The sequence below is a fragment of the Castellaniella sp. WN genome (assembly GCF_054457555.1).
On the sequence record NZ_JBTKZC010000001.1, the window covers coordinates 570,303 to 625,701 of the forward strand.

At 66.9% G+C, this 55,399-nt stretch carries 53 protein-coding genes and 3 pseudogenes (2 of these 56 only partly in view); 29 read left to right on the forward strand and 27 right to left on the reverse strand.

Features of this window, described 5'->3' with window-relative positions:
- On the forward strand, positions 1-328 hold the 3' end of the coding sequence (locus tag ACTPOE_RS02585; RefSeq protein WP_458870636.1) for a glycosyltransferase family 2 protein. Its footprint begins 728 nt before the window's first position; 328 of the gene's 1,056 nt are visible here — the last part of the coding sequence; its start codon lies off the left edge, out of view; the stop codon is at positions 326-328.
- A gap of 364 nt (positions 329-692) precedes the next feature.
- Here the strand turns inward: ACTPOE_RS02585 and ACTPOE_RS02590 are convergent, their stop codons facing one another.
- Positions 693-1,730: an IS630 family transposase gene (locus ACTPOE_RS02590; RefSeq protein WP_458870376.1), complete on the reverse strand. Its 1,038-nt coding sequence runs from the start codon at positions 1,728-1,730 to the stop codon at positions 693-695.
- Between the two features lie 64 nt (positions 1,731-1,794).
- Between ACTPOE_RS02590 and ACTPOE_RS02595 the strand changes: the two are divergent.
- The 3 genes and pseudogenes from ACTPOE_RS02595 to ACTPOE_RS02605 all read left to right on the forward strand — a co-directional run.
- Positions 1,795-1,980 (forward strand): annotated as a pseudogene (locus ACTPOE_RS02595) (type II toxin-antitoxin system MqsR family toxin); the annotation flags it as partial.
- A 2-nt stretch (positions 1,981-1,982) separates the two neighbouring features.
- Positions 1,983-2,384 carry a type II toxin-antitoxin system MqsA family antitoxin gene (locus tag ACTPOE_RS02600; protein ID WP_458870637.1) on the forward strand — a complete coding sequence of 134 codons (402 nt, stop codon included), beginning with the start codon at positions 1,983-1,985 and terminating at the stop codon, positions 2,382-2,384.
- 168 nt (positions 2,385-2,552) lie between these two features.
- Positions 2,553-3,653 (forward strand): NAD(P)-dependent alcohol dehydrogenase, encoded by a 1,101-nt coding sequence (locus tag ACTPOE_RS02605; protein WP_458870638.1) that lies wholly within the window; start codon positions 2,553-2,555, stop codon positions 3,651-3,653.
- 22 nt (positions 3,654-3,675) lie between these two features.
- On the opposite strand, the gene ACTPOE_RS02610 is transcribed toward ACTPOE_RS02605, so the two are convergent.
- The 9 genes and pseudogenes from ACTPOE_RS02610 to ACTPOE_RS02650 all read right to left on the reverse strand — a co-directional run bounded on the left by ACTPOE_RS02610 (position 3,676) and on the right by ACTPOE_RS02650 (position 10,069).
- Positions 3,676-4,320 carry a glutathione S-transferase family protein gene (locus ACTPOE_RS02610; protein ID WP_458870639.1) on the reverse strand — a complete coding sequence of 215 codons (645 nt, stop codon included), beginning with the start codon at positions 4,318-4,320 and terminating at the stop codon, positions 3,676-3,678.
- Positions 4,321-4,387: 67 nt separating this feature from the next.
- On the reverse strand, positions 4,388-4,717 hold the full coding sequence (locus tag ACTPOE_RS02615; RefSeq protein ID WP_458872736.1) for a YchJ family protein: 330 nt from the start codon (positions 4,715-4,717) through the stop codon (positions 4,388-4,390).
- Positions 4,718-4,763: 46 nt separating this feature from the next.
- Positions 4,764-4,988 (reverse strand): annotated as a pseudogene (locus ACTPOE_RS02620) (nucleotidyl transferase AbiEii/AbiGii toxin family protein); the annotation flags it as partial.
- On the reverse strand, positions 4,985-5,533 hold the full coding sequence (abiEi, locus tag ACTPOE_RS02625; protein WP_458870640.1) for a type IV toxin-antitoxin system AbiEi family antitoxin: 549 nt from the start codon (positions 5,531-5,533) through the stop codon (positions 4,985-4,987). The gene abiEi and the pseudogene ACTPOE_RS02620, both read right to left, overlap by 4 nt.
- A gap of 111 nt (positions 5,534-5,644) precedes the next feature.
- Complete coding sequence (locus ACTPOE_RS02630; RefSeq protein ID WP_458870641.1) at positions 5,645-6,328, reverse strand: ABC transporter permease; 684 nt, start codon at positions 6,326-6,328, stop codon at positions 5,645-5,647.
- Positions 6,325-7,041, reverse strand: a complete 717-nt coding sequence (locus tag ACTPOE_RS02635) for an ABC transporter permease (protein ID WP_458870642.1) — start codon at positions 7,039-7,041, stop codon at positions 6,325-6,327. Before ACTPOE_RS02635 ends, ACTPOE_RS02630 begins: the two co-directional genes overlap by 4 nt.
- Positions 7,042-7,141: 100 nt before the next feature.
- A complete protein-coding gene (locus ACTPOE_RS02640; RefSeq protein ID WP_458870643.1) occupies positions 7,142-7,960 on the reverse strand; it encodes a transporter substrate-binding domain-containing protein in 819 nt (272 codons plus the stop codon).
- A gap of 72 nt (positions 7,961-8,032) precedes the next feature.
- Positions 8,033-9,397 carry a TrkH family potassium uptake protein gene (locus tag ACTPOE_RS02645; RefSeq protein ID WP_458870645.1) on the reverse strand — a complete coding sequence of 455 codons (1,365 nt, stop codon included), beginning with the start codon at positions 9,395-9,397 and terminating at the stop codon, positions 8,033-8,035.
- Positions 9,398-9,412: 15 nt separating this feature from the next.
- Positions 9,413-10,069 carry a potassium channel family protein gene (locus tag ACTPOE_RS02650; RefSeq protein WP_458870646.1) on the reverse strand — a complete coding sequence of 219 codons (657 nt, stop codon included), beginning with the start codon at positions 10,067-10,069 and terminating at the stop codon, positions 9,413-9,415.
- 177 nt (positions 10,070-10,246) lie between these two features.
- On the opposite strand from ACTPOE_RS02650, the gene ACTPOE_RS02655 reads away from it, so the two are divergent.
- A complete protein-coding gene (locus ACTPOE_RS02655; protein WP_458870647.1) occupies positions 10,247-11,224 on the forward strand; it encodes an alkene reductase in 978 nt (325 codons plus the stop codon).
- 133 nt (positions 11,225-11,357) lie between these two features.
- On the opposite strand, the gene ACTPOE_RS02660 is transcribed toward ACTPOE_RS02655, so the two are convergent.
- Entirely contained in the window at positions 11,358-11,819 is a 462-nt protein-coding gene (locus ACTPOE_RS02660) for a GatB/YqeY domain-containing protein (RefSeq protein ID WP_458870648.1), read from the reverse strand.
- A 72-nt stretch (positions 11,820-11,891) separates the two neighbouring features.
- Entirely contained in the window at positions 11,892-12,665 is a 774-nt protein-coding gene (locus ACTPOE_RS02665) for an NRDE family protein (protein WP_458870649.1), read from the reverse strand.
- 175 nt (positions 12,666-12,840) lie between these two features.
- Here ACTPOE_RS02665 and ACTPOE_RS02670 point away from each other — a divergent pair, with 175 nt between their 5' ends.
- The 4 genes from ACTPOE_RS02670 (at position 12,841) to fabB (ending at position 16,749) form a co-directional block, all read left to right on the forward strand.
- On the forward strand, positions 12,841-14,442 hold the full coding sequence (locus tag ACTPOE_RS02670) for a methyl-accepting chemotaxis protein (RefSeq protein ID WP_458870650.1): 1,602 nt from the start codon (positions 12,841-12,843) through the stop codon (positions 14,440-14,442).
- A 41-nt stretch (positions 14,443-14,483) separates the two neighbouring features.
- A complete protein-coding gene (locus tag ACTPOE_RS02675) occupies positions 14,484-14,876 on the forward strand; it encodes a flagellar protein FlhE (protein WP_458870651.1) in 393 nt (130 codons plus the stop codon).
- Between the two features lie 131 nt (positions 14,877-15,007).
- The gene (gene fabA / locus ACTPOE_RS02680) at positions 15,008-15,520 is read left to right on the forward strand and encodes a 3-hydroxyacyl-[acyl-carrier-protein] dehydratase FabA (protein WP_458870652.1); all 513 of its coding nucleotides are present in this window, start codon (positions 15,008-15,010) and stop codon (positions 15,518-15,520) included.
- Between the two features lie 11 nt (positions 15,521-15,531).
- Complete coding sequence (fabB, locus tag ACTPOE_RS02685) at positions 15,532-16,749, forward strand: beta-ketoacyl-ACP synthase I (protein WP_458870653.1); 1,218 nt, start codon at positions 15,532-15,534, stop codon at positions 16,747-16,749.
- Between the two features lie 127 nt (positions 16,750-16,876).
- Here fabB and ACTPOE_RS02690 read toward each other — a convergent pair whose 3' ends face one another.
- Both ACTPOE_RS02690 and ACTPOE_RS02695 read right to left on the reverse strand, forming a co-directional pair.
- Entirely contained in the window at positions 16,877-18,106 is a 1,230-nt protein-coding gene (locus tag ACTPOE_RS02690) for a CynX/NimT family MFS transporter (protein ID WP_458870654.1), read from the reverse strand.
- Positions 18,103-19,320, reverse strand: a complete 1,218-nt coding sequence (locus ACTPOE_RS02695) for an MFS transporter (RefSeq protein ID WP_458870656.1) — start codon at positions 19,318-19,320, stop codon at positions 18,103-18,105. The genes ACTPOE_RS02690 and ACTPOE_RS02695 overlap by 4 nt, the downstream gene beginning before the upstream one ends.
- A gap of 174 nt (positions 19,321-19,494) precedes the next feature.
- Between ACTPOE_RS02695 and ACTPOE_RS02700 the strand changes: the two genes are divergently transcribed.
- Positions 19,495-20,376 carry an urea transporter gene (locus tag ACTPOE_RS02700; RefSeq protein WP_458870657.1) on the forward strand — a complete coding sequence of 294 codons (882 nt, stop codon included), beginning with the start codon at positions 19,495-19,497 and terminating at the stop codon, positions 20,374-20,376.
- Here ACTPOE_RS02700 and ACTPOE_RS02705 read toward each other — a convergent pair.
- From ACTPOE_RS02705 to ACTPOE_RS02715, 3 genes are read right to left on the reverse strand one after another with little or no spacing between them, the layout of a single operon-like run.
- Positions 20,358-22,055: a cbb3-type cytochrome c oxidase subunit I gene (locus ACTPOE_RS02705; protein ID WP_458870658.1), complete on the reverse strand. Its 1,698-nt coding sequence runs from the start codon at positions 22,053-22,055 to the stop codon at positions 20,358-20,360. The genes ACTPOE_RS02700 and ACTPOE_RS02705 overlap by 19 nt on opposite strands.
- 13 nt (positions 22,056-22,068) lie before the next feature.
- On the reverse strand, positions 22,069-23,034 hold the full coding sequence (locus ACTPOE_RS02710) for a c-type cytochrome (protein ID WP_458870659.1): 966 nt from the start codon (positions 23,032-23,034) through the stop codon (positions 22,069-22,071).
- Complete coding sequence (locus ACTPOE_RS02715; RefSeq protein WP_458870661.1) at positions 23,031-23,294, reverse strand: hypothetical protein; 264 nt, start codon at positions 23,292-23,294, stop codon at positions 23,031-23,033. Before ACTPOE_RS02715 ends, ACTPOE_RS02710 begins: the two co-directional genes overlap by 4 nt.
- A 497-nt stretch (positions 23,295-23,791) precedes the next feature.
- Between ACTPOE_RS02715 and ACTPOE_RS02720 the strand changes: the two genes are divergently transcribed.
- Positions 23,792-25,762, forward strand: coding sequence for a chloride channel protein (locus ACTPOE_RS02720; RefSeq protein WP_458870662.1), 1,971 nt, complete (start codon positions 23,792-23,794; stop codon positions 25,760-25,762).
- A gap of 212 nt (positions 25,763-25,974) precedes the next feature.
- Here ACTPOE_RS02720 and ACTPOE_RS02725 read toward each other — a convergent pair.
- The 3 genes and pseudogenes from ACTPOE_RS02725 to ACTPOE_RS02735 all read right to left on the reverse strand — a co-directional run bounded on the left by ACTPOE_RS02725 (position 25,975) and on the right by ACTPOE_RS02735 (position 27,421).
- Positions 25,975-26,284: pseudogene (locus ACTPOE_RS02725) on the reverse strand (helix-turn-helix domain-containing protein).
- Positions 26,281-26,409, reverse strand: a complete 129-nt coding sequence (locus ACTPOE_RS02730; RefSeq protein ID WP_458870663.1) for a hypothetical protein — start codon at positions 26,407-26,409, stop codon at positions 26,281-26,283. The pseudogene ACTPOE_RS02725 and the gene ACTPOE_RS02730 overlap by 4 nt, the downstream one beginning before the upstream one ends.
- Positions 26,410-26,506: 97 nt before the next feature.
- The gene (locus tag ACTPOE_RS02735; RefSeq protein ID WP_458870664.1) at positions 26,507-27,421 is read right to left on the reverse strand and encodes a YicC/YloC family endoribonuclease; all 915 of its coding nucleotides are present in this window, start codon (positions 27,419-27,421) and stop codon (positions 26,507-26,509) included.
- An 82-nt stretch (positions 27,422-27,503) separates the two neighbouring features.
- Between ACTPOE_RS02735 and rph the strand changes: the two genes are divergently transcribed.
- The 6 genes from rph (at position 27,504) to ntrC (ending at position 34,574) form a co-directional block, all read left to right on the forward strand.
- The gene (gene rph, locus ACTPOE_RS02740) at positions 27,504-28,256 is read left to right on the forward strand and encodes a ribonuclease PH (RefSeq protein WP_458870666.1); all 753 of its coding nucleotides are present in this window, start codon (positions 27,504-27,506) and stop codon (positions 28,254-28,256) included.
- Complete coding sequence (gene rdgB / locus ACTPOE_RS02745; RefSeq protein WP_458870668.1) at positions 28,253-28,903, forward strand: RdgB/HAM1 family non-canonical purine NTP pyrophosphatase; 651 nt, start codon at positions 28,253-28,255, stop codon at positions 28,901-28,903. The genes rph and rdgB overlap by 4 nt, the downstream gene beginning before the upstream one ends.
- The gene (hemW, locus tag ACTPOE_RS02750) at positions 28,900-30,132 is read left to right on the forward strand and encodes a radical SAM family heme chaperone HemW (protein WP_458870669.1); all 1,233 of its coding nucleotides are present in this window, start codon (positions 28,900-28,902) and stop codon (positions 30,130-30,132) included. Before rdgB ends, hemW begins: the two co-directional genes overlap by 4 nt.
- A gap of 328 nt (positions 30,133-30,460) precedes the next feature.
- Positions 30,461-31,873 carry a type I glutamate--ammonia ligase gene (gene glnA / locus ACTPOE_RS02755; protein WP_458870670.1) on the forward strand — a complete coding sequence of 471 codons (1,413 nt, stop codon included), beginning with the start codon at positions 30,461-30,463 and terminating at the stop codon, positions 31,871-31,873.
- 171 nt (positions 31,874-32,044) lie between these two features.
- A complete protein-coding gene (gene glnL, locus ACTPOE_RS02760) occupies positions 32,045-32,998 on the forward strand; it encodes a nitrogen regulation protein NR(II) (RefSeq protein ID WP_458870671.1) in 954 nt (317 codons plus the stop codon).
- A 19-nt stretch (positions 32,999-33,017) separates the two neighbouring features.
- The gene (ntrC, locus tag ACTPOE_RS02765) at positions 33,018-34,574 is read left to right on the forward strand and encodes a nitrogen regulation protein NR(I) (RefSeq protein ID WP_458870672.1); all 1,557 of its coding nucleotides are present in this window, start codon (positions 33,018-33,020) and stop codon (positions 34,572-34,574) included.
- Here ntrC and ACTPOE_RS02770 read toward each other — a convergent pair.
- Genes ACTPOE_RS02770 through ACTPOE_RS02780 form a run of 3 tightly spaced genes read right to left on the reverse strand, consistent with a single transcriptional unit; the run spans position 34,560 to position 38,068 of the window.
- Entirely contained in the window at positions 34,560-35,342 is a 783-nt protein-coding gene (locus ACTPOE_RS02770) for an ABC transporter ATP-binding protein (RefSeq protein WP_458870673.1), read from the reverse strand. The genes ntrC and ACTPOE_RS02770 overlap by 15 nt on opposite strands.
- Positions 35,343-35,351: 9 nt before the next feature.
- Positions 35,352-37,004, reverse strand: coding sequence for an ABC transporter permease (locus ACTPOE_RS02775; RefSeq protein WP_458870674.1), 1,653 nt, complete (start codon positions 37,002-37,004; stop codon positions 35,352-35,354).
- A 23-nt stretch (positions 37,005-37,027) separates the two neighbouring features.
- Positions 37,028-38,068, reverse strand: a complete 1,041-nt coding sequence (locus ACTPOE_RS02780; protein ID WP_458870675.1) for a Fe(3+) ABC transporter substrate-binding protein — start codon at positions 38,066-38,068, stop codon at positions 37,028-37,030.
- Between the two features lie 189 nt (positions 38,069-38,257).
- Here ACTPOE_RS02780 and ACTPOE_RS02785 point away from each other — a divergent pair, with 189 nt between their 5' ends.
- From ACTPOE_RS02785 to ACTPOE_RS02815, 7 genes are all read left to right on the forward strand, one after another.
- Positions 38,258-39,523: a transposase family protein gene (locus ACTPOE_RS02785; protein ID WP_458870343.1), complete on the forward strand. Its 1,266-nt coding sequence runs from the start codon at positions 38,258-38,260 to the stop codon at positions 39,521-39,523.
- Between the two features lie 225 nt (positions 39,524-39,748).
- Positions 39,749-40,525 (forward strand): ferredoxin--NADP reductase, encoded by a 777-nt coding sequence (locus tag ACTPOE_RS02790; RefSeq protein ID WP_458870676.1) that lies wholly within the window; start codon positions 39,749-39,751, stop codon positions 40,523-40,525.
- A gap of 86 nt (positions 40,526-40,611) precedes the next feature.
- A complete protein-coding gene (locus ACTPOE_RS02795; RefSeq protein ID WP_458870677.1) occupies positions 40,612-40,998 on the forward strand; it encodes a Rid family detoxifying hydrolase in 387 nt (128 codons plus the stop codon).
- Positions 40,999-41,025: 27 nt separating this feature from the next.
- Entirely contained in the window at positions 41,026-43,092 is a 2,067-nt protein-coding gene (recG, locus tag ACTPOE_RS02800; protein ID WP_458870678.1) for an ATP-dependent DNA helicase RecG, read from the forward strand.
- Between the two features lie 21 nt (positions 43,093-43,113).
- Positions 43,114-44,070 carry a LysR substrate-binding domain-containing protein gene (locus tag ACTPOE_RS02805; RefSeq protein ID WP_458870679.1) on the forward strand — a complete coding sequence of 319 codons (957 nt, stop codon included), beginning with the start codon at positions 43,114-43,116 and terminating at the stop codon, positions 44,068-44,070.
- Positions 44,071-44,162: 92 nt separating this feature from the next.
- Complete coding sequence (locus tag ACTPOE_RS02810) at positions 44,163-44,690, forward strand: Dps family protein (protein WP_458870680.1); 528 nt, start codon at positions 44,163-44,165, stop codon at positions 44,688-44,690.
- A gap of 124 nt (positions 44,691-44,814) precedes the next feature.
- A complete protein-coding gene (locus ACTPOE_RS02815; RefSeq protein WP_458870681.1) occupies positions 44,815-45,936 on the forward strand; it encodes a branched-chain amino acid ABC transporter substrate-binding protein in 1,122 nt (373 codons plus the stop codon).
- 122 nt (positions 45,937-46,058) lie between these two features.
- Here ACTPOE_RS02815 and ACTPOE_RS02820 read toward each other — a convergent pair whose 3' ends face one another.
- From ACTPOE_RS02820 to ugpB, 4 genes are read right to left on the reverse strand one after another with little or no spacing between them, the layout of a single operon-like run.
- Positions 46,059-47,132: a sn-glycerol-3-phosphate import ATP-binding protein UgpC gene (locus ACTPOE_RS02820; protein WP_458870682.1), complete on the reverse strand. Its 1,074-nt coding sequence runs from the start codon at positions 47,130-47,132 to the stop codon at positions 46,059-46,061.
- A gap of 16 nt (positions 47,133-47,148) precedes the next feature.
- Positions 47,149-47,991, reverse strand: a complete 843-nt coding sequence (ugpE, locus tag ACTPOE_RS02825) for a sn-glycerol-3-phosphate ABC transporter permease UgpE (RefSeq protein WP_458870683.1) — start codon at positions 47,989-47,991, stop codon at positions 47,149-47,151.
- A 30-nt stretch (positions 47,992-48,021) separates the two neighbouring features.
- A complete protein-coding gene (gene ugpA / locus ACTPOE_RS02830) occupies positions 48,022-48,903 on the reverse strand; it encodes a sn-glycerol-3-phosphate ABC transporter permease UgpA (protein WP_458870684.1) in 882 nt (293 codons plus the stop codon).
- A 4-nt stretch (positions 48,904-48,907) separates the two neighbouring features.
- On the reverse strand, positions 48,908-50,218 hold the full coding sequence (gene ugpB, locus ACTPOE_RS02835) for a sn-glycerol-3-phosphate ABC transporter substrate-binding protein UgpB (RefSeq protein WP_458870686.1): 1,311 nt from the start codon (positions 50,216-50,218) through the stop codon (positions 48,908-48,910).
- Positions 50,219-50,470: 252 nt separating this feature from the next.
- Between ugpB and proC the strand changes: the two genes are divergently transcribed.
- The 5 genes from proC to livG form a co-directional block, all read left to right on the forward strand.
- Positions 50,471-51,304, forward strand: a complete 834-nt coding sequence (proC, locus tag ACTPOE_RS02840) for a pyrroline-5-carboxylate reductase (RefSeq protein WP_458870687.1) — start codon at positions 50,471-50,473, stop codon at positions 51,302-51,304.
- 197 nt (positions 51,305-51,501) lie between these two features.
- Entirely contained in the window at positions 51,502-52,626 is a 1,125-nt protein-coding gene (locus ACTPOE_RS02845) for a high-affinity branched-chain amino acid ABC transporter substrate-binding protein (RefSeq protein ID WP_458870688.1), read from the forward strand.
- Between the two features lie 94 nt (positions 52,627-52,720).
- Complete coding sequence (livH, locus tag ACTPOE_RS02850; RefSeq protein WP_458870689.1) at positions 52,721-53,650, forward strand: high-affinity branched-chain amino acid ABC transporter permease LivH; 930 nt, start codon at positions 52,721-52,723, stop codon at positions 53,648-53,650.
- Entirely contained in the window at positions 53,651-54,886 is a 1,236-nt protein-coding gene (locus ACTPOE_RS02855) for a high-affinity branched-chain amino acid ABC transporter permease LivM (RefSeq protein WP_458870690.1), read from the forward strand.
- Positions 54,883-55,399: the 5' portion of a high-affinity branched-chain amino acid ABC transporter ATP-binding protein LivG gene (gene livG, locus ACTPOE_RS02860; RefSeq protein ID WP_458870691.1), read on the forward strand. It continues 248 nt past the right edge of the window; the window shows 517 of its 765 coding nt (coding positions 1-517); it begins with the start codon at positions 54,883-54,885; its stop codon lies beyond the right edge, outside the window. The genes ACTPOE_RS02855 and livG overlap by 4 nt, the downstream gene beginning before the upstream one ends.

The window sequence follows — 55,399 nt, forward strand, 5'->3', positions numbered from 1 at the left end:
CGGCCGCCTGGAGCAGGCGATCCTGCTGGCCGAGGATGAATTCCCGTATTGGCAGGATTCCCCCGATTATTTCTTCTGCGTCGCCGACGTTTTCCTGGATTGGGCCATTCAGCACCCGGCACAGGCTGAGTCCCAGTTCCTGCCGGTCGTGGAATCCAGCTGGCTGAAGTGCCTGGAGATCGGCGAACGCCCGGATCTGTCGGAATCCGTTGCTGGTCGGGGCAGCTATCTGGCCGCGCAGAACCTGGCCGTGCTGTACGAGAATACCGGGCGGGAAGCGCTGGCGACCGAGTATCGGGGGATGGCCAGGAAAATGCGAGGGGAATAGAAGGGGGGACAGTCTTGTGACTGCCTGGACATCAGGCTTGTCCGGCGCGCGGCTGGAAGGGTTTGCATGTTTTCCCCCATGGATATTCTCGATCAAGTCATCTTTCGCAGCGGTCATGTGACCCGCATCATGGTCTCCATCCAGAACACGATGGAAACCGGCCATGGACGAGACCGACGCCGCCTATTGCTGCTTGAGGCCGCAGCTTGCCATAATTAACCTGTCAGGTTAATTTTCATGGGAAAGGGAACACCACATTGCCGGTTGCGGGTTATCAAGACGCATATTCAGGCAGGTCGAGTTCGCGCGACCGTTTCGGCACTATCGGGTGGCGCCGCATTATTGATCCGGCCCTCAAACAGTTTTACGCAGCGTATTTGACGTGGAAGTCTTGGAAGTAGGCTTTGACACGTGCCGGCTCGCTGGCGACGACTTGCATGTGCTCTTCTGCAGCGGCGCGTAGTTTGGCCTTCGTGCGTATCGGAACCTTGCGCCCGATGACGTGTTTGAGATCGGCATTCAAGCGTTCTTCGGGATTGAGTTCGGGGCTGTAACTGGGCAGATAGAACACTTCCATCTGATCGGAGTGTGCGGCCAACCACGCCTTCACCGGCTTGCAGTGATGCACGCCCAGGTTGTCCAGGATCAGAAACACCTTGCGCCCGGCATCCTGGACCAGCGACTCGAAGAACTCGATCAACTTTTCGTGATTGAACGCGCCATCAATGATCATCCAGCGTGCCTTGCCCTGGTTGGTGACGCTGGCGATCATCGACAGCTTCTGCCGCGTCCCGCCAATGGCCATCGCCACCGGAGTCTTGCCCTTGGGCGCATAGCTGCGACCGCGCACGTCGGTGTTCACCAGCGCCGTCTCGTCACCCCAGTGGACCTCGCCGCCCTCGGCCTTGGCACGTTCGGCGATGGCCGGATACGTGTCCTCCAACCAGGTTTGCACCGCGGCGGGCGATTGCTCGTAAGCACGCTTGATCGGCTTCTGCGGGGTGAAGCCCCAGCGGGCCAGATACTTGCCCACCGAGCGCACATGCAGCGTCACACCACACTCGCGCTCGATCAGCTGCATAACCGCCGCACGGCTCCACAGCGCAAAGTCCATCTTCAGCTGCTCGGGGCGTTTGTCGCAGATGATGCGGCACACCGTCTGTTCCTGCTCGGCGGTCAGTGCGCGATCCTCGCCACGGCGACGGCCACGCCGACGGGGTGCCAGCGACAGCATCCCCCCCGCCTCATAGCGTGCGATCACCTTGCTCACCGCCGTGTGACTCAGCCCAACGTCAACGGCGATCTGAGGTTTGCTTCGTCCGCGTTTGTACGCACGAATCACCTGCCGACGCCTCTCATGCTGCTCGGCCGGACTGAGCTTTCTTGCATCATCTTTTTCCATCCGCAAAGCATCGCATCAGATCGACAGAATTTCAATCTATTTATGGGCCTGATCTATAGGCCTGGATTTCGATGGCATGATCCGCGTGGTGATGTCGCTCACGGCCCGGGATTTCTACAAGAGCATGACCACGCATGCCAGCCACCGTATTTGGCAGGATGTATACCGGCTCACAACTCCCGAGGGCGACATCTATCTGAAACTGACGGTCGTCGATGAGGTGCTCGTCGTGTCTTTCAAGGAGTTGTGAACATGCGATGCCCGATTTGCGCATCGGCCGATCTGATGCATGAGGCGCGCGACCTGTCGCATACTTACAAAGGCGAAACGACCGTGATCCCGGCCGTGGTGGGTGGTTACTGCCCGTCCTGTGGTGAAAGCGTGCTGAATGCCGCCGAGTCCGCCCGCGTGAGCGCAGCCATGCTGGCATTCAATCGCCAGGTCAATGCCGGTATTGTCGATCCTGCTTTCATTGCCAGGGTGCGCAAGAAATTAAAGTTGGATCAGCGCGAAGCGGGTGAGATTTTTGGTGGTGGTGTCAATGCGTTTTCGCGTTATGAAAATGGCAAGACAAAGCCGCCGTTGGCGCTGATCAAGCTGCTCAAGGTGCTGAATCGTCATCCAGAGCTGTTGAGTGAGGTCCGGTTGGCATAGCTGCCTATGCCCGGGCTCGCACCAGCTGGCGGCCCGGATGACCACACGTCAAACATGGATTTCCATGACTTGGCTCAAGCTCCAGGCCGCGGCAAGCCGATACGATGAAACCATCGCCTGCGGGCTGGCAGGCTGCGAGCCCGCTGATCTCATCGAAGGAGAACACCGATGGTCGCCAAAATGAAAGCCGCCGTATTCGTCGAACCCGGCCGTATCGAACTGACCGAGAAGCCCATCCCCGAGGTCGGCCCCAACGATGCGCTGGTCCGCATCACCACCACCACGATCTGCGGCACCGACATCCACATCCTCAAGGGCGAGTATCCGGTCGCCAAGGGTCTCACGGTCGGCCACGAGCCCGTGGGGGTCATAGAAAAGCTCGGCAGCGCGGTCACGGGCTACCAGGAAGGGCAGCGCGTGATCGCCGGGGCGATCTGCCCGAACTTCGGTTCCTATGCCGCCCAGGACGGCGTCCCGTCGCAGGACGGCAGCTACCTGATTCCCTCCGGGCGTTGCGGCTGCCATGGCTACAAGGCCACCGCCGGCTGGCGTTTCGGCAACATGATCGACGGCACCCAGGCCGAATACGTGCTGGTGCCGGACGCGCAGGCCAATCTCGCGCCGATTCCGGACGGGCTCACCGATGAACAGGTGCTGATGTGCCCGGACATCATGTCCACCGGTTTCAAGGGGGCGGAAAACGCCAACATCCGCCTGGGCGATACGGTGGTCGTTTTCGCGCAGGGCCCCATCGGCCTGTGCGCGACCGCCGGCGCGCGCCTGCTGGGCGCGACTACCATCATCGCGGTGGACGGCAACGAGCACCGCCTGGGCATTTCACGGCGGCTCGGTGCCGACGTCGTCCTCGATTTCCATCATTGCGATGTGGTCGCCGAGGTGATGAAGCTCACCGGCGGCCGTGGCGCCGATTCCGCCATCGAGGCGCTTGGCACGCAAGCCACGTTCGAGCAGGCCCTGCGCTGCCTCAAGCCCGGCGGCACGCTTTCCAGCCTGGGCGTGTATTCGCAGGACTTGAAGATCCCGCTCGACGCCTTCGCCGCCGGCCTGGGCGACCACCGCATCAACACCGCCCTGTGTCCCGGCGGCAAGGAGCGCATGCGTCGCCTGATGAACGTGATCGCCGCCGAACGCCTGGATCTCGGCGTGCTGGTCACCCACCACTACAAGCTGGACGATATCGTCGCGGCCTACGATCTGTTCGCCCACCAGCGCGATGGCGTGCTGAAGATCGCCGTCAAGCCGTTCTGAGCGGTAAGCCGGAGCTGTTTGCTTACCCCTGAACGGATGACAGCAGCGCGCGGCTGCGCGCCGCGCTGGGCCGCGCCGCCACGCGCTCGAACCATGGGCCGATGCGCGGCAGGCCGTGGTCGAAGGGCTGGTTGACGGATTCTCCGAAATCCAGCCAGACGTACAGCCAGATGTCGGCGGCGGTGAAGCGTTCGCCGCACAGGTAGGGGCCGGGGCCGAACAGGCCGTCGAGCCATTGCAGGCGGTCCCGGGCCACCCGCTTCAAACCCTCGGCCGCCTCGGGCGCGACCGGGATGCGCGGCTCGAAACGGGCCAGCCCCTCGGCGTAGTGGTAGGCGTTGTGGATGAATTCCGTGATGTTGAGTTCGACCCGGCGCCACCCCTGCCGGGTCTGCGCGCGCTGTTCGGGCGTGCGGCCGATCAGCGCGGGTTCGGGGTGGCGTTCTTCCAGGTATTCCGCGATGGCGACCGCCTCGGCCAGGGGGGGGCCGTCGTCCAGCCTCAGGGCGGGCGTCTGGCCCGCCGGATTGATGGCGAGGTAGGGTGGCTGGCGGTTTTCCCCCGTCATCACGTCGATGGTCACGGCGGGCAGCCGCAATTGCTTTTCGAGCAGGAACATCCGCAGGCAGCGCGGCGCGGGACTCTGGGCATCGTAGATCAGCATCATGGCACGGGGGTGGGGTTTGAAGAAGGATGGCCGGGACGATCAGGCCGGGACGATCATCCAAGTGTACTCAAGCGGCGCTGTCCACATACATCCACATCCCGTCCATCCGCGTGAACCGGCTGATCTCATGGAGCCGGGTGGCGCGGCCGTGGATGCGCACCCGCGCGACGAATTCCACGATCTCGTGGTCGGCGTCCAGCCGGACGTGGCGGCGCACGTCCAGTCCCAGCCAGCGGGTGCCGGGCTCGTTGGGCTCCAGCGCGGCCGGACGGGTGTCGGGGTGCCAGGTCCGCAGCAGGTAGTCCAGTTCGTCCAGCACGTAGGCGCTGTAGCGCGAGCGCATCAGCGCCTGAGCGTCGGGCGCTTGCAGGTGTCGCGGGCCGTGGGCCGCCCAGATAGTCTTCCAGGCATTGCTTGATGTCCAGCAGCTTGCGTAAGTCCAGCCCCGGGCCGCCGGCGAAATCCAGGTCTTCTGAGAAGCGTGGGGCGCCGTGGCATAGGCGCAGTGAGGTTCCCCCCTGGAAAGTCAGGGTATCGAGCAGCTTGGCTTCACTCAGTGCGAACAAGATGTCATAGTGTAGAAGCTCTTTCTCGATGACGGGGCGCATAGGGGCGCGGCCCGTGTCCCGCATGGCCAGTTCCACCAGATGGTCGAAGTTTTCTTTCATGGTTTGGCCAAGGACTCCTGGAGGGCTTCCGGGTCGATCAAATGCAGATTGCGGCCGACACGCCGCAAGTCGCGGATGGCCGTGTCGATCTTGGCCATGCGCAATGGGCGGTCGGAGGGGAGGGTAGCCTGGCGCAGTTCATTTGGATCGCGCTTGGTGTGCACGAATTCGATGGTGCCGTAAGGCGTTCGGATTTCGCCTTCGCGCCCGGTGGTCATGAGGGTGATGCGGTCCATGGGAATCTGGGAAATGACGCCGTATTCCGACAGGGCGGATTCCAGACTGACGTAACTGAGGTCGGCGGGGCGCAAGGCCGCGGCGATTCGTTCAATGGTTCTGCTGTCTCGACACCTGGCCCGGTCGTGGACGTACACGCCCCGGGCCGCGCGGGTCAGCACACCTGCTTTGACGAGGCGGGCCAGTCCGGCGGCAAAGGTCTTTTCTGAATCCTCGTGGAAGCAGGCGCGCAAATGCTGGCGCCGGAAGACATAGCGGCCGGTCTCGTCCAGGGCACGGAGAATGCGAATGGCTTGGCACTGGTTCATGTGATTAAGTCTACGTCAACACCATAATTATATAGTATTGACGTAGACTTATGGGCAACTCTCACGCTGTATGTCCCTCTGCCGATTTCGAAGGGGGGGTAGCCTGCGGACCTATTCCCCCGTCCGGATCCCCAGCCTGCGTTCCACCAGCCAGGCGCAGCCGAGCAGCGTGACGTTGATGGCCAGGTACAGCATACCGGCGATGACGAAGGTTTCGACGATCAGGTAGCTCTGGCTCATCAGGCGCCGGGCGAAGCCGGTCAGTTCCATGACCGCGATGGTGGAGGCCAGACTGGTGCCTTTGATGGCCAGCACCAGTTCATTGCCGTAGGCCGGAAAGGCCTGGCGAACGGCCAGGGGAAAGCGGATGCGGCGGAAGATCTGCAGGCGGCTCATGCCACAGGACGCGGCGGCGTCCAGTTGGCCCGTCGGCACGGATTGCAGGCCGCCGCGGATGGCCTCGCTCATGTAGGCGCCGCTGTTCAGGGCGATGGCCAGGATGGCGCAGCGCGCGCCGTCGGAGAACAGCCACCACAGGGCGGGCTGTTCGCGCACGAAGTCCAGGGTGCCGATGCCGTAGTACAGCAGGAACAGCTGGATCAGCAGCGGCGTGCCGCGAAAGACGGTGCTGTAGGCGAAGGCGGTGCCCGAGACCAACGGGTTTTGCGCGGTGCGCATCAGCGCGGCGCCCAGACCCAGCAGCGAGGCGAGCAGGATGGAGAACAGGCCGATGCGCAGGGTGATCCAGAAGCCCTCGATCAGGACGGGGACGGCGTGCTCGAACAGTTCGATCATCGTCCGGCCCCCCGCATGCCGCGCCCGAAGTGGCGCTCGGCCCAGACGAACAGGCCCTGGCTGCAGGCACCGATCAGGAAATACAGGATACCGGCCATCAGGTACAGGATCAGGGGCGCGCGCGTGGCGGCCGAGCCCAGGACGGCGGCGCGCATCAGTTCGACCAGGCCCACCAGGGACACCAGCGCGGTGTCCTTCAGGGCGGCCTGCCAGACGTTGTTGGCGCCGGGCAGGGCATACCAGAAGAGCTGCGGCAGAGTGATGCGCCGCAGGCACTGGCCCCGGTCCATGCCGATGGCGCGGGCGGCTTCGAGCTGGCCGGGATCGATGGCCTTGAAGGCGCCGCGGAAGACTTCCACGCTGTAGGACCCGGAGATCAGGGCGATGGCCAGGATGCCGATCAGCATGGGGAAGAGGGTGCTCATCAGGTCGTCCCATTCCAGCCAGTCGGCCAGGTCGGCGGCGGGCTGCACCGCGCCGAAGAACAGCAGGTAGATGATGAGCAGTTCCGGGACACTGCGCACGACCAGAGTGTACAGGCCGACGAGGGCGCGCGCGGGGCGGTTGGCGCTGGTCTTGGCGGTCGCGCCGGCGATGCCGATGGTCATGCCCAGGCCGATGCCGCACACGCTGATGAAGACGGTCATGGCCGCGCCGCGCAGCAGCATGGCGCCCCAGCCGGCGCTCAGGATGTCGTGCAGGGTCTGGATCATGGGATCGATGGGAAACCCCGGAGCGTCGCCGGCGTGCGGCGGCCGGCGATTCCGGGGGAATGATGCCGGCGCGCGGAGGCGCCGGCCGCGTCGCCGGGCATTACTTCTTGCAGGCGGCGTAGTTGGACAGGTCGACGCCGAACCACTTGGTGCTGGAGGACTTGATGGTGCCGTCGGCGATCAGCTCGCACAGAGCCTTGTCCACCTTGGCTTTGAGCTCGGTGTTCTTCTGGTTGATGCCGGCCCCGATGCCCAGGCCCAGGATTTCCGGGTCGGCGCTGCTCTTGACCACGGCGTCGGCCAGGGCGAACTTGCCCTTGCCGGTGGTGTCCAGGAACTGGCTTTGGGGGGTGACTTCGGAGAAGGTCGCGTCCAGGCGGCCGGCCGACAGGTCCATCTGCATCTGGTCCTGGGTCTCGTAGGTCTTGAGCTTGAGGTCGGGAGCGTATTTCTGCAGGAAGGCGCCCTGGGTGGTGCCGCTCTGCACGCCGACGGCCTTGCCCGCCAGTCCGGCCATTAGGGCCTTGGGATCGGCGGCCTTCAGCAGCGCGTCACCCTTGGGCAGCACGAAGGCGGAGTCTTCCGTGGCGTAGGGGATGCTGAAGGCGATGACCTTGGCGCGCTCGGCGGTGACGGACATGCCGGAGATCACCAGGTCGAAGCGTTCGGCCTGCAGGGCGGGGATCAGGCTGTCGAAGGCCTGGACCACGAAGCGGCACTTCATGTCGAGCTTCTTGCACAGGGCGTGGCCGACGTCGGCGTCGAAGCCGGTGACCTTGCCGCTGGCGTCAACCATGCTCCAGGGTGGGTAGCCGCCTTCGGTGCCGATTTTCAGGGTGGCGGCCGAAGCCGTGGTGGCCAGGCCTGCGAGGCCGAGGGCGGCGCACAGCGCCGCCTGTCGTGCGATGGAAATCACCATGGACAGGATCCTAATGAAAGATTGAGTCTGGGAAACTGCGGAAAAGGAAATATTAGTATATCGGGAAGAGATTCACCCGATCTGCACCATGGTCTCCGGATACCGCACGCGGCTGCGGCGCTGCGTGCCGAGGCTGTAGACCAGGGTCAGGGGCCCCAGGCGTCCGATGAACATCAGCAGCATCAGCACGATCTGGCTGGGCAGGCTCAGGGATCCGGTCAGGTCGGGGCTGACGCCGGTGGTGCTGAAGGCCGACATGACCTCCATGACCACGGCGATGAAGGGCAGGTTCTCGAACAGGCTCACCAGGAAGATGCCCAGGCACACCAGCAGGCCCGACACCATCATCAGGGCCAGGGCCTTCTGGATGGATTCGGGGGCGATGGTGCGGTGCATCAGCACGACTTCCTTGCGCTGCAGGATGTAGGCCCGGACCACCGCCAGCAGGACGATGAAAGTGGCGAGCTTGATGCCGCTGGCCGTGGACAGCGAGCCGCCGCCGATGAACATCAGGCAGGTGAGCAGGAAACGCGAACTGTCGTATAACTGGTCGACGTCTACACTGGCGAAGCCGGCCGTGCGCGCCGCGACGACCTGGGTCCAGGCGGCCAGCCCCTGGCTGGCCGCCGGCAATGCGCCGAGGGTGTGCGGATTGCGCGCCTCGATCAGCCAGAACAGCGCGAAGCCGGCCAGATTCAGGACCAGCGTGCCGATCAGCATCAGCCGTGTGTAGTAGGCTAGCGTGGCCCAGCTGCGCTTTTGCTGGATGTCGGCCAGCACGCTGAAGCCCAGCCCCCCCAGGATGACGCAGCCGGTGATCACGAAAGTAGTGACCGGATCGCCGGCGAAGCCGGCCAGGCTGCCGGGAAAGAGCGACAGGCCGGCGTTGTTGAAGGCCGAGACGGCGTGGAATCCGGCCAGCAGGAAAGCATGTCCCAGGCTGTCGTGGCGCCACCACCAGAGGGTCAGGATCAGGATGGCCGCGCCTTCGATCGCCAGGGAGAATTTCAGCACCGTCAGCGCCGTCTGGCGGATGCGGATCACGCTGGTCTGGTTGAAGGCCTCCAGCGCCAGGGCCTGGTATTTCAGGCTGACGCGCTTGCCCAGGGTCAGGGTGGCGATGATGGCGAAGGTGACGAAACCGATGCCGCCGACTTGCACCAGGGTCAGCACGACGGCCTGGCCGAAGAAGCTCAGGTCGGTGGCCGGATCGATCAGCATCAGGCCGGTGACGGTGACGGCGGACGTGGCGGTGAACAGCGCTTCGAATACGCCGAAGAGGTTGCGTTGCGCGATCGGCAGGGACAGCAGCACGGTTCCGATCAGGATCAGGATGAGGAAGCTGCCGGCCAGGACCGCGGGCGGGCTGGCCTGCAGCTGGCCGGTGCGGCGCGCCTGGCGGTAGGCCAGCAGCGGATGGATGGAAAAACGGGCCATGCTCGGTCGGGGCGGTCAGCGCAGTTTCGGCGCGGCGTTCTTCAGGTAGTGCAGCGGGCCGAACAGGATCAGGGTGTCCTTGGCGTGCACCACGAACTGGTCGGTGGGATGCAGGGAGGTCTCGCCCTTGCGCTTGACGGCCAGGGCGTGGATGGCGCCCGGGGGATCGGTGGTCAGGGCGTCGCCCAGGGTGCGGCCGTCCAGTTGCGCGCTGGCCTCGATCTCGACCACGAAATCGCCGTTGCCCAGAGAGATGTAGTCGTTGACCATGGGGTAGCTGAGTACCTGGGCGATGCGGATGCCCATTTCATCCTCGGGGTGGATGATGCGGTTGGCGCCCAGTTTGGCCAGGATGAGGTGGTGCGCGCGCGAGGACGCCTTGACCCACAGGACCTTCACGCCCAGCGCCTTCAGGTGCACGGTGCAGACCAGGCTGGCCTGCAGGTCCTCGCCGATGGCGACCAGGACCACGTCGTATTCGGGCAGCCCCAGTTCGGCCAGGGCGTCGCGGTCGGTGACGTCGGCGATGGCCGCGCGGGTCAGCCTGTCGGCCATCTGGTCGACGACGCGGCCGTCGGCGTCCACGCCCAGAACCGAGTGGCCCAGTCGCATCAGTTCCAGAGAGGTGGCGCTGCCGAAGCGGCCCAGGCCGATGACGGCGAATTGTCCCATGGCGTTCCTTCAATACTGGTCCTGGATGGCGTTTCAGCCATGGTCAGGGACACGAAAATCTGGTAAAAACCCTGATGGATTTTTATGTGAATTTGATATCTGGATGGTGCATTGCAGCAAATTATGACAGGGAATGCGCTGAACCAGCCCCGCTTTTTCCCGCATGATATGACAAGTTTGTTCGATCCGGTCAGGCTGGGGGAAATCGAGCTGCCCAACCGCATCGTCATGGCACCCGCGGCGGGCGCGTGGTCCGTGCAGCGCCGCGTGCCCGACGACGGCATGCGCGCGTATTATGTTCGGCGCGCCGACGCGGGCCTGATCCTGGCTGGCGCGGCCTCGGTGTCGCCGCTGGGCGTCGGACATCCGGATACACCAGGCATCTGGAATTCCACTCAGGCGCAGGGTTGGCGGGCGGTGACGGACGCCGTGCATCGGCGCGGCGGGCGCATCGTCCTGCAACTGTGGCACGCCGGTCGGGTGTCGGATCCTGAATACCTGTCGGGCGAGATGCCCGTGGCGCCCAGCGCCATCGCCTGCGGCCGGGGGCCGTGTCCGCAGGCCGGGGGCTTCGTCGTGCCACGCAGCCTGCGGCTCGACGAGATCCGGCGCGTGATCGCGGATTTCGAGCAGGCGGCCCGCCATGCCTGGCTGGCGGAATTCGACGGGGTGGAAGTGCATGCCGGAGACGGCTATCTGATCGACCAGTTTCTGCACGATGGCTCCAACGGCCGCCAGGACGATTACGGCGGCTCGGTGTGCAAGCGCAGCCGCTTCTTGCTGGAGATCGTCGACGCCTGCATCGGCATCTGGGGAGCCGGGCGCGTCGGGGTGCATCTGTCGCCGCGCGGCGACCGTTACGACATGCGGGATTCGGATCCGGTGGCGCTGTACCGCCACGTGGCCCGCGAACTGGGCCAGCGGCGCGCCGCCTTCGTCTGCGTGCGCGAACATGAAGGCGTGGACGCGCTGACCCCGGTGATCCGGGATGCCTTCAGCGGTGCGCTGGTGCTGAGCGAGGGCTACGATCCCGATTCCGCGCTGCGCGCCGTCCAGGCGGAACGCGGCGAGGCGGTCGCCTTCGGCCGGGCGTTCGTGCGCAATCCCGATCTGGTCCGGCAGATCAGGGACGGTCTGGCTTCAGGGACCGTCTGAACCAGCCTTCGCGCCGCGTGCGCCCGTGGATTCGGGCGGTCTCTCGCCGTAGCACCCCTCCATGTCGCGCCTTGCGAGGCGTTTCGATTCGGCAGACACAGATCAGTCCGCAGGGATTGATCCGTATCCCGCCTCATCCGTTCAGACGGGTGCGGACCTGCGCCGACACGGCGGCCATGTCGGCGCGGCCGGCCAGGGCCTTTTTCAACTGACCCATGATGGCGCCCATGGCGGCGCCGCCCTGCAGGCCCTGGCCGGCGGCCTGGGCGAGAGCGGCATCGACGGCGGCTGCGATTTCCTCGGGCGAGGCGCCCTGGGGCAGGAATTCCTTCAGGATGTCCAGTTCGGCGCGTTCCTGGTTGGCGCTGTCGGTGCGGCCGGCGGATTCGAAGGCCGCGATGGACTCGCGCCGCTGCTTGACCTGCTTCTCGATGATGGCGAGGATCGCCGCGTCGTCGGGCTCGACGCGCTCGTCCACGGCCTTTTGCTTGATGGCGGCCTGCAATAGCCGCAGGGTGCCCAGGCGGGTGCCGTCGTGCGCGCGCATGGCGGCCTTGACGGCGTCGGTGATCTGGCTGGCGAGCCCGGTGCTCATGGGGGATTTCCTGTAGGGCGTGAAAAACGGCATTTTAGCGCGTGCACCGCGGCGGTCGGCCGGTCCCCGGCCCTATAGATCCTGCAGCCGCCAGTCGTGGCGCTCGCGCGGACGCCCCACCGCGTCGTAGCCCTGTTCGCTGAAGAAAATCCGGCCGTCGGCGGCCCCCGCCAGCACTGTCGAGCAGCGGGTGCCGTAGTCCGGGCTGATGATGAAGGGGCTGCTCAGCAGGCGCTCGCGTTCCAGAGCGAGTCCCGTGTCGGGCAGCCGCGCATCGTCGGCCGTCGTAGTGTCGCGCAGCCGTTCGAACACCTGCTCGGGCTCGGATGCCCAGGCAGCGGGCGGCAGGGCGTCCAGCGAGGCGCGCAGCCGCGCGGCCTTGGGCCAGGGTGTGTCGAGGAGGTGGTTCGACAGCACGTAGCGTCCGGGCTCCAGGCGGCGGGGCGCGCGGGCGGGATCCCGATTGCCCAGGTACCAGGCCTGGCTCGCATCGCCCGCGATCAGATTGAAGCCCGCCCAGTGGTCCGCCCGGGCCGCGATCGCGGCGATCCAGGTGCCGGGATCGCCTCCGCCCAGCAGGAAATCGCGCACCAGCAGGCCGCGCGAAGGGGCGCCGGACGGCGCGGGGCGCCCGGGTTCGCGGTAGTTGGTCAGCAGGGCGTAGCGGCCGTCGGCAGTCGCGCCCATCCAGGTGCCGCCGCCTTGCAGGTCGCATCCTGCGACCAGGCGCGGAGCGTCGGGCCAGGGGCCGGCCGCCCGGGATGGACGGCCGTGGAATTCGTCGCGGTTGGCGGCGATCAGCAGGGGCCAGCCGGCGGCTCCGAGGGACAGGTAGGCGATGCACATGGGCGTGGGGCCGGCGGGACAGGAATCCCGGGATATGGCCTTTTTTCTGCGGCTTGAGCGGAATGCTTCAATCGTATACTGATTTTGCGACCGCGATGTGATCCGCTGGCGGCCGCCCCGAGGAAGATCGCGGGCGTATCCGGATTGTGGATGATAATAAGAGAGGAAACACATCATGTCACGGTCATTGCAGGCCTGGACGCGTTCGACCGCGTTCAAATTCGCCTTGTTCACCCTGGCGGCGATTGTCGGGATCGTCGTGTTGACGGCGTCCCTGCTATGGATGGAACGCGGCGCCCTGCTGCAGGAACGGCAGATCGGCGCGCGCCAGGCTGTCGAGACAGCCTACGGGGTGATCACCTACTATCACCACCAGGCCGAAACCGGCGCCTTGTCCGAGGAGCAGGCGAAGAAACAGGCCATGGACGCCATCCGCGGCATGCGTTACAGCGGCCAGGAATATTTCTGGATCAACGACATGGCGCCGCGCATGGTGATGCACCCGATCAAGCCCGAGCTCGAAGGCAAGGACCTGTCGGGCATGCGGGATCCCAACGGCCTGAAATTGTTCGTGGCCTTCGTCGATACCGTCAAGGCCAGCCCGACGCATGACGGTTACGTGTTCTACCTGTGGCCCAAGCCGGGCGTCGATCGGCCCGTGGGTAAGGTCTCCTATGTGAGGGAATTCGCGCCCTGGGGCTGGATCCTGGGATCGGGCGTGTATCTGGACACAGTCGACGCCGTCGTCTGGGGGCAGGCCGGCGGCTTCGCGCTGGCGGCGGCCATCCTGGCGCTCGTCCTCCTGATCGTGGGCACGGCCCTGTCGCGTCAGCTGGTGCGGCAACTGGGGGGCGAGCCCGATGCCGTCATCCGGATCGCGGATCGCATGTCGCAAGGCGACCTGCGCGTGGACATTCCGGTGCGTCCGGGGGACAAGACCAGTCTGATGCACGCGATGCGGGTCATGCGCGACGGCATCGCCCGGGCCGTGGCCCAGGTCCGCCAGGGCACCGAGTGGATCGGCCAGTCCGTCGGTCAGATCGTGCATGGCAATCTGGACCTGTCGGCGCGCACCGAGGAGCAGGCCGCTTCGCTGCAGGAAACCGCCGCCAGCATGGAGCAGATCACCAGTACGGTGGGCCACAACGCGGCCAATGCCCAGCAGGCCAACACGCTGGCGGCCACCGCTTCCGAGATCGCTTCGCGGGGCGGCCAGACCGTGTCCCGGGTGGTCGAGACCATGGGCGAGGTCAATGCTTCAACGCGCCAGATGTCCGACATCGTGGGGGTGATCGACAGCATCGCCTTCCAGACCAATATCCTGGCCCTGAACGCCGCGGTCGAAGCCGCCCGGGCGGGAGAGCAGGGCAAGGGTTTCGCGGTCGTGGCCTCGGAGGTCCGCGCGCTGGCCCAGCGGTCCTCGAACGCCGCCAAGGAAATCCGCGGCCTGATCGACGATACTGTGCGCAAGATCCAGTCCGGCGCGGAACTGGCCGACGGGGCGGGCCAGACCATGACCGAGGTCGTCACCAGTGTGCGGCGGGTGGCCGACATCATGTCGGAAATCACGCTGGCGAGCCGCGAGCAGGCTTCCGGTATCGAACAGATCAACCTGGCCATCGGACAAATGGATCAAGTGACCCAGCAAAATGCGGCGCTGGTGGTCGAGGCGGGTACGGCCGCCCAGTCCCTGAACGACCAGATGAACGGCCTGAACCACGCCGTCGGCGTTTTTCAGCTGAGCGGACCGGGCGCGCCCGCCTTGCCTCAGGAATGAGACACGCCGGCCGGATCCCGCGCGGCGCGGCGGCGGCCGCGATGGTCCTGGTCGCAGGCCTGGCGCGTGCCGGCGACGACCAGGCCTGGACGCGGGACCGGGTCGGCCAGGGCCTGCAGGCGCGAGGCCGGGCGGTGGTCGTCCTCTACGGACCCGGCCCCCGGGGTCCGGCGGTGCCCGCGTCCGCCCGCATCACCCAGGTCTATGCTTCCCGGGACTACGACAGTTCCGCCCGCATCTCCACCCGCCTGTGCTGGGGCTCCGAACAGGGTCCGTGCGTGCCGCTGGAGGGCCGCAGCGTCGAGACGCATGCCTTCGACGGCCGCGCGGCGCGCGGGCCGCTGTTGCTGGTGCACCGGGTCGAGGGCTGGGGCGACGATCATCCGCCCGTATTCGTCCGGGGGACGGTAACCGTGTGGTTCGACGGCCGGTAGTCTCGTCCGGCGCGCGCGCCGGGTGCGCCATCGGCTGAAAATATATCGGGTTATACTAGTCAGCTTACCTAGCTTATAGGGCGCCTTGCGCCCGGAATGGCCGCCGAGCCGGGGATCTCAGACGGAAAATCATGCAAAAGAACAGCTATAGCTACGATGAACTGCTGGCATGCGGGCGCGGGGAACTCTTCGGTCCCGGCAATGCCCAACTGCCGCTGCCGCCCATGTTGATGCTCGACCGGATCACGCACATCGATGACAAGGGCGGCGCGCACGACAAGGGCCAGATCGTGGCCGAGCTCGACATTCGTCCCGACCTGTGGTTCTTCGGCTGCCATTTCCAGGGCGATCCGGTCATGCCGGGCTGCCTGGGGCTGGACGCGATGTGGCAACTGGTGGGGTTTTTCCTGGGCTGCTGCGGTGGCCAGGGCCGGGGCCGTGCCCTGGGCGTGGGCGAAGTCAAGTTCACCGGTCAGGTACTGCCCACCGGCAAGCTGGTCCGCTATACCATCGACATGAAGCGCGTCATGATGCGCAAGCTGGTGATGGGGATCGCCGACGCGCGCATGGAAGTCGATGGCCATGAGATCTACGCGGCCCACGATCTGCGCGTGGGCCTGTTCACCCGCACGGACAATTTCTAGGAGGTTCGATCATGCGTCGTGTCGTCGTCACCGGCATGGGCATCGTGTCCAGCCTGGGCAACAACCAGTCCGAGGTCCTCGACAGCTTGCGCCACGGGCGCTCCGGCATCACTTTCCAGCCGGAATACGCCGAACAGGGCCTGCGCTCGCACGTGGCGGGCTCGGTGCGCCTGGACGCGCTCGACCGGATCGACCGCAAGCTCGGCCGCTTCATGGCCAACGGCCATGCCTACGCCTGGCTGGCCATGCAGGAAGCCATCCAGGACGCCGGGCTGACGCCCGATCTGGTGTCCAATCCGCGCACCGGTCTGATCGTCGGCGCCGGCGGCGCCTCGCATTCCTCGATCAACGACGGCATCCAGACCCTGCACGAAAAAGGCGTGCGCCGCGTCGGCCCCTACATGGTCACCAAGGCCATGGCCAGCGGCGTATCGGCCTGCCTGGCCACCGGCGCCCAGATCAAGGGCGTGAACTATTCCATCAGCTCGGCCTGCTCCACCAGTGCGCATTGCATCGGCAACGCGGTCGAGCAGATCCAGCTGGGCAAGCAGGACATCGTCTTCGCCGGCGGCGCGGAAGAAGAGCACTGGTCCCTGTCCTTCATGTTCGACGCCATGGGGGCGCTGTCCACGCGCTACAACGACACGCCGGATCGCGCTTCGCGCACCTATGATGCCGACCGCGACGGTTTCGTGATTTCCGGCGGTGGCGGCATCCTGGTGGTCGAGGAATACGAACATGCCATGGCCCGCGGCGCCCGGATCCTGGCCGAGATCGTCGGCTACGGGGCCACGTCCGACGGTTACGACATGGTGGCGCCGTCCGGCGAGGGTGCGGCGCGTTGCATGCGCCAGGCGCTGGCGGATGTGAGCACCCGCGTCGATTACATCAATACCCACGGCACCAGCACGCCGGTGGGCGACATCAAGGAACTCGAAGCCATCCGCGAGGTTTTCGGCGACGACCAGCCCTGGATCGCTTCGACCAAGTCCCTGTCCGGCCACGCGCTGGGCGCGGCGGGCGTGAACGAGGCGGTCTATACCCTGCTGATGATGCAGCATGGCTTTGTCGCGGCCTCGGCCAACATCGATACCCTGGACCCGGCGGCCGAGGGCATGAACATTCTGCGCGAAGCCCTGCCTCAGGCCCGCATCGAGACCGCGCTGTCGAACAGCTTCGGCTTCGGCGGCACCAACGCCACCTTGGTGTTCTCGCGCGCGGGGCTCTGATCCCGCTCGCCTGGGGTACGCTTCAGCCCTGCTCGACTGGACGGCCCGCCGCGCAAAAACACGGCGGGCCGTTTCGATTCTGTCCGATCGTCTTTTTCGGGACGCGGCCCGGGGGAAGAGGAGAGCCTCAGGAAGCCTTTGCCGCGGCGGCGCCGTCCGCGGCCCGGACGGCAGTGGCGCGCACCAGCGCATTGCGGCCTGCCCGCCAGCCGGCCAGGGCGGTGCTCAGGCCGAGCGCCGCCAGCAGCGCCGTCGAAGTCCGGAAATCGCCCGCCCGGTCGTGCAGCACTCCGATCAACAGGGGGCCGCAGGCGGCCAGGATGTAGCCCGTGGTCTGGGACATGCTGGACAGGTGGGCGGCTACGTGAGCGTCTCCGGACCGCAGCACGATCAGCATCACGGCCAGGGCGAACAGCCCGCCCTGGCCAATGCCCTGGACCACGGCCAGCGGCCAGATGGCCCAGCGTGGTCCCAGGATCATGCCGATCAGGGCCAGGGTAGCCGAAGCGGACAGCAGGACGGCCAGGCCGCGCTGGTCCCGGCATCGCGAGGCCACCATGGGCGTCAGCAGGCAGGCGGCGACCTGTACCAGGATCGACAGCGAGGTCGCCAGGCCGGCTTCGGTGCCGTCCAGCCCGCGGCCGCGCAGCATCGGCGCCATCCAGCCCAGCACGCAATAGGCCAGCGCCGACTGCAAGCCCATGAACAGGGTGACGGCCCAGGCCAGACCGTCGCGCCGCAGGCCTTCGACCGGGAGGATATGGCGGCCTCCCGTCGGCCGGCCGGCGGCGCGCAGGGCGATCGGCGCCCAGGCCGCCATCGCCGCCACGCCCGGAACGGCCCACAGCGCCAGACCCAGGTCCCAGCGATCGCCCAGGGCCTGGGTGAGCGGCAGCGTGACGGCGGCGGCCAGGGCGGCGCCGCCCACGAGGCTCATGGTGTACAGGCCGGTCATCAAGGCTGCCCGGTCGGGGAAATCCCGCTTCACGAGGCTGGGCAGCAGTACGTTGCCCAGCGCGATGCCGGCGCCCGCCAGGCCTGTGCCCAGGAACAGGCCCGTGACGCCCAGGGCGCCCCGCAGGGCCGTGCCGACGGTGATCAGGGCCAGCACCAGCAGCAGGGTGCGCTCGATGCCTGTGCGCTGTGCCAGATGGGGCGCGAAAGGGGCGAACAGCCCCATGCACAGTACGGGCAGGGTGGTCAGGTAACCGGCCTGGGCGCCGGTGAGGCTCAGGGCCTGGGTCAGCTCGGGCAGCAGGACGGCCGTGCTGGGGAACAAGGGGCGCAGGTTGGTGGCCAGCAGCAACAGGCTGGCCGCGACCAGCCAGCCGGCCGCGTGGGTGGCGGGCGGCTTCATGCGGAGCGGCGCCGCGTGTCCGGCAGGAAGAAGGCCGCCAGTCCCAGCAGGGGCAGAAAGGCGCACAGGTGATAGACGAAGGCGATGCTGGTGGCGTCGGCCAGCCGGCCGAGCGCGGCGGCGCCGATCCCGCCCATGCCGAAGGCCAGGCCGAAGAACAGGCCCGAGACCGTGCCCGTCTTGCCGGGCATGAGTTCCTGCGCGTAGACAATGATGGCCGGAAAGGCCGAGGCGATCATGAATCCGGCGCAGAACACCAGGATCAGGGTCCAGTGCAGGTTGGCGTAGGGCAGGGCCAGGGAGAATGGCGCCGTGCCCAGGATCGAGCCCCAGATGACGCGCTTGCGGCCGATGCGGTCGCCGAGGGGACCGCCCGCCAGCGTGCCGGCGGCCACACCGGCCAGGAACACGAACAGGGAGTATTGCGCCTGCTGGATGTCCAGACCGAAGCGGTCGATCAGGAAGAAGGTGAAGTAGCTGTTCAGCCCCGCCAGATAGAAGTATTTGCTGAAGATGAGCAGCAGCAGGATGAACACGGCACCGCGCACCTGGCGCGCCGACAGGCCGTTGTCGGTCTTGCGCAGGGATGCGCGCCCGCGCACGCCGGACAGGTTGGCGGCGTACCAGCGGCTGACGCCGCACAGGATGCAGATGCCGGCCAGGGCGGCCAGCGACACCCAGGCGACGCTGCCCTGGCCGTGGGGCACGATCAGCAGAGCGGCCAGCAGGGGCCCGATCGAAGAGCCGATGTTGCCGCCCACCTGGAAGATCGACTGGGCCAGGCCGTGTTGACCGGCCGAGGCCATGCGCGCCACCCGCGAGGATTCAGGGTGGAACACCGAGGACCCGGCTCCCACCAGCGTGGCGGCCAGCACCACCAGGGGGAAGTTCCAGGCCTGGGACAGCAGCAGCAGGCCGCAGAAGGTGAAGCCCATGCCGACCGGCAGGGAATAGGGCATCGGGCGGCGGTCCGTGACCCGGCCCACCACCGGTTGCAGCAGCGAGGACGAGAACTGGAAGGCCAGGGTGATGATGCCGACCTGGGCGAAGCTGAGATCGAAGCGGCCCTGCAGCACCGGGTAGATCGCCAGCAGCACCGACTGCATCATGTCGTTGAGCAGATGGGTCAGGCTGATGGCCCCCAGGACGGGGAAGGCGACGCCGGGTTCGGATTTGGGGGCGGTGGCCGGTGCCGTGGCGAGGGTGTTTTTCATGGTCGATCGGGCGAGGACATCCGAAGGATTGTACGCTGGTCGGCGACATGCTCCGACCGTTATGGACGCCATGCCATGCGCCATATCCGCCCGCATCGTTCCCGCTGTACGATCGCGGATGCCGGGCCCGGACCCGGACCTCGTCCCCGGACTTCATTCCACCAGGTATCCGCCATGCCTTTGCGGGATCATGCTTCGTTCGGCACCGCCTTCATCCGTATGCTGCTGCGCGGGATCGGCCAGATCTATCTGCTGCCCAGCGCCCGGGCCGGCGTGGTCCTGCTGGGCGCCGTGGCCTGGCAGTCCTGGACGCAGGCGGGCGCCTGCCTGCTGGGGGCGCTGGCCGGGACCGTGTGGGGTTTGTCCGTCGGCGATGCCGCCGGGAGCCGCGCGGGCCTGGACGGCTACAACGGTGCCTTGACGGGGCTGGGAGTCATAACCGTGCTGGCGCCCGGTCCGATCGCCTGGTCCCTGGTGGCGCCTCTGGCCTGCCTGGCCACTTGGTTCGCGCAGGTCTGGCGTGGCCGGTGCGCCGTGCCGCCCTATACGGCGCCATTCGTTCTCTCGATTTGGCTGCTGATGGCGGCGGCGTCCGGACTGGACCTGCCGCGGGTCGTGGCACCGTCGGCCGCCGATCCTGGCTGGAGCGGCGCGGCGCTGGGCCTGCTGCGCGGGGTCGGTCAGGTGATGTTCCTGGACGATCCCCGGGCCGGCGCCCTGTGCCTGCTGGGGCTGGCGCTGGGCACGCCCCGGGCGGCGCTGTCCGCCGGCCTGGCGTCCGGCCTGTGCCTGCTGGCGGCCGTGTGGGCGGGCTTTCCGGCCGAGGCGGGCCGACTGGGCCTGTATGGCTTCAACGCCGTACTGGCGGCCGAGGCGCTGCGGACGATCCGCCCGGGCCGCTGGCTGTGGCCGTGCCTGGGCGCACTGCTGAGCCTGGGCCTGGCGCGAGGCTTCCAGCTGCTGGATCTGCCGCCGCTGACGGCCCCGTTCCTGCTGGCGACCTGGGTGGTGCGCCAGGCCGCCCTGCGCAGGTCTTCTCAGGTCCGGGCGGCCTGATCGATGGCTGGGTCGAAGCCGGCAGGCGCCGGCGCGGCGGCCGGCCGGGCCTCCAGCGATGCGAGGAAACGCCAGACGAACAGCAGCGTGATCAGGAGCAGGCCCGGGTAGCCCAGTCCGGCCAGGACGTAGGGGATGGTCGGATCGCCCTGGGCTACGGCGTCCAGGTTGAAGCTGAGCAGGCCCAGGGTGATGAAGGCGCCGAAGATCCACATGCCCGCCAGCCACAGACCGGCTTCCGTACCCTGAAGCGGGCGGCTCCAGCGACCCGGATCGGCTGCCCGGTAGACTGCTTGCGGCCGGGGAGCGCCGCGGGCGCGCAGCCCCAGCGTCAGCAGGTCGTAGATCAGCAGGCCCGCGCCCGTCAGGAACACCAGTCCGAACACCGGCACCAGGATCTTGTAGAACTGCATGGCGGGGAAGACCTGGCCGCCGAACCAGCTCAGCCCCATGGCGCGATACAGGAAGACCTGGATCGTGCCGCCGATCGCGAAGGCGAAGGCGATGCCCAGCATGCCGGTGAAGACCAGCCAGAAGGCGACCCGGCCCAGCCGCTGGTCGAAGTCCTTGACGCCGCGCAGCAGAGGGATCGCGTAATAGGCCGATGCGATCCCCAGCATGCCGAAGGTGCCGAACAGCGCCAGGTGGGCGTGGCTGGGCGTGACCCAGGTGCCGTGCGACCAGACATTGGTCAGCGCGAAAGTCATGGTGAACCCCAAGATGCCCGCTCCGACCTGTTCGAGCACCACCGAGCCCAGGATGAAATAGAAGGCCGGGGCGTTCTCCAGCGGGCGGCGGTCCTGGTGCGCGTCCAGGTAGATGTGCCAGAAGCAGAACACCAGGGGCAGCGGCTCCAGGGCGCTGAACAGCGAGCCCCAGAACTGCCAGAATTCCGGCGTGCCGATCCAGAAGTAGTGGTGCGCATTGCCGATGAGGCCGGACAGCCAGACCATTGCGACCCCCCAGAACACGGCGTAGCCCACGGCCTTGACGTCGGCCTTGAACATCAGCACCAGCAGGAAGCCCACCAGGCTGATGTGGATGACTTCCCAGACCCCTTCGACCCAGTAGTGCACCACGTACCAGCGGAAGTATTCCTGCAGATCCAGGCGCTCGACGAAGAACACGCCGAACAGCCAGACGAGGGTCAGGGCGCTCACTCCGATCGCCAGCCCCCAGTGAATTTCGTTCCAGTCGCGGCGCGCCGGGAAGGTGCGCAGCACCACCCAGGCCAGGATCGCGAAGCCGACGAAGATGACGATGTCGGCGGCGCGGCCGGCCTCCAGGTATTCCAGGCCTTCCTGCAGCCAGGGCTGTCCCAGCCACCAGCCGGCGATGCCTCGTGCCGCCAGGGACTGGGTGGCGACGTTCCACAGGGTGACGGCCAGCAGGGCCCAGAACAGGAAGCGGATCAGTACGGGGGCGGCCAGTTCGCGGCGCGACAGCAAAGGGCCGATGAACAGGATGGTGCCGATGAAACCCGACAGGATCCAGAGGATGCCGAGGTTGGTGTGCTCGGCGCGCAGAATGTTGAAGTTGAGGATGCCCGAGAGCAGATGCGGGTCCACGTGCTGCACGGCGATCAGCAGGCCGAACAGGACCTGGAACCCGAACAGGACCAGCATCAGGAGGAAAAAGCGCAGGCTCAGGCGCTGCGTCTGGTAGTCGATCTTGATCATGATGGCTTCCTTCTCACAGGCTGCGCAGGTAGGCCACGATGGCCTTCATGTCGGCCTCGTCGATCAGCGCGTCGTAGGACGGCATGACGTGCGGCGGGTAGCCCGCGACGATCTGGGCGTCGGGCTGGCGGATCGAGCGGATCAGGTAGGCCTCGTCCGCCGTGACGGTGGTGCCGTCGGCCAGTTGGACCTCGTGGCCCGACAGGCCGCCCCAGCCAGGACCCACCATGCGTTTCTGATCGGTGGCGTGGCAGGCCACGCATCCCAGGTCGGAGACCAGTTGCCGGCCGCGCGCCACCGGATCCTGGGCTTGCGCGGCCTCCGCGGACGGGGCCGGAGCCGCCGAGGCGGTCGTGGCGGTGGCCTGGCCGGTCGCGGCTTGTCCGGTCAGGTTCGCGGGAATCCGCCGATCCTCGCGCGGCTTGGGTGGCCAGCCCTCGGTGTGCATGGATGAGGTGTACTTGAGGAAGGCGATCAGCGCCGTGATCTCGTGGGCGTCCAATGGCAGGTTGGGCATCAGGGTATGCTGGCCTCCGCGCCGCTCCAGGCGCTCGGCCGCGCCGGGATAGCGCTGCAGGTAGGCCTGCAGGTCGGCGGTGCCGGCGTCTTCCCGGACCGCCGGATTCTGCAGCTGGACCCGCACGGCGGCGGACGTGGGCCAGCCGCCCGCCGAGGGCAGGAAGGCGGCCAGCCAGGCGGGTCCGGCCTCGGCGTGGATGCGCGTCAGGTCGGGGCCGAAATAGGCGCCATTGCCGACGATGGTATGACAGCCCATGCAGTTGTAGGCCTGGAAGACGCGCTTGCCTTCCACCGCGTCGACGCCGCCGTACTGGATCGCATCGGGGATGGCCTGCACGCGGGAGGGCAGGAATGACCAGGCCGACAGCAGCAGGAAGATCGCCAGCATCAGCCCCAGCACGGCCAGGGCGGCGCGGCGTTTGGCCGGTTCGCGGCAGTCGGTACCGTTCAGGCAGCTCATGACCGTTCCTCCTGTGCCAGATCTTCACTCCCGGATGCCGGAGTCCGCGCCTGCTCGTCATGCAGGAACAGGGTGCGCAGGCTGCCCATGAAGACGTAGAACACGTACACCGCCAGGATGTAGCCCATGGCGATATACAGCCACCACATGGCATGGGATTCGGGCCAATACTCGAAATCCCGCCAGTAGGGCCAGGACAGCAGCACGCTGACCAGGCCGGCCAGGGCCGACAGCACCCCGTCTATGATGCGTTGCGCCATGATAGTTTCCCCTCCGGGTTGTGGATGGCGAGGACAGTCTAGGAGCGGGGGGAGGGCTGGCGCCCTGAAGCCATCATCCCGGACCGGGGATACGATCGATGCAAAATCGATCAAGAAAGCATCAAACGATGGTTCTTTTTATTGCGGCGCGGGATGGAAGAAGACTCGATAGTCCAGTTAAAAGCGGATTAATTGCAGAATATTATTATTTATAATCAATGTATTAAATAATGAATTTAATGTATTTTCTCGATTTTTTTGTTTGAACATAAAAGACGGGCCACAAGGGGCTTGGTACGGGCGAATCTTATTTTTTGGCTGGATGCCTTAACTTGCATCAAGTTTGTGCGGAAATAGGGATTTCCCCTTGAGCGAGTGCCGGACTTGTGCCCCGGCGGCGGCTTGTGCGCATCGGTCCGGCTCTCAGCTTCCTTAAAGCTTGAAGCTTCATAATAGAAGGTTGCCTTTGGATTCAGAAGGCCGGAATTTCCTTGCCCATGCCAGAACAACTTTCCCAGGACCGGATTTCGCCGGACCATCCTTTGCCGCCGCTGGAGCAGACCCGGACCGGCGGCCTGCCCGTGGCGCCCGATCTGGGGCTGAGTCTGGCGCGGGTGCGCATGCCGCGCGGCCTGACCCGGTTCGATGCGCGCCTGATGCGGCTCATCGGTGTGTCGATCCTGCTGGGGATGGCGGCGGCCTGTGTGGCCTGGCTGCTGATGAAGCTGATCGGGCTGATCACCAACCTCAGTTTCTACGGCATCTGGTCCACCGCGTTCAGTTCGCCGGCCGAGGCAGTGCCGCATCTGGGCGCCTGGGTGATCGGCGTACCGGTCATCGGCGGTCTGATCGCCGGCGGCATGGCGCGCTGGGGCTCGAAGGCGATCCGGGGCCACGGCATCCCCGAGGCCATGGAACAGATCCTGCTCAACCAGTCGCGCATCCCCACCCGCATCACGCTGCTCAAGCCGCTTTCCTCGGCGGTCGTGATCGGCACGGGCGGTCCGTTTGGCGCCGAGGGGCCGATCATCGCCACGGGCGGCGCGCTGGGTTCGCTGATCGGCCAGTTGATGAAAGTGACGGCCAGTGAGCGCAAGGTGCTGCTGGCGGCCGGGGCGGCGGCCGGCATGGCGGCCGTATTCGCCGCGCCGGTGTCGGCCGTGGCGCTGGCGGTGGAACTGCTGCTGTTCGAGTTGCGCGGCCGTTCCTTGATCCCGGTTGCGCTGGCCTGCGTCACCGCGACCGGCGTGCGCGATCTGTTGATGGGTTCCACGCCTGTTTTTCTCATGGCCCCGGCGGCCACGCCGGGCGGCGGCGCGCTGGCGGCCTATGTGCTGATCGGAGCGGTCATCGGAGTACTCGGCGTCTGGGTGACGCGGGTCGTCTATGCCATCGAGGACGGCTTCGAGCGCCTGCCGATTCATTGGATGTGGTGGCCCGCGCTGGGCGCCGTGGTGGTGGGCCTGGTAGGCTGGATGGCGCCGCCGACGCTGGGCGTGGGCTATGTGAACATCGAGAACATCCTCAACGGGCGTCTGACCATGGGCGCGCTGGCCTGGCTGTGCCTGATGAAATTCATCTCCTGGTCGATCTGCCTGGGCAGCGGGACGTCCGGCGGGACACTGGCTCCCATGTTCACCATCGGCGGGGCGCTGGGCGCCATGGTCGGCCTGCTGCTGGGCCATGCCGCGCCATGGCTGGGAATCGATCCGCGCATCGCAGCCCTGGTCGGCATGGCGGCGCTGTTCGCCGGCGCCTCGCGGGCCTTGCTCACGACCGTCATTTTCGCCTTCGAGACCACCGGCCAGCCGGCGGGGCTGCTGCCCCTGCTGGGCGCCTGCACGGCCGCCTATCTGATGTCGGCGATGATGATGCGCAATACCATCATGACGGAAAAGATCGCCCGCCGGGGCGTGCGCGTGCCGTCGGAGTACAAGGCCGATTACCTGGAGCGCATTCTGGTCGGCGAGGCTTGCGAGCGCGATGTGGCGACGCTGGGCGCCGACCAGACCATCGGCGAAGTGCGCGCCTGGATCGCGCGCGCCGCTCCGGAATCCCAGCATCAGGGCTATCCTGTCCTGGGCGCCGCGGGCCAGGTGCTCGGAGTGCTGACACGCAGGACGTTCTTCGATGCGAAATGGTCCGGGCAGGCGCGGCTGGGCGATCTGATCCGCCGCCCCCCCGTGGTGGTGACGCCGGCGCACACCTTGCGCCAGGCGGCCGATCACATGGCGATGGAAAACGTCGGCCGGCTGCTGGTGGTCGATCCAGCCGATCCGACTCGCATGCTGGGCATGCTGACCCGGGGCGATGTGATCTCGGCGCATGCCCGGCGGCTGCGCGAGAGCGCCCGTATGCGCCGCCAGATCGACCTGCGCGCCTGGCGCCGGGTCAGGGCACGGCGGCGGCGCCGGCATGGAGAGCGCCCAGAGCTACCGGACGAGGAGGCTTCATCTGCAGGCGCCTGAAGGCCCTGGCTCTGCGGATCGGATACGCCGCCGCACGTTGGGAGAAGGTCGTCGCCTGAGTCACCACCCGATCGATGGTGGCGGTGGCATGCGCCGTCCTGAAACCTCGCTCGATGTTGCACCTGGATGTTGAGTATGGTGCTGAAACGCACGCCGCCAAGCGGCTCCGGTGGTGAGCGGAATCTGACTGGATAGGTGCATTGAGCTTCTTTTCAGGCTAGTGTCCTGTCTGGGCAGGACACTGGCGCCTCGATGACGGCCTGCGGGTTGCGCTCGATCACGTTGAGCGGCATCAGCGCCGGGCCGTGCGGGGTGCGGTCGCCGCGCTCTCAGTGACGCAAGGTGGCCTTGGAGAAGCCGAAGCGGGCGGCGAACTGTTCCTGGATCATGCCCACCTTGGCGCGCACGGCCTTCACGTCGATTTCGCGTGGACGATGTACACGCGCACCGCGCTCGTCACCCTTGGCGCGCACGATAGCCTCTTGCAGACCCTGCTTGATGCATTTCAAATGCGGTGCTCATGGCTTTGTCCGTCCTTTCCAGATATTCACCAGCCTGTCCACCAGGCCGGTCGGTTCGTTGCGCTCGGCCTTGGTCAGGTTGGTTTTGTCCCTCTTGGCGAAGAGCGTCAGCAGGTACAGCGGCATGAGGTCGTCGTGGTAGTAGTGTCCAGCTTCCGGGGTGCAGTTCAGCTTTGAGGGGAATTTTCTGTCTTGGTGATACGTCCTGAGCCGTCCTGAAACACTACTCCAGGTTCTGCGCCTGTTCCCGCATCTGTTCGATCAGCAGCTTCAGGTCGATGGCAGCCTGGGTGACGGACAGGGCGGCGGCCTTGGAACCCAGGGTGTTGGCCTCGCGGTTCATTTCCTGGAACAGGAAGTCCAGGCGCTTGCCGCTGCCGCCGCGCGCCGGGGAAGACGCGTGCTTGCCGGACAGGATCTCGCGCAGTTCCTGCAGGTGCGAGCGCAGCCGGGTGAGCTCCTCGGCCACGTCCACGCGCAGGCCGAACAGGCTGGCTTCCTGGGCGATGCGGGCGGTCAGTTCGGCTCCGCCGATGGCGGCGAAGCCCTCCGGGCTGGCTGCCTCCAGGGCCTCGCGCAGGCGCTGGGCGACGCGGTCCTGGTGCTGCTGCACCAGGGCTGGCAGTTCGGTGTCCACGCGCGCGATGATGGCGTCGATCTCGTCGGCCATGGTCAGCATGGCCTGAGCCAGCCGGGCGCCCTCGCGAAGGCGCCCGGCACCGAATTCCTCCAGGGCCCGCGCGCAGGCCTGCTCGCACAGGGGCAGCCAGGTCTCGGTGTCCAGGCCGCTGCGCAGCGCGCCTTCGCGCGGGAGTTCGGCCAGCGTCGGCGCGGGCAGGTCGGGGATGAACCGGCGGGCCCACTGCAGCTGTTCGGCCAGCGCGCGCACGGCCTCGGCGTCCAGGGGACGCAGGGCCTCGCGGTCGATCGCGGCGTAGGACAGTTTGAGCTCGACCTTGCCCCGCAGGACATCGCGTCCGACCAGGTCGCGTAGGCGGGATTCGGCAAAACGCAGGTCTTCCGGGACCCGCAGGCTCAAGTCCAGGTAGCGGTTGTTGACGCTGCGGATCTCCACGCTGATCGCCCCGACGTCGGAGTCCAGTCGGGCGGAGCCAAAGGCGGTCATGCTGCGGATCATGGGGCGGCCTCGTCGGCGTTTATCTACAATGGGACCTTATTGTAGTCCGGCCCCATCGGGCCATATGGCAGGAAATTTCTTCATGACGATCCCCACCGCCCACGATTCCGTCCCCGCGCGGCCTTCCGGCCGCCAGCCGGACGAGCTGCGCCGCATTGAACTGCTGACCGGCTATACGCGCCACGCCGAAGGCTCGGTGCTGGCCTGCATGGGCGACACGCGCGTGCTGTGCAACGCCAGCGTGCTGGACAAGGTGCCGCCCTTCCTGAAAGGGCGGGGCCAGGGCTGGGTGACGGCGGAATACGGCATGCTGCCGCGCGCCACGCACACTCGGGGCGACCGCGAGGCGGCCCGTGGCAAGCAGAGCGGCCGTACTCAGGAAATCCAGCGCCTGATCGGCCGCGGTCTGCGCGCGGTGTTCGATCTGCGTGCGCTGGGCGAGCGCACGCTGCACCTGGATTGTGATGTGCTGCAGGCCGACGGGGGCACCCGCTGCGCCAGCATCACCGGCGCCTGGGTGGCGGCGGCGCTGGCGGTGCGCGGCCTGATGGCCGGCGGCCAGTTGGCGGCCGATCCGCTGCGCGGCCAGGTGGCCGCCGTCTCGGTCGGCATCGTGGACGGCCGGCCGGTCCTGGACCTGGATTATCCGGAAGATTCCGCCTGCGATACCGACATGAACGTGGTCATGACCGGCGCCGGGGATTTCGTCGAGGTCCAGGGTACGGGGGAGGGCGGCAGCTTCCATCGCGATGAACTGAACCGCCTGCTGGACCTGGCGACCACGGGCATCCAGGAACTGATTCGCGCGCAGGCGAGTGCCCTGGAGTCCGCATGAAACCGAAGCGCGTCGTGCTGGCTTCGGGCAATCCAGGCAAGCTGAGGGAATTTTCCGCCAGTCTGTCGGCGGCCGGCATCGAAATGGTGCCGCAAAGCGCGCTGGGCGTGCCCGAGGCCGACGAGCCCTTCCACACCTTCGTGGAGAACGCCCTGGCCAAGGCGCGCCATGCCAGCCGCGCGACGGGCCTGCCGGCGCTGGCCGACGATTCAGGCCTGTGCGTTCAGGCCCTGGACGGCGCGCCCGGCGTCCATTCGGCGCGCTATACCAAGACGCCGGACGGCGCGCGCTCGGACGCGGCCAACAATGCCCGGCTGGTGGCCGAGATGGCCGGCCGGACCGATCGGCGCGGCAGCTACGTCGCCGTCCTGGTCTACGTGCGCAGTGCCGACGACCCGCGCCCGATCGTGGTCGAGGGCTCCTGGGACGGCGAGGTCCTGGACGCCCCCCGGGGCGCCAACGGCTTCGGCTACGATCCGTACTTCTATCTGCCCGATCTGGGCATGACCGCTGCCGAACTGCCGCTGGAACAGAAGAACATCCTCAGCCATCGCGCACGCGCGCTGCGCGGCCTGCTGCGGGCGCTGCGCAACGAGTTCGGCCAGGATCAGGATCAGGATCGGGACCGGGAGCAGGGAATCCGATGAAGCGTCTGGTGCCCATCCCCACTCCCGGGCGCGAAGGCGACGGCCGTCCTGGCGTGCGCGGCAAGCCCGGCCTGTCGGCGCTGCCGCCGCTGTCGTTGTACGTGCATGTACCCTGGTGCGTGCACAAGTGCCCGTATTGCGACTTCAATTCGCACGAACGCGCCGGCGAACTGCCGGAAGAAGCATACCTGAGGGCCCTGGAGGCCGACCTGGAACAGGCCGTGCCGGATGTCTGGGGACGGCCGGTCTCGACGGTGTTCTTCGGCGGTGGCACGCCCAGTCTGCTGTCGGCCGAGGCGATCGACCGGATCATCGGCCTGTTCCGTGCCTACCTGAACCTGCCCCCCGGCGTGGAGATCACCCTGGAGGCCAATCCGGGCACGGCCGAGGCGGCCCGGTTCCAGGGCTATGCCCAGGCCGGCGTGAACCGGATTTCGCTGGGCATCCAGAGTTTCGATGACGGCAAGCTGCGCCGCCTGGGGCGCATCCACGACGCCGCCCAGGCGCGCGCGGCCATCGAAATGGCCCAGCGCGCCGTGGACCGGGTCAACCTGGACCTGATGTTCGCGCTGCCTGAACAGACCCTGGAAGCATGCGAACAGGACGTGCGCGAGGCTCTGGCCTTCGGCACGGGGCACCTGTCGCTGTACCATCTGACCCTGGAACCCAACACGGTCTTCGCCAAATACCCGCCCCGGGTGCCGGACGACGAACTGAGCGCGGCCATGCAGGACCGGGTGGCGGAGCTCGTTCAGGCCGCGGGTTTCGACCGCTACGAGGTCTCGGCCTACGCGCGGCCCCATCAGGCCTGTCAGCACAATCTGAACTACTGGCGCTTTGGCGATTACCTGGGGATCGGCCCCGGGGCGCATTCGAAGATTTCCTTCCAGGATCGCATCACGCGCCAGGCGCGGGCGCGCATGCCGGACGCCTGGATGCGGCTGGCGATCGAGGGTGCTGGCCGGCATGTGGTCGAGCGCCGCGAGCTGGGTCACGGCGACCTGGGCTTCGAGTTCATGCTCAATGCCCTGCGCTTGCGCGAAGGTGTCGAGGGCGGGCTGTTCATCGAACGCACCGGCTTGTCGCTGATGGCCATTCTGCCGGCCATGCGCCGCGCGGTGGATCGCGGCCTGCTCGAACCCGGCCTGGACCGCATCCGCGCCACGCCCCGGGGCTGGAGCTTCTTGAATGAGTTGCAGATGGAGTTTCTGGATGAGGCTGGACACTGAATAGTCCCTTGCGGACTATTCAGTGTCTGACGAATCCGAGCCGCTTGCAAGCGGCGAGGTGGAGGGCTGCCACGGTTTGAGATGTCCAGTGCCTGCCGATTCAATCAGTTTCCCAATTATGCACTCAGATGGTGCATTTATATTGGTCCGCACTGAAATGCGCACTAAAATAGTGCATTCATGCACCATTGCGGCCATCGTGCTGCCCGTGGGGCGGGCACCGCAGCCTGGAATCACGGTTTGAAAAAGTTGGCACGATCATTGCTAGAAAATCTGACGAAGCCTCGGGCTTTTCCCTTTGACGACATGATTTGGCGCAGGAGCTTTTATGTCCACCCCTGAAAACGTTGTGCAGATGATCGCCGAACGCGAAGTGGCGTTCGTGGATTGCCGTTTTACCGACACCCTGGGCCGGGAACACCACCTGACCGTTCCCGCCAGCCAGATGGACGAGGACCGGATGGAATCCGGCGTCGCCTTCGACGGTTCGTCTCTGCCGGGTTGGAAGGGCATCGAGGCGTCCGACATGATCCTGATCCCGGACGCCGGGACGGCCCGCCTGGATCCCTTCCGCGAGGAAACCACGCTGATCCTGACCTGCGACGTGGTCGAACCGTCGGACCTGAAGGGCTACGACCGCGATCCGCGCTCCCTGGCCCGCCGCGCCGAGGCCTATCTGAAGTCCAGCGGCCTGGGCGACACCGCCTACTTCGGCCCGGAACCCGAATTCTTCGTCTTCGACGGCGTGAGCTGGAACGCGGACATGAGCGGCAGTTTCGTCAAGATCGTATCCGACGAGGCCGCCTGGTCCAACGCCCATGATTCCAACGGCAACAACCTGGGCTACCGCCCGGCCGTCAAGGGCGGTTACGTGCCCGTGCCGCCGATCGATTCTTTCGCCGACATGCGCTCGGAAATGTGCCTGTTGATGGAACAGATGGGCGTGCCCGTCGAGGTCCATCACCACGAGGTCGGCAACTGCGGCCAGCTGGAAATCGGCACCCGCTTTTCCACGCTGGTGCAACGCGCCGACTGGACCCAGATCATGAAGTACGTGATCCGCAACGTGGCCCATGTCTACGGCAAGACCGCGACCTTCATGCCCAAGCCCGTGGTGGGCGACAACGGCTCGGGCATGCACGTCCATCAGTCCATCTGGAAGGACGGCCAGAACCTGTTCGCCGGCAACGGCTACGGCGGGCTGTCGGAATTCGCCCTGTACTACATCGGCGGCATCATCCATCACGCCCGCGCCCTGAACGCCATCACCAATCCGGGCACGAATTCCTACAAGCGCCTGGTGCCGCACTACGAGGCGCCGGTCAAACTCGCGTACTCCGCGCGCAACCGCTCGGCCTCCATCCGCATTCCCTATGTCAGCAATCCCAAGGCGCGCCGCGTCGAGTCGCGCTTCCCGGATCCGCTGGCCAATCCGTACCTGGCCTTCTCCGCCCTGATGATGGCGGGCCTGGACGGCGTCCAGAACAAGATCCACCCGGGCGACCCGGCCGACAAGAACCTGTACGACCTGCCGCCGGAAGAAGACGCCAAGATCCCGACGGTGTGCTCGTCGCTGGATCAGGCGTTGGAAGCTCTGGACCGCGACCGCGAGTTCCTGACGCGCGGCGGAGTCTTCAGCAACGACCTGCTGGACGCCTATCTGGACCTGAAGGCCAACGAGCTCGACCGTTTGCGCGTGACCCCGCACCCGGTCGAATTCGACATGTACTACACCTTGTGAAAAATGTCCCCGCGCAGCGCCTCCGGCTTGCTGTCCACCTCGCGGCCTGCATGCCGCCCGGATTCGCCAGGCGCTGACCAGTCCGCAGGGACTGCCCCGCGTCCAGGCTCATCCCCCGAGGGGGCGCCTTTTACCTTGGGGCGGCCCGGCGGCGGTAAAACGAGTCATGCGGTGGACACGTCCAGTCTCGACCTGCTGCGCACCGCCGTCCTGCTGCTGGACGAGTCCCACCGCATCCGTCACGCCAACGGCGCGGCGGAGGAATTGCTGGGCCAGTCCCGCCGCCAGTTGGCGGGGCAGCCCGCGCAGCCCTGGCTGGACGGCCGCGACAGCGTCCTGAAGACTCCGCTGCGAAGCCAGCCCTGGGCCTGGCTGATCGAAATCCCCGTTCATCAGGGCGGTCACCTGGACGATCTTCGGCAGGCCCGGGACAATCAGGCGGCGCAGCGCGAGACCCTGCGCAATCTGGCGCACGAGATCCGCAATCCCCTGGCAGGTCTGCGGGCCGCCGCCCAGTTGCTGGAAATGGAACTGCCGCGCGACGACCTGCGCGAATACACTCGGGTGATCGTGGCCGAAGCCGACCGGCTGGCCGGCCTGGTGAGCCGCCTGGCCTCGTCCGGCCAGCCGGCCGCCATGCCCAGCGTCTTCAACGTTCACGAACTGTGCGAACGCGTCCTGGCTTTGATCCGCCTGGAATTCGGCGAACGGATCCGTCTGGAGCGCGACTATGACGCTTCAGTGCCGGACATGCGCGCCGATCGCGATCAGTTGCTGCAGGCGCTGCTGAACGTGGCACGCAATGGCGCGCAGGCATTGGCCGAAACTCCGGGCCTGGACGCGCCCGCGCTCCATCTGAGCACCCGCATTTTGCACCAGCCCGTGCTGGCCGACGGCCAGCACCGCATGGGGCTGCGGATCGCAGTCGTCGACAATGGCCCGGGCGTGCCCGAGGCCTTGCGCGACAAGCTCTTTCATCCTCTTGTGACCGGTCGGGCGCAAGGTACCGGCCTGGGCCTGAGCCTGGCCCAGGAATGTCTGCAGCGGCAGGGCGGCCTGCTGGAATTCGATTCCGTCCCCGGCCGAACCGAATTCCGCCTGCTGTTGCCGCTGGAAGTCGCGTGAGCATGAGGCGGGAAGCGGCATGAACACGATCTGGATCCTGGACGATGAGCCTGGCATGCGCTGGGTGCTCGAAAAAGCGCTGGACAAGGCCGGCTGGCCGGTGCGCAGTTTCGCCGATGGCGTGGCGCTGAAGGAGGCGCTCGATGCGCTGGAGGATGCGGCGGATCCGCGCGCGCCGGCCGTGCTGGTGTCCGACATCCGCATGCCGGGGCCCGACGGCCTGACCGTGTTGGCCGCGGTGCGCGCCCGCCTGCCGGGCCTGCCCGTCATCATGATGACGGCCTATACCGACCTGGACACGACCGTCGCGGCCTTCGAGCAGGGCGCCTTCGACTACCTGGCCAAACCCTTCGACATCCAGTCGGCCGTGGAGTTGATCGGCCGCGCCGCCCAGTCCGCGCCTTCGCGCGCCGGAGCGGGCGCCGTCCCGGAGGCTCCCGCGGAGGCCGGGTTCGTGCTCGGCGAGGCGGAAATGGCGCCTTCGCAATCGCCCGCCATGCAGGACGTGTTCCGCGCCATCGGTCGCCTGTCCCAGTCCGGTGCGACTGTCCTCATCACAGGAGAATCCGGGACCGGCAAGGAGCTCGTGGCACGGGCCTTGCACCGGCACAGCCGCCGCGCCGCCGGCCCCTTTGTGGCTGTGAACGCGGCCGCGATCCCGCGCGATCTGCTGGAGGCGGAACTGTTCGGCCACGAGCGCGGCGCTTTCACCGGAGCGGTCCAGTCGCGCCGGGGGCGCTTCGAGGAGGCCGACGGCGGCACGCTGTTCCTGGACGAGATCGGCGACATGCCGGCCGAGCTGCAGACCCGTCTGTTGCGGGTGCTGGCCGAGGGCGCCTTCTACCGGGTGGGCGGCGCGCGGCCCGTCCAGGCGGACGTGCGCATCGTGGCCGCGACCCACCAGCCGCTGGAGGAGCGGGTGCGGGCGGGCCTGTTCCGCGCCGACCTGTTCCACCGTCTGAATGTCATCCGCCTGCGCCTGCCGCCCCTGCGGGAACGTCGCGAGGACATCGAGTCCTTGGCGCGGCACTTTCTGGCGCGCAGCGCGGCGGAACTCGGCGTGCCGGTGCGCCGGCCAGATCAGGCCGCGCTCGAGGCGCTGCGCCGGTTCGACTACCCAGGCAACATCCGCCAGTTGGAAAACGTCTGCCAGTGGCTGACGGTCATGGCGCCCAGCGCGGAAATTGGCGTCGAGGATCTGCCGCCCGAGATTCTGGGCGCCGATGCCGCCGGGACGTCCGGATCCGGCGTCGGCACCGGTCCGGGTGATGTGTCGCGCCGCGTCCCGGACCTGACGACCGCTTCGGCGGTCGCGGGAGGGGCCGCGCCACCGGTCCGGCCCGACTGGCGCGCCGGGTTGGAGACCGAGGCGCGGGACCGGCTGACCCGCCGCGAACCCTGCGTGATGGATACGCTGCGGCGGGACTTCGAGCGCACGCTGCTGCGGGCCGCGCTCGATCAGGCCGGCGGCCGCCGGGGAGAGGCCGCGCTGCGTCTGGGCATTGGCCGCAATACCTTGACCCGCAAGTGTCGGGAGTTGGGAATGAACAAGCCGGACGGCTCAGGCGGCGACTGAGGGCGCGCCGCGCAGGCTGGCCTGGGCCCGCCGGGCCATCAGGGCCTCGCGGTGGATGAAGGCCGCGATTTCCGGTGTGGCGGGACGGTGGTGCATGCCATAGGGCGTATCCCACTGGGCCAGCCGGCCTTCCCGCAGGATGCCGATCCGGTCCGCCACGGCGAAGGCCTCCGCCTGGTTGTGGGTGACCACCAGGGCGGTGCGTCCCGCCGCCTTCAGCAGATCGCGCAGTTCGAAGGCCAGCCGTTCGCGAGCGTCCACGTCCAGGTTGGAAAAAGGCTCGTCGAGCAGCAGCAGGTCGGGCTCGGGCGCCAGCGCGCGGGCCAGCGCCACGCGCTGCTGCTGCCCGCCGGACAGCTCGTGAGGGTGGCGCGTTTCCTGGCCCGACAGGCCCACGAGGTCCAGCAGGACGCGCACACGCCGGCCGCGCTCGGCAGCGTCCAGGCGGCGCAGGCCGAAGCCGACGTTGGCCGCCACGTCCAGGTGGGGAAACAGCGCGTAGTCCTGGAACATCATGCCCACGCGGCGGTGCTCGGGCTCGACGCGGGCGCCTTCGCCCGACAGTGGCCGTCCGTCCAGCCGGATCGAGCCGTCGTCCAGCGGTTCGAAGCCGGCGATGGCGCGCAGCACGCTGGTCTTGCCGCAGCCCGAAGCGCCCAGCAGGCAGGCGATCTGGCCGGTCTCCAGGGTCAGGCTCAGTTCGCGCAGCACTTGACGTCGGCCGCCGTCGGCGGCGTAGCTCAGGGAAATCCGGTTCAGTTCCAGCATGTCGGGGTCTCAGGCAGCAGGGCGGTCCATCAAACGGGCCAGCAGGATCACGGGCAGCAGGCCGGCGGTGACGATGCCCAGGGCGGCGATGGCGCCTTCCTCATAGGTGCCGCGCGCGGCTTCGGCGTACAGCCAGGTCGCCAGGGTGTCGAAATTCAGGGGCCGCAGCAGCAGGGTGGCGGGGAGTTCCTTCATCGCGTCCACGAAGATCAGCAGCGCCGAGGCGGCCAGCGCCGGGCGCAGCAGGGGCAGATGCACGCGCCGCAGCATGCCGTGGACGTTCTCGCCCAGCAGGCGCGCAGCCTGGTCCAGGGACGGCGGGATCCGGTCCAGGCCCGCCTCCAGCGTCCCCACGGGGATGGCCAGGAAGCGGATCACGTAGGCCAGCGCCAGGGCGGCCGGAGTGCCCAGCAGCACCAGGCCGGCCGGGTCCAGGCCGGTCGCCGCGCGCAGCGCCGACAGGCCCCGTTCAATCGCCATCAGGGGGAACAGCAGGCCGATCGCCAGGACGGTGCCGGGCACGGCGTAGCCCAGCGTCGCCAGCCGGGGCAGGGCGCCGCGCCAGGCGCGCGCCCGGGGCAGGAGGCGGCGGCTCCAGGCGACGACCAGGCCGATGGTCAGGGCGATGGCCGTGGCCAGGGCCGAGACCGTGAGTGTCTGCCCGGCGGCCCGCAGCAGGGCGGGCGAGGGGCCCTGGCCCGTGCCCAGGCGTTCGAGGGCGAGCGCCAGCAGGTAGGCGGCGGGCGCGGCGAAACCGATCAGGACGGGCGTCAGGCCCAGGAGGGCGGCGAGCCAGGCTGCCGGGCCGCGCAGCCTGCGCCGCCGGATCGGTGCGGTCCGACGGTTGCCGGTGTAGCGCAGGCGCCGCCGGCCATGCCGCTCGACCGCGATGAGGAAGGTTACCAACGCCAGGGATACCAGCGCGATCTGGGCGGCGCCCGCCAGGTCGGAGCGGGTCACCCAGGTGGTGTAGATGGCGACGGTCAGGGTCTGGACGCCCAGGAATTCGGAGGCGCCGATGTCGTTCAGGGTTTCCAGCAGCACCAGGCACAGGCCGACGGCGATGGCCGGCCGGGCCAGCGGCAGGGCCACGCGTCGGAAGGCGCTCCACGGGCCGTGGCCGAGCAACCGGGCGGCTTCCATCAGGTGGGCCGCCTGGCTGGTGAACATGCTTCGGGTGGTCAGGTAGACGTAGGGGTAGAGCACGAAGGCCAGCAACACGATGGCGCCCGGCAGGCTGCGCGGGTCCGGCAGCCGGAATTCGCGCGGGCTGGAATAGCCCAGCAGGGCGCGGATGGCCTCCTGGACGGGGCCGAGGGGATGCAGGATGTCCAGGTAGGCGTAGGCCACGATGTACGTAGGCACGGCCAGCGGCAGCAGCAGCGCCCAGGACAGGGCCCTGCGGCAGGGGAACTCGTAGGCCGTGACCAGCCAGGCGGCGCCCACGCCCAGGGCGGCGGCCAGCAGGCCGACCCCGGCGAGCAGGCCCAGGGTCTGGGCCAAGGCGTCCGGCAATACGAATCGCAGCAGATGGCCCCAGTGGGCACCCGAGCCCAGGCCCGCCTGGCTGATCAGGGCCAGGATCGGCGCCAGCACGCCGAGCGCCGCCAGGGCCATGCCGGCGTGCCAGGGCCAGGCCTGGAAACGGCCGCTCGCCGCCATGGCGTTTCTCGCCTATCGGCCCGTCATTGATTCAGGCCGGCGCGATCGACCAGTTCGCTGGCCTGCTTGCGATGGCGGGCGATCTCGGTCAGCGGCAAGGCGTCGATCGTCAGCGGGCCGAAGCTCGCCACGGTCGGGTCCAGCGCCACGCCCGCTTTCACGGGGTATTCGTAGTTGGCCTGGGCGTAGAGGCCCTGCGCCTTGTCCGAGACCAGGTATTCCAGCAACTGGACGGCTTCGGCGCGGTGCGGCGCGTGGCGCGCCACGGCGGCGCCCGAAACATTGACGTGCGTGCCCGGCGCGTTCCTGAACGTGGGCCGGATGATGCGGATGGCGTCGCCCCAGCGGCGAGCGTCGCTGCCTTCGGCCGCGTTCTTCATGTGGCCGGCGTAGTAGGCGTTGGCGATGCCGACATCGCAGATCCCTCCCAGGATGTCGCGCGCCACGTCGCGGTCCCCGCCGGTCGCCGGCCGTGCCAGGTTGGCCTTCACACCGCGCAGCCATTGTTCCGCGGCCTCGGCGCCGTCATGGGCGATCATGGCCGCGATGAGCGCGGTGTTGTAGGGATGCTGGCCGGAACGGATGCAGACTTTGCCTTTCCAGCGCGGGTCGGCCAGGTCCTCGTAGTGGAAGGTCTGGAGGTCCAGATCCTTGGCGATATAGGTGACCCGGTCACGCAGCGACAGGGCGAACCACTGGCCGTCGTCCGCGCGCAGGTTGACGGGAACGGCGGCCTTCAGCGCGGCGGAATCGATCGGCTGGGTGACGCCACCGTCCACCAGGTCCAGCAGGTTGCCGATGTCCACCGTCATCAGCAGGTCGGCCGGCGATTGCGCGCCCTCGGCGCGCACCCGTTCCAGCAGGCCATCCTTGACGAAGACCGTGTTGACCTTGACGCCGGTGTCCTGGGTGAAGGCGGCGAGCAGCGGCTCGACGAGCTTGGGCTCGCGGGTGGTGTAAAGATTGACTTCCGCCGCCAGGGCGGTGCCCGCCACCAGCGGCAGGGCCGCAGCCAGAAGGGACAGGCGTCGGGCGAGGGGCGGGACGCGAAAGCGGATCGACATAGTGGCGGCTCGTACGAGAAGGGGATGAAAAATGAGAACAATTCTCAAAACGGAATGCGAATTTATCATCGTGTTCAGCTTAAATCAAGCTGAAGCCCTGTCCAATATCAGATGAGTCTGAAGGGGGCCTGGTGATTCCAACATCAGATGAGTCTGGAGCTTTGGCCGCGGGTCGTCGATCATCGGGAGATGATCTTGACCTTACACGACGAACGGCTCACCAGCCTGGAGAGCCTGGAACAATTCCTGGCCGGCACCGCTGGCCTGGAGCCACAGGTCGCCGCTGGCACCCAAGCGCAGCGCCAGGTGCACGTCCTGTCGGTGCTGCAGCGCTTTCGATACCCCTCGCTCACTCGCGTCCAGAAGGGACTGGTCATCCGCTACCTGCTCGCGACCAGTGGCTACTCACGCCAGCACCTGAGCCGATTGATCGCCCGATTCCGCGATCACACCCCGCTTGGGCAGCGCCACGCGCCCGCGCACGGCTTTACGCGCCGCTACACCGAGGGGGACATCACCGCGCTGGCCAGGCTCGATGCCCTGCACGAGAACCTGAGCGGGGCGGCCACTCGCCACCTGTGCCAACGCGCCTGGCTGGTCTACGGCGACGCGCGCTATGAGCGCCTGGCCACGATCTCCGTCTCCCACCTGTACAACCTACGCCACCAGGCGCGCTACCGGCAGACGCGCGGCCACTGGGAGCCGACCCGACCCAGCCGAGCCGTCTCCATCGCGATCAGGAAGGCCCCCGAGCCCGCAGGCCGCGCAGGCTTCATTCGCATCGACAGCGTGCACCAGGGCGACTACGACGGCATCAAGGGCGTGTACTACATCGACGCCGTGGATTGCATCACCCAGTGGCAGGTCGTCGCCTGTTGCGAACGCATCTCCGAGGCGTTCCTGCTGCCCGTGCTCGAACAGATGCTCGCCTGCTTCCCGTTTCGCATCCGCGGGGTTCATGCCGATAACGGCGGCGAATACATCAACCACCGCGTGGCCGCCCTGCTCGACAAGCTGAACGCCGAGTTCACCAAGTCCAGGCCCCGCCACACCAACGACAATGCCCTGGTCGAGGCCAAGAACGGCGTGGTCATCCGGCGCACCTTCGGCTACGCCCACATCCCGCAAAAGCACGCCCGGCCCATCAACGCGTTCTGTGAGCAGCACCTCGTGCCCTACCTGAACATGCACCGCCCTTGCCTGTTCCCCGAACAGACGATCGATGCCAAAGGCAAGATCCGCACCACCTACCCTCAAGCGCTCGTGCGAACCCCGCTGGAGAAGCTGCACAGTCTGCCGGCGCCTGCCCGTGGGCTCAAGCCCGGTATCACCCTACAGAGCCTGCTCATCCAGGCGCGGGCCATGAGTGATAATGAAGCCGCCGAACAGCTGCAAAAGGCACGCTCGGCGCTGTTTGCAACCATCCATCGACGATCCGCCGCCAAGGCCGCCTGAACAGCCTGTTCTCTGCAAGTTCAGACTCATCTACGGTTTGGAAAAGACTGCTGAACATATTAAAATGTGCCGCGATCTCCGGCATCCATCGGGTTTCGCGCCTGATCTTGCGCGAAATCAAGAAAACCCCTGCGCTGCGCAAGGTCCGGCCTTGTGTTTCCCGGCCATCGCCGTACCATCTATTCATACACATCCACCCCCGAATCCTGGAGCCCGTCTTTCGTCATGGCCGCTTTCAATTCCGAGCAAGTCCTCAGCGTACGACACTGGAATGACACGCTGTTTTCCTTCAAGACCACGCGCGATCCCGGCCTGCGCTTCCATAATGGCCATTTCGTGATGTTGGGCCTGGAAGTCGAGGGCAAGCCGCTGATGCGCGCCTACAGCATCGCCAGCGCCAACCACGAAGACAACCTGGAATTCTTCAGCATCAAAGTCCCCAACGGTCCGCTCACCTCGCGTCTGCAGCATCTGAAGCCGGGCGACGCCGTGCTGGTCAGCCGCAAGCCGGTCGGTACGCTGGTGGTCGACGACCTGCGCCCCGGCCGCCGCCTGTACCTGTTCGCCACCGGCACGGGGCTGGCGCCGTTTCTCAGCATCATCAAGGATCCCGAAGTCTACGACCGCTTCGAGAAAGTCATCCTGATGCACGGCGTGCGCTTCGTCAGCGAACTGGCCTACGCCGACTACATCCGCCACGAACTGCCCCAGGACGAATACCTGGGCGAAATGGTGCGCGACAAGCTGATCTACTACCCCACGGTGACGCGGGAGCCCTACGAGCACGAGGGCCGGTTGACGACCCTGGTGGAAACCGGCAAGCTGTTCGACGACATCGGCCTGCCGCCGCTGGATCCCGCCGTCGATCGTGCCATGATCTGCGGCAGCCCGGCCATGCTGACCGACATCCGCGCCATGCTGGACGCGCGCGGCTTCGTGGCCTCGCCCGGCGTCGGCGAACCCGGCGACTACGTCTTCGAGCGCGCCTTCGCCGAAAAATAGGCGTGGCCGGGGCCTGCATCAGCTTTTATTTTTCGCTATTGGTCGGTACACTCCGATAGTCTTTTAACCATTATCGAGCCCCTACCATGAGCAAGGCAATCATCCATACCGATGCCGCACCGGCCGCCGTCGGCCCGTATTCGCAGGCGGTCAGCGTGCCGGCGGGCAGACTGGTCTTCCTGTCGGGCCAGATCGGACTGGAACCCGGCACGGGCGAACTGGTGTCGGAAAACTTCGAGGGCCAGGTCCGCCAGTCCTTCGCCAACATGCAGGCCGTCATCGAGGCGGCCGGCGGCACGCTGAACGACATCGTCAAGCTCACCCTGTTCCTGACGGATCTCAGCAAGTTCGCCAGCGCCAATGCAATCATGGCGGAAATCATTCCCCAGCCTTATCCGGCGCGCTCGACCCTGGGTGTCGCCAGTCTACCCAAGGGCGCCCAGTTCGAGGTCGAGGCCGTCCTGGCGCTCTGATCTCCGCCGCCCGCCGGACCATGCGCCGTGAATTCGGCTGAAAAGCCGCGTCGGGCCGCGCCTGGCGTCCGAAAGGCGGCAGGCGCATCGCAGGCCCGCCTGTTCGAACGGCTGGGTCTGTGCGCTCCCGCCGACTTCGCCACGCACTTGCCGCTGCGCTACGAGGACGAAACCCGCATCACGCCGATCGGCGAAGCGCGACCCGGTGCCCATGCCCTGTTCGAAGGCGAGATCGTGGACAGCGAAATCCGTTTCGGTCCCCGGCGGACGCTGCGGGCCACGCTGGCCGACGATTCCGGCCACCTGGGCCTGCGCTGGCTGCACGTCTATCCGGGGCAGCAGGCCCGCCTGCATGCCGGACGGCGGGTGCGCGCGCGTGGCGAGGTCCGCGCGGGTTTCCATGGCCTGGAAATCGTACATCCGCTGATCACCGAGCCGGGTGCGCCGTTGCCCGACACGCTGACCCCGGTCTATCCCACGACCCAGGGCCTGCCGCAGGCCGCCCTGCGCAAGGCCATCGCCCGCGCTCTGGACGAGGCCGATCTGGGCGATACTCTGCCGGCCGCCGTGCGCGAGGCCTACGAACTGGCCGATTTCGAGCCGTCCCTGCGCCTGCTGCACAACCCGGGGCCGGACATTTCCCTGGAGTCGCTGGCCGAACACAGCCATCCCGCATGGCGGCGCATCAAGTTCGACGAACTGCTGGCGCAGCAGCTGGCCCTGGCCGATGCCAGGGCGGCGCGCCGCGCCCAGGCCGCCCGTAGCCTGCGGGGGGACGGCCGTCTGACGGGCCGCCTGCTGGCCGGTCTGCCGTTCAAGCCCACCGGCGCCCAGGCGCGCGCCGTGGCGCAGATCGGCGAGGATCTGGCGCGCACGCATCCCATGCATCGTCTGCTGCAGGGCGATGTGGGCAGCGGCAAGACCCTGGTGGCCGCCCTCGCGGCCGCCCAGGCGATCGAGGCCGGCGCCCAGGTCGCCGTGATGGCGCCGACGGAAATCCTGGCGGAACAGCTCTGGCGCAAACTGTCCGAGTGGCTGACGCCGCTGGGCGTGGCGCCGGTCTGGCTGACGGGCGGCCTGCCGGCTGCCGAGCGCCGCAAGGCCTTGAGCGCCATGGCCTCCGGCGAGGCCCGGCTGGCGGTCGGCACCCAGGCCCTGATTCAGGACAAGGTGGAGTTCGAATCGCTGGGGCTGGTGATCAGCGACGAGCAGCATCGCTTCGGCGTGGGCCAGCGCCTGGCGTTGAACCGCAAGGGCGACCAGGCCAGGTACCGTCCGCACCAGCTCAGCATGAGCGCCACGCCCATTCCGCGCACCCTGGCGATGGCTTTCTTTGCCGACATGGACGTTTCGGTCCTGGACGAGCTGCCGCCGGGCCGCGTGCCGGTGCGCACCCGCCTGTTCGACGACCGGCGCCGGGACGAGGTTCTGGCCCGCGTGGGCGAGGTCGTGCGCGCCGGGCGCCAGGCTTATTGGGTTTGCCCCCTGGTCGAGGAAAGCGAGGCCCTGCAGTTGCAGACGGCCGTCGATACGTATGAGCTGCTGTGCGCGGCGCTGCCGGACTTGCGCATCGGCCTGATGCACGGCCGTCTGCCGGCGCGGGAAAAATCCGAAGTCATGGACGCCTTCCGCGCCGGGGAGATCGACCTGCTGGTTGCGACCACCGTCATCGAAGTCGGCGTGGACGTGCCCAATGCCGGTCTGATGGTGATCGAGCACGCCGAGCGCTTCGGCCTGGCGCAGTTGCACCAGTTGCGCGGCCGGGTGGGGCGGGGCGGTGGCGAGGCCACCTGCGTCCTGCTGTACCAGCCGCCGCTGTCGGCCATCGCCCGGGAACGTCTGCGCGCCATGTATGAAACCACCGACGGCTTCGAGATCGCGCGGCGCGACCTGACCCAGCGCGGGCCGGGCGAACTGCTGGGCCTGCGACAGTCGGGTCAGACCCTGCTGCGCTTCGCCGACCTGGAATCCGACGAGGACCTGCTCGAACAGGCCCGCGAGGCCGCCGCCTGGCTGTCGGCCGATTTTCCCGAGCATGCCCGAGCCCACCGGCAGCGCTGGATGGCGGGCGCCGACCAATATCTGCGCAGCTGACCCGACCTGGGGATTTTCACCATGACTCTGACCGAACTCAAATACATTGTCGCCGTGGCGCGGGAGCGCCATTTCGGCCGGGCCGCCGAAGCCTGCTTCGTGAGCCAGCCCACGCTGTCGGTCGCCATTCGCAAGCTGGAGGAAGAGTTGGGCGTGGTGCTGTTCGAGCGCGGCGGCGCCGAGGTCGGCATCACCCCCATCGGCCTGCGCGTCGTCGCCCAGGCGCAGAAAGTCCTGGAAGAGGGCGCCAACCTGCGCGAGATCGCCCGCCAGGGGCATGACCCGCTGGAAGGCCCGCTGCGCGTCGGGGTAATCTACACTGTCGGGCCGTACCTGCTGCCCTACCTGGTGCCCGAGCAGATCCGCCGCACGCCCCAGATGCCGCTGCTGCTCCAGGAAAACTACACTGCGAGGCTGCTGGAGCTGCTGCGCCAGGGCGAGATCGACTGCGCCATCGTCGCCCTGCCGCTGCCCGACACCGGCCTGTCGCAATGCGCACTGTACGACGAGCCCTTTTACGTCGCTCTGCCGCACAACCATCCCTGGGCGGAGGAAAAGCAGATCAATTCCGGCCGCCTGAAGGAAGAAACCATGCTGCTGCTGGGGGCCGGCCATTGCTTCCGCGACCAGGTGCTGGAGGTCTGTCCGGAATTGTCGCGCTTCTCGGCCTCCAGCGAGGGCATCCAGCGCACCTTCGAGGGGTCCTCGCTGGAAACCATCCGCCATATGGTGGCCGCGGGCATCGGCATCACGGTCCTGCCGGCCAGCGCCCTGGGGATGCGGGGGGCCGAAAGCCGGTTGCTGCGTTTCGTGCCGTTCGAGCCGCCGGCGCCCGATCGCCGCGTGGTGCTGGTCTGGCGCAAGAGCTTCCCGCGCCAGGCTGCCATCGAGGCACTGATCCAGGCCGTGCGCCATTGCGGCATGCCGGGCGCGACCATACTCCAGGACGCCGTTCCGGTGGCTGTGGAGGCGAACTGAACCCGGAGCGCGGTCCTGTGGCGGGCCAATGCCGGCGCGCCTCGCGCATGCTATCCTGGCATCGTATGACTGACCTTTCGAAGGAGTGCACCATGGCCAAAGCCGCCAAGAAAACCAGCTCGAAGAAACCTGCCGCCGCGCCCTCCAGCGGCTTGCCGATCGACATCGGCATCTCGGCCAAGGATCGCGCTGCCGTCGTGGCGGAATTGTCCAAGACTCTGGCCGACACCTACACGCTGTACCTGATGACCCACAATTTCCACTGGAACGTGACCGGTCCCATGTTCAGCACCCTGCACCAGTTGTTCATGACCCAGTACACGGAAACCTGGCAGGCGCTGGACGCCATTGCCGAACGCATCCGCGCCCTGGGGCATTATGCGCCCGGCACCTATGCCGAGTACGCGCGCCTCGGCTCCATCGCCGAGCCCGCGTCCGTGCCTTCGGCCGAGGACATGTTGCGCATGCTGGTCAACGGCAACGAGGCGGTCGCGCGCACCGCGCGCCGGGCCTTCCAGTGCGCCGACGCCGTCAACGATCAGCCCACGGCCGACCTGCTCACGCAGCGCCTCGACGTGCACGAAAAGAATGCCTGGATGTTGCGCAGCCTGCTGGCCTGACTTCATATCCGCGCACCGTTTCATCCCGGCGCGCAACGCGATATCGGGAAAACCCCCGTACAGCGCAATGACCGCTGCACGGGGGTTTCGTGTATTCTTTTCCAGGTCTTTCACAGGAGGTCTTATGAACGTACGCTTTACGCCGATGGCGGCCGCACTGGGCCTGGCCGCCGGCATGATGCTTTCTTCCGTGGCGCATGCCGATACCATCCGCATCGCCATCGCGGGGCCCTTTACCGGGGCGTTGACGCAGTATGGCGACATGGTCAAGGAAGGCGTGGATACGGCGATCGAAACCATCAACGCCGGCGGCGGCGTGCTGGGCAACAAACTGGAAGCCGTCGTGATCGACGATGGGTGCGAACCCAAGCAGGGTCCGGTCGTGGCCAATCGCGTCGTCAATGAAAAGATCCACTACGTCGTGGGCCACGTGTGCTCGGGCGCGACGATCGCCGCGACGCCCGTCTACAACAACGAAGGCGTGGTCATGATTTCCCCGTCCGCCACTTCGCCCCTGGTGACCGACGGCAAGAACTACGACATGATCTTCCGCACCATCGGCCGCGACGACCAGCAGGGTCCAGCCGCCGCGGAGTTCATCGCCCAGAAGGTCAAGCCCAAGGCCGTGGCCGTGCTGCACGACAAGCAGTCGTATGGCCAGGGCATCGCCACGGCCGTCAAGGCCGACCTCGAAAAGGCCGGCATCAAGGTCGTGCTGTTCGAGGGCATCAACGCCGGCGACAGCGACTACTCCGCCGTGATCACCAAGCTCAAGTCCTCGGGCGCCGACTTCGTCTACTATGGCGGCTATCACCCCGAAATGGGCCTGCTGCTGCGCCAGGGCGCCGAGCAGGGCCTGCAGGCCAAGTTCATGGGCCCGGAAGGCGTCGGCAATCCGGACATCAACGCCATCGCCGGCCCGGCCGTGGAAGGCATGCTGGTGACCCTCCCCGCCGACTTCACCACCGATCCGGCCAACGCATCCGTGGTCAAGGCCTTCAAGGACAAGAACCGCAACCCGGGCGGCGCCTTTCAGCTGACCGCCTATTCCGCCGTCGAGGCCATCGCCGCCGGCATCAAGGGCGCGGGCAAGGACGATCCGGCCAAGGTCGCCGCCTGGCTGCACGGCAATTCGGTCAAGACTCCGATTGGCGACATCGCCTGGAACAAGCAGGGCGACCTCAAGTCCTTCAAGTTCGACGTCTTCACCTGGCACGCCGACGGCTCCAAGTCCGTCTTCAAGTAAGCCAGTCCATCCCGGGCGCCTCGCGGCGCTCCGGCGATGAAAAGCGGCGCAACCCGTCCGGGCGGCGCCGCTTTCTCATGGCTGCTCCATGAATCATGTCGGCGCCCGGACGCTGGCGGGGTTCAGTCCTCGACGCGCTTTCCGGTGCCGGCGTCGAACCAGTGCGCCGGGTGCTCCCCGTCCGGCCCGGCCGTGATCTCGTCGCCGGCGGTGAGTGGCCGTTCCCGGGTTTCGGACACGGCGCAACGCAGCACCAGCGGCTGTTCGCCCCAGCGGGTATGGATCAGCTGCTCGGAACCCAGGATCTCGATCATCTCGACTCGAGACCGCAGGCCCGGCGCGCCGAGCCTCAGATGCTCCGGGCGAAGCCCCAGGACCAGGGGGCGTGCGGACCCCGCAGGCGCGGCCAGAGGCAGGGCGGCGCCGTCCGGACCAGCGGCCCGGCCCTGCGCGTCCACGTCCACTCGCAGCAGGTTCATGGGGGGCGAGCCGATGAAGCCGGCCACGAAGACGGTGGCGGGGTGCTCAAAGACCTCGGCGGGCGTGCCGATCTGCTCGGGCACGCCCTTGTTCATGACGACCATGCGGTGGGCCAGCGTCATGGCCTCGACCTGGTCGTGGGTGACGTACAGACTGGTGGTGCCCAGGCGCTGGTGCAGTTTCTGGATTTCCAGGCGCATCTGTACGCGCAGCTTGGCGTCCAGGTTGGACAGGGGTTCATCGAACAGGAACACGGCAGGCTCGCGCACGATGGCCCGGCCCATGGCTACGCGTTGGCGCTGGCCGCCGGACAGCTGGCGCGGGCGCCGTTCCAGCAACTGGTCGAGTTCCAGGATGCGGGCGGCGTCCCCGACACGGCGGCGGATCTCGTCGCGCCCCAGGCGGCGGATCTTCAGGCCGTAGGCCATGTTGTCGAACACGCTCATGTGGGGGTAGAGCGCGTAGTTCTGGAACACCATGGCGATGTCGCGTTCGGCGGGTTCCAGGTCGTTGACGACCCGGCCGCCAATGGCGATTTCGCCGCCGGTGACGGACTCCAGGCCCGCCACCATGCGCATCAGGGTCGATTTTCCGCAGCCCGACGGCCCGACGATCACGACGAATTCGCCGTCGCGCACTTCCATGTCGATGCCATGAATGACGGCCACGCCGCCTGGATAGGTCTTGCGCACATCGCGAAAGCTGAGGGTTGCCATGGGGAATGCGGTGTCCTTATTTTTCTGAATCGACCAGGCCCTTGACGAACCATTTCTGCATCAGGATGACGACGGCGGCGGGCGGCAGCATGGCCAGCATGGCCGTGGCCATGACCAGGTTCCATTCGGTGACGCTGTCGCCTCCGGCGATCATGCGGCGGATGCCGACCACCACGGGATACATGTTTTCATGCGTAGTGATGATCAGCGGCCACAGGTACTGGTTCCAGCCGTAGATGAACTGGATCACGAACAGGGCGGCGATGCTGGTGCGCGACAGCGGCAGCAGGATGTCCTTGAAGAAGCGCATGGGGCCCGCGCCGTCGATGCGGGCGGCCTCGACCAGTTCGTCGGGCACGGTCAGGAAGAATTGTCGAAACAGGAAGGTGGCCGTGGCCGACGCGATCAGCGGCAGGGTCAGGCCGGCGTAGCTGTTGAGCATGCCCAGGTCGGCGACCACCGCGTAGGTGGGGGCGATGCGGACTTCCACCGGCAGCATCAGGGTGACGAAGATCATCCAGAAGCACAGCATGCGCAGGGGAAAGCGGAAATACACCACTGCGAAGGCCGACAGCATGGAAATGGCGATCTTGCCGATGGCGATCGCCAGGGCCATGAAGGTGCTGATCCACAGCATCCTGCCCACGGGCGGGGTGTTGACCGCGCCGCCCTTCAGCACGGTCCAGTAATTGTCCAGGAAATGGACGCCGGGGACCAGGGACATCGGCGCCCGCGCGACTTCCTGGGCCGTCTGGGTGGAGGCCGCGAAGGCGACGTACAGCGGAAAAGCGATCACCGCCACGCCCAGGATCAGCGTGAGGTGCGAGACGATGTCCAGCAGCGGGCGGCGTTCAACCACGGGCGTCTCCGTGAAGATCGGGCGGGGGCATCAGTAGTTCACCTTGCGGTCGACGTAGCGGAACTGAAGGGCCGTCAGGCCGATGACGATCAGCATCAGGATCACCGACTGGGCGGCGGATGAACCCAGGTCCAGGCCCTTGAAACCGGCGTTGTAGACCTTGTAGACCAGGATGTCGGTGGCGTGCCCCGGCCCGCCCTGAGTGACCACGTCGATCACCGCGAAGGTGTCGAAGAAGGCGTAGATGAAGTTGATCACCAGCAGGAAGAAGGTCGTGGGCGACAGCAGCGGAAAGACGATGGTGCAGAAGCGCCGGACAGGGCCCGCGCCGTCGATGGCGGCGGCCTCGATCAGCGAGCGGGGGATGGACTGCAGGCCGGCCAGGAAGAACAGGAAGTTGTAGGATACCTGTTTCCAGATCGAGGCGAAGACGACCAGCGCCATGGCGTCGTGCCCATCCAGGCGCGGATTCCAGTCGAAGCCGAGCTGCGCCAGGTAGACCGCCAGGATGCCGACCGAGGGCGAGAACAGGAATAGCCACAACACCCCGGCGACCGCCGCCGCGACCGCGTAAGGCCAGATCAGCAGGGTCTTGTAGATGCCCGCGCCGCGCACTACGCGGTCGGCCATCACGGCCAGCAGCAGCGAGATCGCCAGTCCGCCGCAGGCCACCAGCGCCGAGAACCAGAGCGTGGTGCGAAACGAACTCAGGTAGTCGGCGCTGGCGAACAGGTCGGCGAAGTTGTCCAGGCCCGCGAACTGCGAGGACAGGCCGAAGGGGTCTTCCAGGCGGAAGGACTGCCACAGGGCCTGGCCCGCCGGCCAGAAGAAAAACACCAGCGTGATCGCCAACTGCGGCGCCAGCAGCAGCCAGGGCAGGCTGCGGTGGCGGAAGACGACGCGTTTCTCCATTGGCCTACTTGACGCTCTTCTGGAAGCGTTCGAGCAGGGCGTTGCCCTCGGTGCTCATCTTCTTCAGCCCATCCTCGGGGCTGGTCTGGCCGGCGAAGATCTGCTCCATGGTGCCGTCCTCGATGTCGCGGATCTGCGGCAGGTAGCCCAACCGGATACCGCGCGAGTTGGCGGTGGTGGTGGCGTCGAGCTGCTTGACTGCGATTTCCGTGCCCGGGTTCTTGTCGTAGAAGCCGGATTCCTTGGTGGCCTGGTAGCCGGCCTTGGTGACGGGCACATAGCCGGTGCCCTGGTGCCAGGCGGCGGCCTGCGCGGGGCTGGACAGGAACTTGAAGAACTTGATCACGCCTTTGTAGGCGGCGTCGGACTTGCCGGAGAACACCCACAGCGACGCGCCGCCGATGATGGAGTTCTGGGGTGCGCCCTGGACGTCGGGGTAATAGGGCAGGGTGCTGGTGCCGAAGGCGAAGCCGCCGGTCTTGAGGATGGAGGCGCGCATGCCGCTGGAGCCCGTGTATATGCCGCACTTGCCCGAAGTGAACAGGGCGTTGCCCGCATCCCCGCGCCCGCCGTAGGTGAAGGTGCCGGCCTTGGCCATACCGGCCAGGAAGTCCAGGTGCTTGCGGAACAGGGGGCTGTCGAGCTGCAGGCGCGCGTCCAGGCCGCCGAAGCCGTTGTCCTGGCTGGCGTAGGGCACATTGTGCCAGGCGGCGAAGTTCTCCAGCAGGACCCAGGACGGCCAGGCGGAGGAATAGCCGCATTCCATGCCGGCCGCGCGCAGTTTTCCGGCGGCGTCCGCCACTTCGGGCCAGGTCTTGGGAGGATGTTCGGGGTCCAGGCCGGCCTTCTTGAAGGCGTCCTTGTTGTAGTACAGCACCGGCGTGGAACTGTTGAAGGGCATGGACACCAGTTTGCCGTCGGGGGACGAATAGTAGCCGGCCACGGCGCCCAGGAAGGCGGACGGATCGATGGGGTCGCCGACGGACTCGGACAGCGTTTGGACGGGCTTGATGGCGCCCTTGGCGTACATCATGGTGGCGGTGCCGACCTCGAAGACCTGGAGGATGTCGGGCGCGTTGCCCGCGCGAAAGGCGGCGATCCCCGCGTTCATGGATTCGCCGTAGTTACCCTTGTAGACGGCGTGCACGACGTAGTCGGACTGGCTGGCGTTGAAATCCTGGGCGAGCTTGGCGACGCGTTCGCCCAGCGGGCCTTCCATCGAGTGCCAGAATGTGACGTCGGTGGCGGCCTGGGTCGTGCCCGCGCCGGTCAGCAGGGCGGCCAGCGCGGTCGCGCGGAACAAGGAAAAAGACATGGTGGTCTCCTGTGGTTGTGCCCCCGATCCTGCCCGGGTGGCGGCAGGAGGGAATTATAGTGAGCCATTGTGATAGAGCCGTGACGGCTTTGGCAATCCCTGATTTCCTTGTCGGACCGCAGAATCCGCGGAAGGGGGCTTTTTGCCGCCGGGCCGCCCCAAGGCAGCCTCCCCCTGGGGCGGCAAGCGCCCGAAGGCCGCGCAGCGTGGGGGGCTTCTACGCGGTAGCGCTTGTCCTTACAATGCCGGGTCATGAAAACCGAACTTTCTCTCGCGCTCATCGGCGGCGGCAATATGGCCAACGCCCTGGCCAGTGGCCTGATCGGCCGGCGCTGCGCTGCCGGCAACGTCCACGTCATCGATCCTGGCGCCGCCACTCGCGAACGCTGGGCCGCGCTGGGCACCACCACGGCGGCGGAGCCCGACGCGCGCCTGTCCGAATGCCGCGTCTGGTTCTTCGCCGTCAAGCCCCAGGTCATGGCCGAGGTCGTGCGCCAGTGCCGGCCCTGGCTGCGTCCCGACACCCTGATCATCAGCATCGCCGCCGGCATTCCCGGAGAGGCGATCGCCCGCTGGCTGGGCACGGACACGCAACCCTATGCCCGGGTCGTGCGCTGCATGCCCAACACGCCCGCGCTGATCGCCAGCGGCATGACGGGCATGGCGGCCCTGTCCGGCGTGGATGAAACCGACCGCGTGCTGGCCGAAGAGCTGCTGCGCGCCGTCGGCGAGGTCATCTGGGTGGATGACGACGCCGCCATCGACGCCGTCACGGCGGTATCCGGCAGCGGCCCGGCCTATGTCTTCCTGTTCCTGGAATCGCTGATCGCGGCCGGGATCGAACAGGGCCTGGCGCCGGATCAGGCGCGCCGGCTGGCGCTGGGCACCTTTCATGGCGCCACCCAGCTGGCGACGCTGTCGCCGGACCCGCCCGCGGTCCTGCGTGAGCGGGTGACTTCGAAAGGCGGCACCACGGCGGCGGCCCTGGCGGTTTTCCAGGATCGCGGTCTGCCCGACATCATGCGCCAGGCGGTCGCGGCCGCCGCCCGCCGGGCGGGCGAACTGGCGCGCGAGTTCTCCTCTTGATCCGTCCCCGAATAGGGCGGAGCGCGCCCGGCCGCGCTCCTTCCTAAGGGATTAACCGTAGTGACACCCCCTGGGGTGAGCCGTCAGAATACGCCTGCCGCTCAGGGCGGAAGCAAAAACCAAGGCTTGGCGCTCCTGGCTTCAACCCCGACCGGGGCCTTGAAACTGCCAACGGCGCCTCTACCGGAGACTATCGAATGAAGTTCAAACTGCGCATCACCCCCTGCATCCTTGCATTCGGGGCTCTGGCTCTGGCTCTGGCTGCCGGCGCCCATGCCGACACCCTCAAGATCGGCATTCCTCAGCCGATGACCGGCCCCAACACCCAGTACGGCGATCAGATCCAGGCGGGCGCGCTGACGGCCATCGATGCCATGAACGAAGCCGGCGGCATCAAGGGCATGAAGATCGAACCCCTGCTGATCGACGACGGCTGCGAACCCAAGCAGGCCGTGCCGGCCGCCAACCGCGTGGTCAACGCCGGCGCCAAGTTCGCCGTGGCCCACGCCTGCTCCGGCACCACGGTCCCCGCGGTCAACGTCTACGAACAGGAAGGCATCGTCGCCATCACCCCGGGCGCCACGTCCCCGCTGGTCACCGACACGATCAAGCCGCACTTCTTCTTCCGTACCATCGGCCGCGACGATCAGCAGGGCCCCTTCGCCGCCGACTACATCGCCAAGCAGCTCAAGCCGAAGAAGGTCGCCATCCTGCACGACAAGCAGACCTACGGCAACGGCGTGGCCACCCAGGTCCAGAAGGCCCTGGAAAAGGACGGCGTGAACGTCGCCATGTTCGAAGGCATCAACGTCGGCGACAGCGACTATTCCGCCGTGATCTCCAAATTGAAGGCTCTGGGCCCCGACCTGATCTATTTTGGCGGCTACCACCCCGAACTGGGCCTGTTGCTGCGCCAGGCGCGCGAACAGGGCCTGGAAACCCAGTTCATGGGTCCCGAAGGCGTGGCCAACAAGGATCTTGCCGCCATCGCCGGCCCGGCCGTGGACAAGCTGCTGGTGACGCTGCCCGCCGACTTCACCAAACGCAAAGGCAACGAACAGATCCTCGAGCAATTCAAGAAGTACCAGCGCAGTCCCGACGGCGCGTTCACCATGACCGCCTACGCGGCGATGCAAGTGCTGGCCGACAGCATCAACGCGGTCGGCGCCGATCCTGCCAAGGTCGCCGACTACATGCATAGCCACAGCTTCGACACCGCCATCGGCAAGGTCGACTATGATGCGAAGGGCGACCTGAAGCACTTCGAGTTCGCAGTTTTCCGCTGGGATGCCAACGGCAACCTGACCCAGATCCAGCCCTGACGGGCTCGGCCGGCCCCGGCGCAAGCCGGGGCCGCTGCGGTTCTTCCGGGCGCCTGTCGCCCGGCCGTCTTTTCGTCTCACTCCCCCCGACATTATGTCCGACCTGCTTCCTCTATTGACGCAACAGCTGTTCAACGGCTTGTCGCTGGGCGCCATCTATGCCCTGATCGCCATCGGCTACACCATGGTCTACGGCATCATCGGCATGATCAACTTCGCCCACGGCGAAATCTACATGATCGGCGCCTACGTGGGCCTGGTCACGCTCTCGGCCATCGGCGTGGGCAGCGGCCTGCCGCTGCCCGTGATGGTACTGATCATGCTGATCATGGCCGTGCTGGTGACGGCGGTCTACGGTTTCGCCGTCGAAAAGATCGCCTACGCGCCACTGCGCGACAGCCCGCGCCTGGTGCCGCTGATTTCCGCCATCGGCATGTCGATCTTCCTGCAGAACTGGGTGGCCACGGGGCAGGGCGCGCGCGACATGGCCGTGCCCGCGCTGATCAGCGGGTCGTTCAACTTCACGATCGGCGCCAGCGATTTCAGCGTGACGACGCCGTATTCCCGAATCCTGATCATCGTGGTCACAGTGCTGATGATGATCGGCCTGACGCTATTCATCAAGTATTCCCGCACCGGCCAGGCGTCGCGGGCCTGCTCCCAGGATCTGCGCATGGCCAATCTGCTGGGCATCGACACCAGCCGGATCATCTCCATCACTTTCGTGATCGGGGCCATGCTGGCCGCCGTCGGCGGGGTGCTGATCGCCCTGGCCATCGGCAAGCTCAACCCCTTCATCGGCTTCATCGCCGGCATCAAGGCCTTCACCGCCGCGGTGCTGGGCGGCATCGGCAGCATCCCCGGCGCCATGCTGGGCGGCGTGCTGCTGGGTCTGGCCGAAACCTTCGCCGCCGCTTTCATCTCCTCGCAGTACAAGGACATCGTCGCCTTCCTGCTGCTGGTCTTCATCCTGCTGTTCCGTCCCACGGGGCTGTTGGGCAAACCCGAGGTGGAAAAAGTCTAAATGAACCAGAATCTCAAGAACGCGGCGATCGCCTCGCTGCTGGCGGGGGTGATCATCGCCCCCGTGTATGGCCTGCAGATCCTGCGCCGGGGCCAGGAAACCTATCTGCAGCCCGACTGGAAGATGATCCTGGGCGGCATGCTGGCCGTCTTCGTGATCCAGCTCGTCAACGCCTGGCTGCGCCAGCGCAGGGCCGGAAAGGCCGCGGCACTCTCGCGGTTCCGCATCCCCGCCATCACCGACAAGTTCCGCCATCGGGCGATCCTGGCGCTGGTCCTGTTCGCGCTGGTCTGGCCCTTCTTCACCGGCCGCGCCCAGGTGGACATCGCCACGCTGGTGCTGATCTATGTGATGCTCGGCCTGGGGCTGAACATCGTGGTGGGCTTCGCCGGCCTTCTGGACCTGGGTTTCGTGGGCTTCTACGCCGTGGGCGCCTACACCTACGCCCTGTTGTACCACTGGGCGGGCTGGGGCTTCTGGCAGGCGCTGCCGTTCGCCGGCCTGATGTCGGCCTTCTTCGGCTTCATCCTGGGCTTCCCGGTGCTGCGGCTGCGGGGCGACTACCTGGCGATCGTGACGCTGGGCTTCGGCGAGATCATCCGCCTGCTGCTCATCAATCTGACCAGTTTCACCGGCGGTCCGGACGGCATCTCGGGGATTCCCAAGCCGTCCTTCTTCGGCTACCAGATGGTGCGCCGCTCGGTGGACGGCACGCCGACCTTCCATGAACTGATGGGGTGGTCCTTCAACAGCCAGGACGTGGTGATTTACCTGTACCTGATGGCCCTGGTGCTGGTGCTGTTCACCCTGTACTTCACCAGCCGCCTGATCCGCATGCCGATCGGCCGCGCCTGGGAAGCCTTGCGCGAGGACGAGATCGCCTGCCGTTCCCTGGGCCTGAACCCGCGCAACATCAAGCTCTCGGCCTTCACCATGGGTGCCATGTTCGCCGGCTTCGGCGGCGCGTTCTTCGCCGCCCGCCAGGGCCTGGTGAATCCGGAATCCTTCACCTTCATCGAGTCGGCGCTGATCCTGGCCATCGTCGTGCTGGGTGGCATGGGGTCCCAGCTGGGGGTCATCCTGGCCGCCGTGCTGCTGACCGTCATTCCCGAGATCGCCCGCGAATTCGCCGAATACCGCATGCTGATCTTCGGCCTGGTCATGGTCGTCATGATGGTCTGGCGCCCGCAGGGCCTGCTGCCGGTGAAACGTCCGCAAGTGGAATTGGAATCATGAGTGAAACATTGCTGAAGGTCAGCGGACTGACCATGCGGTTCGGCGGCCTGCTGGCCGTCGACCAGGTCGAATTCGACGTGCGCCGCGACGAGGTTTTCGCCATCATCGGACCCAACGGCGCCGGCAAGACTACCGTCTTCAACTGCGTGGGTGGCTTCTACAGGCCCACCACGGGCGACATTCTCATGGACGGCAAGGCCATCACCGGCATGCCCAGCCACAAGGTCGCCCGCCACGGCCTGGTGCGCACGTTCCAGAACGTGCGCCTGTTCAAGAACCTGACCGTGCTGGAAAACCTGATGGTGGCGCAGCACACCCTGATGGAAACCGGCCTGCTGCAGGGCCTGTTCAAGCTGCCCTCGTACCGGCATTCCGAGACGGAGGCCAAAAAACGCGCGGTCCAGTGGCTGGATTTCATGGGCATCCGCCAGTACGCCAACCGCGAGGCCGGCAACCTGGCCTACGGCCACCAGCGGCGCCTGGAAATCGCCCGTTGCATGATCACCCAGCCGC

Coding starts and splice junctions, on each gene's coding strand:
- rdgB (WP_458870668.1), top strand. CDS start 28,253: ATGAAACCGAAGCGCGTCGTGCTGGCTTCGGGCAATCCAGGCAAGCTG.
- ACTPOE_RS02720 (WP_458870662.1), top strand. CDS start 23,792: ATGCCAGAACAACTTTCCCAGGACCGGATTTCGCCGGACCATCCTTTG.
- proC (WP_458870687.1), top strand. CDS start 50,471: ATGAAAACCGAACTTTCTCTCGCGCTCATCGGCGGCGGCAATATGGCC.
- ACTPOE_RS02715 (WP_458870661.1), bottom strand. CDS start 23,294: ATGGCGCAACGCATCATAGACGGGGTGCTGTCGGCCCTGGCCGGCCTG.
- ACTPOE_RS02785 (WP_458870343.1), top strand. CDS start 38,258: ATGATCTTGACCTTACACGACGAACGGCTCACCAGCCTGGAGAGCCTG.
- hemW (WP_458870669.1), top strand. CDS start 28,900: ATGAAGCGTCTGGTGCCCATCCCCACTCCCGGGCGCGAAGGCGACGGC.
- ACTPOE_RS02710 (WP_458870659.1), bottom strand. CDS start 23,034: ATGAGCTGCCTGAACGGTACCGACTGCCGCGAACCGGCCAAACGCCGC.
- ugpA (WP_458870684.1), bottom strand. CDS start 48,903: ATGGAGAAACGCGTCGTCTTCCGCCACCGCAGCCTGCCCTGGCTGCTG.
- glnA (WP_458870670.1), top strand. CDS start 30,461: ATGTCCACCCCTGAAAACGTTGTGCAGATGATCGCCGAACGCGAAGTG.
- ACTPOE_RS02805 (WP_458870679.1), top strand. CDS start 43,114: ATGACTCTGACCGAACTCAAATACATTGTCGCCGTGGCGCGGGAGCGC.
- ACTPOE_RS02730 (WP_458870663.1), bottom strand. CDS start 26,409: ATGCCGCTGTACCTGCTGACGCTCTTCGCCAAGAGGGACAAAACCAAC.
- ACTPOE_RS02610 (WP_458870639.1), bottom strand. CDS start 4,320: ATGATGCTGATCTACGATGCCCAGAGTCCCGCGCCGCGCTGCCTGCGG.
- ACTPOE_RS02690 (WP_458870654.1), bottom strand. CDS start 18,106: ATGAAGCCGCCCGCCACCCACGCGGCCGGCTGGCTGGTCGCGGCCAGC.
- ACTPOE_RS02630 (WP_458870641.1), bottom strand. CDS start 6,328: ATGATCGAACTGTTCGAGCACGCCGTCCCCGTCCTGATCGAGGGCTTC.
- ACTPOE_RS02795 (WP_458870677.1), top strand. CDS start 40,612: ATGAGCAAGGCAATCATCCATACCGATGCCGCACCGGCCGCCGTCGGC.
- livH (WP_458870689.1), top strand. CDS start 52,721: ATGTCCGACCTGCTTCCTCTATTGACGCAACAGCTGTTCAACGGCTTG.
- ACTPOE_RS02660 (WP_458870648.1), bottom strand. CDS start 11,819: ATGAGCACCGGGCTCGCCAGCCAGATCACCGACGCCGTCAAGGCCGCC.
- ACTPOE_RS02775 (WP_458870674.1), bottom strand. CDS start 37,004: ATGGCGGCGAGCGGCCGTTTCCAGGCCTGGCCCTGGCACGCCGGCATG.
- ACTPOE_RS02815 (WP_458870681.1), top strand. CDS start 44,815: ATGAACGTACGCTTTACGCCGATGGCGGCCGCACTGGGCCTGGCCGCC.
- ACTPOE_RS02810 (WP_458870680.1), top strand. CDS start 44,163: ATGGCCAAAGCCGCCAAGAAAACCAGCTCGAAGAAACCTGCCGCCGCG.
- ACTPOE_RS02670 (WP_458870650.1), top strand. CDS start 12,841: ATGTCACGGTCATTGCAGGCCTGGACGCGTTCGACCGCGTTCAAATTC.
- ACTPOE_RS02665 (WP_458870649.1), bottom strand. CDS start 12,665: ATGTGCATCGCCTACCTGTCCCTCGGAGCCGCCGGCTGGCCCCTGCTG.
- ACTPOE_RS02645 (WP_458870645.1), bottom strand. CDS start 9,397: ATGGCCCGTTTTTCCATCCATCCGCTGCTGGCCTACCGCCAGGCGCGC.
- fabA (WP_458870652.1), top strand. CDS start 15,008: ATGCAAAAGAACAGCTATAGCTACGATGAACTGCTGGCATGCGGGCGC.
- ACTPOE_RS02640 (WP_458870643.1), bottom strand. CDS start 7,960: ATGGTGATTTCCATCGCACGACAGGCGGCGCTGTGCGCCGCCCTCGGC.
- ACTPOE_RS02590 (WP_458870376.1), bottom strand. CDS start 1,730: ATGGAAAAAGATGATGCAAGAAAGCTCAGTCCGGCCGAGCAGCATGAG.
- fabB (WP_458870653.1), top strand. CDS start 15,532: ATGCGTCGTGTCGTCGTCACCGGCATGGGCATCGTGTCCAGCCTGGGC.
- ACTPOE_RS02780 (WP_458870675.1), bottom strand. CDS start 38,068: ATGTCGATCCGCTTTCGCGTCCCGCCCCTCGCCCGACGCCTGTCCCTT.
- ACTPOE_RS02695 (WP_458870656.1), bottom strand. CDS start 19,320: ATGAAAAACACCCTCGCCACGGCACCGGCCACCGCCCCCAAATCCGAA.
- ACTPOE_RS02600 (WP_458870637.1), top strand. CDS start 1,983: ATGCGATGCCCGATTTGCGCATCGGCCGATCTGATGCATGAGGCGCGC.
- ACTPOE_RS02700 (WP_458870657.1), top strand. CDS start 19,495: ATGCCTTTGCGGGATCATGCTTCGTTCGGCACCGCCTTCATCCGTATG.
- rph (WP_458870666.1), top strand. CDS start 27,504: ATGACGATCCCCACCGCCCACGATTCCGTCCCCGCGCGGCCTTCCGGC.
- ugpB (WP_458870686.1), bottom strand. CDS start 50,218: ATGTCTTTTTCCTTGTTCCGCGCGACCGCGCTGGCCGCCCTGCTGACC.
- ACTPOE_RS02855 (WP_458870690.1), top strand. CDS start 53,651: ATGAACCAGAATCTCAAGAACGCGGCGATCGCCTCGCTGCTGGCGGGG.
- ACTPOE_RS02735 (WP_458870664.1), bottom strand. CDS start 27,421: ATGATCCGCAGCATGACCGCCTTTGGCTCCGCCCGACTGGACTCCGAC.
- ACTPOE_RS02770 (WP_458870673.1), bottom strand. CDS start 35,342: ATGCTGGAACTGAACCGGATTTCCCTGAGCTACGCCGCCGACGGCGGC.
- ACTPOE_RS02675 (WP_458870651.1), top strand. CDS start 14,484: ATGGTCCTGGTCGCAGGCCTGGCGCGTGCCGGCGACGACCAGGCCTGG.
- ACTPOE_RS02790 (WP_458870676.1), top strand. CDS start 39,749: ATGGCCGCTTTCAATTCCGAGCAAGTCCTCAGCGTACGACACTGGAAT.
- ACTPOE_RS02635 (WP_458870642.1), bottom strand. CDS start 7,041: ATGATCCAGACCCTGCACGACATCCTGAGCGCCGGCTGGGGCGCCATG.
- ACTPOE_RS02820 (WP_458870682.1), bottom strand. CDS start 47,132: ATGGCAACCCTCAGCTTTCGCGATGTGCGCAAGACCTATCCAGGCGGC.
- ACTPOE_RS02605 (WP_458870638.1), top strand. CDS start 2,553: ATGGTCGCCAAAATGAAAGCCGCCGTATTCGTCGAACCCGGCCGTATC.
- abiEi (WP_458870640.1), bottom strand. CDS start 5,533: ATGAACCAGTGCCAAGCCATTCGCATTCTCCGTGCCCTGGACGAGACC.
- ntrC (WP_458870672.1), top strand. CDS start 33,018: ATGAACACGATCTGGATCCTGGACGATGAGCCTGGCATGCGCTGGGTG.
- ACTPOE_RS02650 (WP_458870646.1), bottom strand. CDS start 10,069: ATGGGACAATTCGCCGTCATCGGCCTGGGCCGCTTCGGCAGCGCCACC.
- ACTPOE_RS02845 (WP_458870688.1), top strand. CDS start 51,502: ATGAAGTTCAAACTGCGCATCACCCCCTGCATCCTTGCATTCGGGGCT.
- ACTPOE_RS02705 (WP_458870658.1), bottom strand. CDS start 22,055: ATGATCAAGATCGACTACCAGACGCAGCGCCTGAGCCTGCGCTTTTTC.